This is a genomic window from Microvirga lenta, assembly GCF_020532555.1.
GTDB lineage: Bacteria > Pseudomonadota > Alphaproteobacteria > Rhizobiales > Beijerinckiaceae > Microvirga > Microvirga lenta.
Genome location: NZ_JAJBBR010000006.1, coordinates 1 through 53359 on the forward strand (window position 1 = coordinate 1; position 53359 = coordinate 53359).

General features: G+C 65.1%; 66 protein-coding genes and 1 tRNA gene (1 of these 67 cut by a window edge). 56 read left to right on the top strand and 11 right to left on the bottom strand.

Going from position 1 to position 53359, the window contains the following annotated elements; translation table 11 throughout:
- The 38 genes from LGR44_RS10645 to LGR44_RS10830 all read left to right on the top strand — a co-directional run.
- The coding region (locus LGR44_RS10645) for an EF-Tu C-terminal domain-related protein (RefSeq protein ID WP_449871015.1) at positions 1–127 on the top strand (127 nt) is incomplete at its 5' end.
- A 64-nt stretch (positions 128–191) separates the two neighbouring features.
- Positions 192–500 (top strand): 30S ribosomal protein S10, encoded by a 309-nt coding sequence (rpsJ, locus tag LGR44_RS10650; RefSeq protein WP_009764298.1) that lies wholly within the window; start codon positions 192–194, stop codon positions 498–500.
- Between the two features lie 46 nt (positions 501–546).
- A complete protein-coding gene (gene rplC, locus LGR44_RS10655; RefSeq protein WP_226740215.1) occupies positions 547–1278 on the top strand; it encodes a 50S ribosomal protein L3 in 732 nt (243 codons plus the stop codon).
- Positions 1278–1898 carry a 50S ribosomal protein L4 gene (gene rplD / locus LGR44_RS10660; RefSeq protein WP_226740217.1) on the top strand — a complete coding sequence of 207 codons (621 nt, stop codon included), beginning with the start codon at positions 1278–1280 and terminating at the stop codon, positions 1896–1898. The genes rplC and rplD overlap by 1 nt, the downstream gene beginning before the upstream one ends.
- Entirely contained in the window at positions 1895–2191 is a 297-nt protein-coding gene (locus LGR44_RS10665; protein ID WP_226740219.1) for a 50S ribosomal protein L23, read from the top strand. Before rplD ends, LGR44_RS10665 begins: the two co-directional genes overlap by 4 nt.
- A 20-nt stretch (positions 2192–2211) precedes the next feature.
- Positions 2212–3048, top strand: a complete 837-nt coding sequence (rplB, locus tag LGR44_RS10670; RefSeq protein WP_226740221.1) for a 50S ribosomal protein L2 — start codon at positions 2212–2214, stop codon at positions 3046–3048.
- A 15-nt stretch (positions 3049–3063) separates the two neighbouring features.
- A complete protein-coding gene (rpsS, locus tag LGR44_RS10675) occupies positions 3064–3342 on the top strand; it encodes a 30S ribosomal protein S19 (RefSeq protein WP_114187985.1) in 279 nt (92 codons plus the stop codon).
- 1 nt (position 3343) lies between these two features.
- Positions 3344–3724, top strand: a complete 381-nt coding sequence (gene rplV, locus LGR44_RS10680; protein ID WP_114187984.1) for a 50S ribosomal protein L22 — start codon at positions 3344–3346, stop codon at positions 3722–3724.
- An 11-nt stretch (positions 3725–3735) separates the two neighbouring features.
- A complete protein-coding gene (gene rpsC / locus LGR44_RS10685) occupies positions 3736–4440 on the top strand; it encodes a 30S ribosomal protein S3 (RefSeq protein ID WP_226740223.1) in 705 nt (234 codons plus the stop codon).
- A 24-nt stretch (positions 4441–4464) separates the two neighbouring features.
- The gene (gene rplP, locus LGR44_RS10690; protein WP_226740225.1) at positions 4465–4878 is read left to right on the top strand and encodes a 50S ribosomal protein L16; all 414 of its coding nucleotides are present in this window, start codon (positions 4465–4467) and stop codon (positions 4876–4878) included.
- Between the two features lie 10 nt (positions 4879–4888).
- Complete coding sequence (gene rpmC / locus LGR44_RS10695) at positions 4889–5101, top strand: 50S ribosomal protein L29 (RefSeq protein ID WP_226740227.1); 213 nt, start codon at positions 4889–4891, stop codon at positions 5099–5101.
- 12 nt (positions 5102–5113) lie between these two features.
- The gene (rpsQ, locus tag LGR44_RS10700; protein ID WP_226740229.1) at positions 5114–5353 is read left to right on the top strand and encodes a 30S ribosomal protein S17; all 240 of its coding nucleotides are present in this window, start codon (positions 5114–5116) and stop codon (positions 5351–5353) included.
- Positions 5354–5516: 163 nt separating this feature from the next.
- Positions 5517–5885, top strand: coding sequence for a 50S ribosomal protein L14 (gene rplN, locus LGR44_RS10705; RefSeq protein ID WP_009764309.1), 369 nt, complete (start codon positions 5517–5519; stop codon positions 5883–5885).
- Positions 5885–6202 carry a 50S ribosomal protein L24 gene (gene rplX / locus LGR44_RS10710; RefSeq protein ID WP_226740231.1) on the top strand — a complete coding sequence of 106 codons (318 nt, stop codon included), beginning with the start codon at positions 5885–5887 and terminating at the stop codon, positions 6200–6202. Before rplN ends, rplX begins: the two co-directional genes overlap by 1 nt.
- Positions 6195–6761 (top strand): 50S ribosomal protein L5, encoded by a 567-nt coding sequence (rplE, locus tag LGR44_RS10715; RefSeq protein ID WP_226740233.1) that lies wholly within the window; start codon positions 6195–6197, stop codon positions 6759–6761. Before rplX ends, rplE begins: the two co-directional genes overlap by 8 nt.
- A gap of 40 nt (positions 6762–6801) precedes the next feature.
- On the top strand, positions 6802–7107 hold the full coding sequence (gene rpsN, locus LGR44_RS10720) for a 30S ribosomal protein S14 (protein WP_226740235.1): 306 nt from the start codon (positions 6802–6804) through the stop codon (positions 7105–7107).
- Between the two features lie 13 nt (positions 7108–7120).
- Entirely contained in the window at positions 7121–7516 is a 396-nt protein-coding gene (gene rpsH / locus LGR44_RS10725) for a 30S ribosomal protein S8 (RefSeq protein WP_226740237.1), read from the top strand.
- A gap of 37 nt (positions 7517–7553) precedes the next feature.
- Complete coding sequence (gene rplF, locus LGR44_RS10730; RefSeq protein ID WP_226740239.1) at positions 7554–8087, top strand: 50S ribosomal protein L6; 534 nt, start codon at positions 7554–7556, stop codon at positions 8085–8087.
- Positions 8088–8099: 12 nt separating this feature from the next.
- Positions 8100–8462: a 50S ribosomal protein L18 gene (gene rplR, locus LGR44_RS10735; protein ID WP_226740242.1), complete on the top strand. Its 363-nt coding sequence runs from the start codon at positions 8100–8102 to the stop codon at positions 8460–8462.
- A gap of 62 nt (positions 8463–8524) precedes the next feature.
- Complete coding sequence (gene rpsE, locus LGR44_RS10740) at positions 8525–9094, top strand: 30S ribosomal protein S5 (RefSeq protein WP_226740244.1); 570 nt, start codon at positions 8525–8527, stop codon at positions 9092–9094.
- 14 nt (positions 9095–9108) lie between these two features.
- Entirely contained in the window at positions 9109–9318 is a 210-nt protein-coding gene (gene rpmD / locus LGR44_RS10745; protein WP_226740246.1) for a 50S ribosomal protein L30, read from the top strand.
- A gap of 10 nt (positions 9319–9328) precedes the next feature.
- Positions 9329–9802, top strand: coding sequence for a 50S ribosomal protein L15 (gene rplO, locus LGR44_RS10750; protein ID WP_226740248.1), 474 nt, complete (start codon positions 9329–9331; stop codon positions 9800–9802).
- A gap of 102 nt (positions 9803–9904) precedes the next feature.
- Complete coding sequence (gene secY / locus LGR44_RS10755; protein WP_226740250.1) at positions 9905–11242, top strand: preprotein translocase subunit SecY; 1338 nt, start codon at positions 9905–9907, stop codon at positions 11240–11242.
- Between the two features lie 54 nt (positions 11243–11296).
- Positions 11297–11878, top strand: coding sequence for an adenylate kinase (locus LGR44_RS10760; protein WP_226740252.1), 582 nt, complete (start codon positions 11297–11299; stop codon positions 11876–11878).
- 221 nt (positions 11879–12099) lie between these two features.
- Positions 12100–12468 (top strand): 30S ribosomal protein S13, encoded by a 369-nt coding sequence (gene rpsM, locus LGR44_RS10765; protein WP_226740253.1) that lies wholly within the window; start codon positions 12100–12102, stop codon positions 12466–12468.
- A gap of 84 nt (positions 12469–12552) precedes the next feature.
- Complete coding sequence (gene rpsK, locus LGR44_RS10770) at positions 12553–12942, top strand: 30S ribosomal protein S11 (RefSeq protein ID WP_047186967.1); 390 nt, start codon at positions 12553–12555, stop codon at positions 12940–12942.
- Between the two features lie 87 nt (positions 12943–13029).
- On the top strand, positions 13030–14052 hold the full coding sequence (locus LGR44_RS10775; RefSeq protein ID WP_377035154.1) for a DNA-directed RNA polymerase subunit alpha: 1023 nt from the start codon (positions 13030–13032) through the stop codon (positions 14050–14052).
- A gap of 115 nt (positions 14053–14167) precedes the next feature.
- Positions 14168–14587, top strand: coding sequence for a 50S ribosomal protein L17 (gene rplQ / locus LGR44_RS10780; RefSeq protein ID WP_226740258.1), 420 nt, complete (start codon positions 14168–14170; stop codon positions 14585–14587).
- Between the two features lie 190 nt (positions 14588–14777).
- The gene (locus LGR44_RS10785; RefSeq protein ID WP_226740482.1) at positions 14778–16142 is read left to right on the top strand and encodes a Do family serine endopeptidase; all 1365 of its coding nucleotides are present in this window, start codon (positions 14778–14780) and stop codon (positions 16140–16142) included.
- Positions 16143–16205: 63 nt separating this feature from the next.
- Positions 16206–17522, top strand: coding sequence for a replication-associated recombination protein A (locus tag LGR44_RS10790; RefSeq protein ID WP_226740260.1), 1317 nt, complete (start codon positions 16206–16208; stop codon positions 17520–17522).
- Between the two features lie 31 nt (positions 17523–17553).
- Entirely contained in the window at positions 17554–17940 is a 387-nt protein-coding gene (gene crcB, locus LGR44_RS10795) for a fluoride efflux transporter CrcB (protein ID WP_226740262.1), read from the top strand.
- A 43-nt stretch (positions 17941–17983) separates the two neighbouring features.
- The gene (locus tag LGR44_RS10800) at positions 17984–19222 is read left to right on the top strand and encodes an RluA family pseudouridine synthase (protein WP_226740264.1); all 1239 of its coding nucleotides are present in this window, start codon (positions 17984–17986) and stop codon (positions 19220–19222) included.
- Between the two features lie 283 nt (positions 19223–19505).
- Positions 19506–19799, top strand: coding sequence for a hypothetical protein (locus LGR44_RS10805; protein ID WP_226740266.1), 294 nt, complete (start codon positions 19506–19508; stop codon positions 19797–19799).
- A gap of 136 nt (positions 19800–19935) precedes the next feature.
- A complete protein-coding gene (locus tag LGR44_RS10810) occupies positions 19936–20541 on the top strand; it encodes a GNAT family N-acetyltransferase (protein ID WP_226740268.1) in 606 nt (201 codons plus the stop codon).
- A 124-nt stretch (positions 20542–20665) separates the two neighbouring features.
- On the top strand, positions 20666–20902 hold the full coding sequence (locus LGR44_RS10815; RefSeq protein WP_226740270.1) for a hypothetical protein: 237 nt from the start codon (positions 20666–20668) through the stop codon (positions 20900–20902).
- On the top strand, positions 20871–21185 hold the full coding sequence (locus tag LGR44_RS10820; protein WP_226740272.1) for a hypothetical protein: 315 nt from the start codon (positions 20871–20873) through the stop codon (positions 21183–21185). The genes LGR44_RS10815 and LGR44_RS10820 overlap by 32 nt, the downstream gene beginning before the upstream one ends.
- A gap of 4 nt (positions 21186–21189) precedes the next feature.
- The gene (locus LGR44_RS10825) at positions 21190–21693 is read left to right on the top strand and encodes a phage holin family protein (RefSeq protein ID WP_226740273.1); all 504 of its coding nucleotides are present in this window, start codon (positions 21190–21192) and stop codon (positions 21691–21693) included.
- A gap of 86 nt (positions 21694–21779) precedes the next feature.
- Complete coding sequence (locus LGR44_RS10830) at positions 21780–21950, top strand: hypothetical protein (RefSeq protein WP_226740275.1); 171 nt, start codon at positions 21780–21782, stop codon at positions 21948–21950.
- Between the two features lie 46 nt (positions 21951–21996).
- Here LGR44_RS10830 and LGR44_RS10835 read toward each other — a convergent pair whose 3' ends face one another.
- A complete protein-coding gene (locus LGR44_RS10835; RefSeq protein ID WP_226740278.1) occupies positions 21997–26907 on the bottom strand; it encodes an autotransporter domain-containing protein in 4911 nt (1636 codons plus the stop codon).
- A 571-nt stretch (positions 26908–27478) separates the two neighbouring features.
- Between LGR44_RS10835 and LGR44_RS10840 the strand changes: the two genes are divergently transcribed.
- Together LGR44_RS10840 and LGR44_RS10845 are read left to right on the top strand one after the other, a co-directional pair.
- Entirely contained in the window at positions 27479–28156 is a 678-nt protein-coding gene (locus tag LGR44_RS10840) for an HAD-IA family hydrolase (protein WP_226740280.1), read from the top strand.
- A gap of 65 nt (positions 28157–28221) precedes the next feature.
- Positions 28222–28956 (top strand): ATP12 family chaperone protein, encoded by a 735-nt coding sequence (locus LGR44_RS10845; protein ID WP_226740282.1) that lies wholly within the window; start codon positions 28222–28224, stop codon positions 28954–28956.
- Between the two features lie 45 nt (positions 28957–29001).
- Here LGR44_RS10845 and LGR44_RS10850 read toward each other — a convergent pair whose 3' ends face one another.
- On the bottom strand, positions 29002–29379 hold the full coding sequence (locus LGR44_RS10850; RefSeq protein WP_226740284.1) for a hypothetical protein: 378 nt from the start codon (positions 29377–29379) through the stop codon (positions 29002–29004).
- Positions 29380–29545: 166 nt separating this feature from the next.
- Between LGR44_RS10850 and LGR44_RS10855 the strand changes: the two genes are divergently transcribed.
- The 4 genes from LGR44_RS10855 (at position 29546) to LGR44_RS10870 (ending at position 34457) form a co-directional block, all read left to right on the top strand.
- A complete protein-coding gene (locus LGR44_RS10855; protein ID WP_226740286.1) occupies positions 29546–31078 on the top strand; it encodes an acyl-CoA carboxylase subunit beta in 1533 nt (510 codons plus the stop codon).
- Between the two features lie 183 nt (positions 31079–31261).
- Positions 31262–32473, top strand: a complete 1212-nt coding sequence (locus LGR44_RS10860; RefSeq protein ID WP_226740288.1) for an OpgC family protein — start codon at positions 31262–31264, stop codon at positions 32471–32473.
- On the top strand, positions 32383–33228 hold the full coding sequence (locus tag LGR44_RS10865) for an SGNH/GDSL hydrolase family protein (RefSeq protein ID WP_449871013.1): 846 nt from the start codon (positions 32383–32385) through the stop codon (positions 33226–33228). The genes LGR44_RS10860 and LGR44_RS10865 overlap by 91 nt, the downstream gene beginning before the upstream one ends.
- Positions 33229–33380: 152 nt before the next feature.
- Positions 33381–34457, top strand: a complete 1077-nt coding sequence (locus LGR44_RS10870) for a PLP-dependent cysteine synthase family protein (protein ID WP_226740291.1) — start codon at positions 33381–33383, stop codon at positions 34455–34457.
- Here LGR44_RS10870 and LGR44_RS10875 read toward each other — a convergent pair.
- Positions 34454–35518 carry an NAD(P)-dependent alcohol dehydrogenase gene (locus tag LGR44_RS10875; RefSeq protein ID WP_226740293.1) on the bottom strand — a complete coding sequence of 355 codons (1065 nt, stop codon included), beginning with the start codon at positions 35516–35518 and terminating at the stop codon, positions 34454–34456. The genes LGR44_RS10870 and LGR44_RS10875 overlap by 4 nt on opposite strands.
- A gap of 124 nt (positions 35519–35642) precedes the next feature.
- A complete protein-coding gene (locus tag LGR44_RS10880) occupies positions 35643–36254 on the bottom strand; it encodes an alpha/beta hydrolase (protein ID WP_226740295.1) in 612 nt (203 codons plus the stop codon).
- A 315-nt stretch (positions 36255–36569) separates the two neighbouring features.
- On the opposite strand from LGR44_RS10880, the gene LGR44_RS10885 reads away from it, so the two are divergent.
- From LGR44_RS10885 to LGR44_RS10900, 4 genes are all read left to right on the top strand, one after another.
- Positions 36570–36983 carry a hypothetical protein gene (locus LGR44_RS10885; RefSeq protein WP_226740296.1) on the top strand — a complete coding sequence of 138 codons (414 nt, stop codon included), beginning with the start codon at positions 36570–36572 and terminating at the stop codon, positions 36981–36983.
- Between the two features lie 113 nt (positions 36984–37096).
- Positions 37097–39097, top strand: coding sequence for an acetyl-CoA carboxylase biotin carboxylase subunit (locus LGR44_RS10890; RefSeq protein WP_226740298.1), 2001 nt, complete (start codon positions 37097–37099; stop codon positions 39095–39097).
- A gap of 20 nt (positions 39098–39117) precedes the next feature.
- Positions 39118–39636, top strand: coding sequence for a gamma-glutamylcyclotransferase family protein (locus LGR44_RS10895; RefSeq protein ID WP_404809919.1), 519 nt, complete (start codon positions 39118–39120; stop codon positions 39634–39636).
- A gap of 67 nt (positions 39637–39703) precedes the next feature.
- Entirely contained in the window at positions 39704–39997 is a 294-nt protein-coding gene (locus tag LGR44_RS10900; protein ID WP_226740300.1) for an acylphosphatase, read from the top strand.
- On the opposite strand, the gene LGR44_RS10905 is transcribed toward LGR44_RS10900, so the two are convergent.
- Complete coding sequence (locus tag LGR44_RS10905) at positions 39994–40404, bottom strand: rhodanese-like domain-containing protein (RefSeq protein WP_226740302.1); 411 nt, start codon at positions 40402–40404, stop codon at positions 39994–39996. The two genes, LGR44_RS10900 and LGR44_RS10905, sit on opposite strands and share 4 nt — an antisense overlap.
- A gap of 69 nt (positions 40405–40473) precedes the next feature.
- Between LGR44_RS10905 and LGR44_RS10910 the strand changes: the two genes are divergently transcribed.
- Both LGR44_RS10910 and LGR44_RS10915 read left to right on the top strand, forming a co-directional pair.
- On the top strand, positions 40474–41163 hold the full coding sequence (locus LGR44_RS10910; RefSeq protein WP_226740304.1) for a DUF599 domain-containing protein: 690 nt from the start codon (positions 40474–40476) through the stop codon (positions 41161–41163).
- Complete coding sequence (locus LGR44_RS10915) at positions 41156–41434, top strand: DUF3253 domain-containing protein (RefSeq protein ID WP_226740306.1); 279 nt, start codon at positions 41156–41158, stop codon at positions 41432–41434. Before LGR44_RS10910 ends, LGR44_RS10915 begins: the two co-directional genes overlap by 8 nt.
- Here LGR44_RS10915 and LGR44_RS10920 read toward each other — a convergent pair.
- Entirely contained in the window at positions 41398–42228 is an 831-nt protein-coding gene (locus LGR44_RS10920) for a YdcF family protein (RefSeq protein WP_226740308.1), read from the bottom strand. The genes LGR44_RS10915 and LGR44_RS10920 overlap by 37 nt on opposite strands.
- Before the next feature lie 22 nt (positions 42229–42250).
- Entirely contained in the window at positions 42251–42952 is a 702-nt protein-coding gene (locus LGR44_RS10925; protein ID WP_264196464.1) for a ribonuclease activity regulator RraA, read from the bottom strand.
- Positions 42953–43114: 162 nt separating this feature from the next.
- On the opposite strand from LGR44_RS10925, the gene LGR44_RS10930 reads away from it, so the two are divergent.
- The gene (locus LGR44_RS10930) at positions 43115–43678 is read left to right on the top strand and encodes a hypothetical protein (RefSeq protein WP_226740310.1); all 564 of its coding nucleotides are present in this window, start codon (positions 43115–43117) and stop codon (positions 43676–43678) included.
- Between the two features lie 7 nt (positions 43679–43685).
- Here the strand turns inward: LGR44_RS10930 and LGR44_RS10935 are convergent, their stop codons facing one another.
- The 4 genes from LGR44_RS10935 to LGR44_RS10950 all read right to left on the bottom strand — a co-directional run bounded on the left by LGR44_RS10935 (position 43686) and on the right by LGR44_RS10950 (position 47709).
- A complete protein-coding gene (locus LGR44_RS10935) occupies positions 43686–44858 on the bottom strand; it encodes an isovaleryl-CoA dehydrogenase (protein ID WP_226740312.1) in 1173 nt (390 codons plus the stop codon).
- 99 nt (positions 44859–44957) lie between these two features.
- Entirely contained in the window at positions 44958–45815 is an 858-nt protein-coding gene (locus LGR44_RS10940; RefSeq protein ID WP_226740314.1) for a glycoside hydrolase family 25 protein, read from the bottom strand.
- A gap of 155 nt (positions 45816–45970) precedes the next feature.
- Complete coding sequence (mgtE, locus tag LGR44_RS10945; protein ID WP_226740315.1) at positions 45971–47395, bottom strand: magnesium transporter; 1425 nt, start codon at positions 47393–47395, stop codon at positions 45971–45973.
- Between the two features lie 229 nt (positions 47396–47624).
- Positions 47625–47709: transfer RNA gene (locus LGR44_RS10950), tRNA-Leu, on the bottom strand.
- 212 nt (positions 47710–47921) lie between these two features.
- On the opposite strand from LGR44_RS10950, the gene lipB reads away from it, so the two are divergent.
- The 5 genes from lipB to ilvD form a co-directional block, all read left to right on the top strand.
- A complete protein-coding gene (gene lipB, locus LGR44_RS10955; RefSeq protein WP_226740317.1) occupies positions 47922–48629 on the top strand; it encodes a lipoyl(octanoyl) transferase LipB in 708 nt (235 codons plus the stop codon).
- A gap of 117 nt (positions 48630–48746) precedes the next feature.
- On the top strand, positions 48747–49070 hold the full coding sequence (locus tag LGR44_RS10960; protein ID WP_226740319.1) for a hypothetical protein: 324 nt from the start codon (positions 48747–48749) through the stop codon (positions 49068–49070).
- Between the two features lie 110 nt (positions 49071–49180).
- Entirely contained in the window at positions 49181–50788 is a 1608-nt protein-coding gene (locus LGR44_RS10965; RefSeq protein ID WP_226740321.1) for a carboxyl transferase domain-containing protein, read from the top strand.
- Positions 50789–50860: 72 nt separating this feature from the next.
- Positions 50861–51682 (top strand): protein-L-isoaspartate O-methyltransferase family protein, encoded by an 822-nt coding sequence (locus tag LGR44_RS10970; RefSeq protein ID WP_226740323.1) that lies wholly within the window; start codon positions 50861–50863, stop codon positions 51680–51682.
- Positions 51683–51987: 305 nt separating this feature from the next.
- Positions 51988–53359, top strand: partial view of a dihydroxy-acid dehydratase gene (gene ilvD, locus LGR44_RS10975; protein ID WP_226740325.1) — the 5' portion only. The gene runs 359 nt beyond the window's last position; the window shows 1372 of its 1731 coding nt (coding positions 1–1372); the start codon lies at positions 51988–51990; the stop codon falls past the right edge of the window.

The window sequence follows — 53359 nt, forward strand, 5'->3', positions numbered from 1 at the left end:
GGGCGACAACATCACCATGGATGTCGAGCTGATCGTGCCGATCGCCATGGAGGAGAAGCTGCGCTTCGCCATCCGTGAGGGCGGCCGCACCGTCGGTGCCGGCGTCGTCGCTCAGGTCATGGATTAAGTTTTAAGAGGATCAAAGGAGTAGGCCGGTTTCGGCCGGTCTTCTCCCTTGTTGAGGTCAACCCATGAACGGTCAGAACATTCGCATTCGCCTTAAGGCGTTCGACCATCGGATCCTCGACGCTTCGACACGGGAAATCGTGTCGACTGCGAAGCGGACCGGTGCCCAGGTACGCGGGCCCATCCCGCTGCCGACCCGTATCGAACGCTTTACGGTTCTTCGCTCGCCTCACATCGACAAGAAGTCGCGTGAGCAGTTCGAGATGCGCACTCACAAGCGCGTTCTCGATATCGTGGACCCCACCCCCCAGACCGTCGACGCGCTGATGAAGCTCGATCTTGCGGCGGGCGTGGACGTGGAGATCAAGCTCTAAGCCTCGCGCTTGGAGCTTACGGTAGACACGTCGAGAGGATACGCACATGCGCTCAGGCGTCATTGCACAGAAATTGGGAATGACCCGCATCTTCACGGATGCAGGTGAACATGTCCCGGTCACGGTTCTGAAGGTCGACCAGTGCCAAGTGGTCGCCCACCGGACCAAGGAAAAGAACGGCTACACCGCGCTGCAGGTCGGCGTCGGCAAGGCCAAGGTCAAGAACGTCTCGAAGGCTGAGCGCGGCCGTTTCGCCGTCGCCCAGGTCGAGCCCAAGCGCAAGCTTGCGGAGTTCCGCGTCTCCGAGGATGCCGTCATCCCGGTGGGCGCCGAGATCACCGCCGACCACTTCATTGCCGGCCAGTTCGTCGATGTCACAGGCATCACGACCGGTAAGGGCTTTGCCGGTGGTATGAAGCGCTGGAACTTCGGCGGCCTTCGCGCCACGCACGGCGTGTCGGTCTCCCACCGCTCCATCGGTTCGACCGGTGGTCGCCAGGATCCGGGCAAGACGTTCAAGAACAAGAAGATGCCGGGTCACCTCGGTGTCGAGCGCGTGACGACGCAGAACCTGCGCGTCGTGTCGACCGACGTCGAGCGCGGTCTGATCCTCGTCGAAGGCGCCGTTCCGGGCGTCGCCGGCGGCTGGATCTTCGTCCGTGACGCGGTGAAGCGCAAGCTGCCGAAGGATGTGCCGATGCCCGGCGCCTTCCGTTCGAACGGCGACAACGCTGTACCGGCCGCTCCGGCAGTTGAAGCCCAAGAGGAGAATGCGTGATGAAGCTCGATATCACCACGCTTGAGGGCGCCAAGGCCGGCTCGGTCGATCTGGACGAGGCCATTTTCGGTCTCGATCCTCGCGCCGATCTGCTTGCCCGTTGCGTCCGCTGGCAGCTCGCGAAGCGCCAGGCCGGCACGCACGCCGTGAAGAACCGTTCGGACATCGACCGGACGACCAAGAAGGTCTACAAGCAGAAGGGCACCGGCAGCGCCCGCCACGGCGCCGCGAGCGCTCCCCAGTTCCGGGGCGGCGGTCGTGCCTTCGGCCCGCAGGTCCGCAGCCATGCACACGACCTGCCCAAGAAGGTCCGCGCTCTTGCTCTGAAGCATGCGCTCTCGTCCAAGGCCAAGGACGCTTCGCTCATCGTCGTCGATGACGTGCAGCTCTCCGAGCCCAAGACGAAGGCTCTCGTGGAGCGGTTCGGCAAGCTCGGTCTGGCGAATGCCCTGATCATCGGCGGTGCCGAGATCGAGGCGAACTTCCAGCGGGCTGCTCGCAACATCCCGAACATCGACGTCCTGCCGGTGCAGGGCATCAACGTCTATGACATCCTGCGTCGCGAGAAGCTCGTTCTCACGAAGGCGGCTGTCGATGCGCTGGAGGCGCGCTTCAAATGAGCCTGGACCCGCGCCATTACGATGTGATCGTAAGCCCGGTCATCACCGAGAAGGCTACGACCCTGTCCGAGCAGAACAAGGTTGTCTTCAAGGTGCGGACCGATGCGACGAAGCCGCAGATCAAGGAAGCGGTTGAGAAGCTGTTCGATGTCAAGGTGAAGAGCGTCAACACGCTCGTCACCAAGGGCAAGGTGAAGATGTTCCGCGGCACCCGCGGCCAGCGGTCGGACGTGAAGAAGGCGGTTGTGACCCTCGAAGAGGGCCAGGCCATCGACATCACGACGGGCCTCTGATCGGACGAGAGAGTGATCCGATGGCTTTGAAGACTTTCAAACCAATCACCCCCGGCCTGCGCCAGCTGGTGATCGTCGACCGCAGCGAGCTCTACAAGGGCAAGCCGGTCAAGGCGCTGACGGAGGGCAAGAGCTCCTCCGGCGGCCGCAACAACCTCGGCCGTGTCACCGTCCGCTTCCGCGGCGGTGGTCACAAGCGCACCCTGCGCAACGTCGACTTCAAGCGCCGCGGGCGCATGGGCGACGTCGCGACGGTGGATCGGATCGAGTACGATCCGAACCGCAGCGCCTTCATCGCGCTGATCCGCTACGCCGACGGCGAGCTGTCCTACATCCTGGCCCCGCAGCGTCTGGCTGTCGGCGATCAGGTTTCGGCCGGCGAGCAGGTCGACATCAAGCCGGGCAATGCGATGCCGATCGGCAACATGCCGGTGGGAACGATCATCCACAACGTGGAGCTGAAGATCGGCCGTGGCGGCGCTATCGCCCGCTCCGCCGGTACCTACGCCCAGATCGTGGGTCGTGACCAGGGCTACGTGACGGTCCGCCTGAACTCCGGCGAACAGCGCCTGGTCCATGGCCAGTGCTTCGCCACCGTCGGCGCCGTGTCGAACCCCGACCACATGAACACGTCGGCCGGTAAGGCCGGTCGTAACCGGTGGCTCGGCAAGCGTCCGCACAACCGCGGCGTTGCCATGAACCCGATCGACCACCCGCACGGTGGTGGTGAGGGCCGTACCTCGGGCGGTCGCCATCCGGTGACCCCGTGGGGTATTCCGACCAAGGGCAAGAAAACCCGTTCGAACAAGCGGACCGACAAGTTCATCGTGTCGAGCCGCCACGCACGGAAGAAGTAAGGATAGAGGCACGTCATGGCACGTTCGCTTTGGAAGGGTCCGTTCGTCGACGGCTACCTCCTCAAGAAGGCCGAGGCTGCCCGTGGTGCGGGCCGCTCCGAGGTCATCAAGATCTGGAGCCGCCGCTCCACGATCCTCCCGCAGTTCGTGGGCCTCACTTTCGGGGTCTACAACGGTCAGAAGCACATCCCCGTCTACGTGAGCGAGGAGATGGTTGGGCACAAGTTCGGCGAGTTCTCGCCGACCCGCACCTTCCACGGTCACGCAGCGGACAAGAAGGCGAAGAGGAAGTAAGATGGGTAAGGCCGCGACTCCTCGCGCACTGAGCGATCAAGAGGCTCAAGCCGTCGCTCGCATGCTGCGCGTCAGCCCTCAGAAGCTCAATCTTGTTGCGGCCCTCATCCGCGGCAAGAAGGTTTCCACGGCGCTTGCCGATCTCGAGTTCTCCCGCAAGCGGATTGCTCGTGACGTCAAGAAGTGCCTCGAGAGCGCCATCGCCAACGCCGAGAACAACCACAACCTCGATGTGGACGATCTCGTCGTCAGCCAGGCTTTCGTCGGCAAGGCGCTCGTCATGAAGCGCTTCCATGCCCGGGCCCGTGGCCGGGGCGCTCGTATCATGAAGCCGTTCTCGAACCTCACGATCGTGGTTCGGGAAGTCGCCGAACAGGCGTAAAGGAGAACCAGATGGGTCAGAAAGTTAACCCGATTGGTCTTCGGCTCGGCATCAACCGGACCTGGGACTCGCGCTGGTTCGCCGGCAAGGGCGAGTACGCCAAGCTGATGCATGAGGACATGGCGATCCGCGAAGCTCTCATGAAGCAGCTCAAGCAGGCCGCCGTTTCGAAGATCGTGATCGAGCGTCCGCACAAGAAGTGCCGCGTCACCATTCACTCGGGCCGTCCGGGCGTGGTGATCGGCAAGAAGGGCGCCGACATCGAGAAGCTCCGCAAGACCGTCAGCAAGATGACGGATGCGGATGTGTCGATCAACATCGTCGAGGTCCGCAAGCCGGAAGTCGACGCTACCCTGGTGGCGGATTCGATCGCCCAGCAGCTGGAGCGCCGCGTTGCGTTCCGCCGCGCCATGAAGCGCGCCGTTCAGTCGGCGATGCGTCTGGGCGCCGAGGGCATCCGGATCAACTGCTCGGGCCGTCTCGGCGGCGCGGAAATCGCCCGTCTGGAATGGTATCGCGAGGGTCGCGTTCCGCTGCATACGCTCCGTGCGGATGTGGATTACGGCACGTCGACGGCCTTCACGACCTACGGCACCTGCGGCATCAAGGTCTGGATCTTCAAGGGTGAAATCCTTGAGCACGACCCGATGGCCCAGGACAAGCGGATGAACGACGAAGGTGGCCGTTCCGGTGGTCGCCGCGAGCAGGCGGCGTAACCGAGAGGGCAGGAGAGGTTTGCCATGTTGCAACCGAAGAAAACCAAGTTCCGTAAGCAGTTCAAGGGCCGCATTTCCGGCACTGCGAAGGGCGGTACGGACCTCAACTTCGGCCAGTTCGGCCTGAAGGCGATGGAACCCGAGCGTGTGAACGCTCGTCAGATCGAGGCGGCCCGCCGCGCGATCACCCGCGCCATGAAGCGCGCCGGTCGCGTGTGGATCCGGATCTTCCCGGACGTGCCCGTGTCGACGAAGCCGACCGAAGTGCGTATGGGTAAGGGCAAGGGCGCTCCGGAATACTGGGCCGCCAAGGTCAAGCCCGGCCGTATCATGTTCGAGATCGACGGCGTGCCGGAGGATGTCGCCCGCGAGGCGCTTCGTCTCGGCGCGGCCAAGCTCCCGATCAAGGTGCGCTTCATCCAGCGCATTGCTGAGTAAGGAGGGAATCATGAAGTCGAAGCAGAGAACCTCTGACCTCAACGCGATGACGACGGACCAGCTCTCGGACGAGCTCCTGAACCTGAAGAAGGAGCAGTTCAACCTGCGCTTCCAGCGGGCGACGGGGCAGCTCGAAAACACCGGACGCGTCCGCCAGGTCCGCAGGGACATCGCCCGCGTCAAGACGCTGCAGCGCCAGAAAACGGCCTCGGCGAAGGCTTAAGAGGGATTCAAGATGCCAAAGCGCGTTTTGCAAGGCGTCGTTGTCAGCGATAAGCAGGACAAGACGGTCGTCGTGAAGGTGGAACGCCGTTTCACGCATCCGGTCATGAAAAAGACCGTGCGTAAGACGAAGAACTACCACGCCCACGACGAGAACAACACTGCCAAGGTTGGCGATACGGTCTTCATCGAGGAGTCCCGTCCGCTGTCCAAACTCAAGACCTGGGTGCTCGTCAACGAAGCGAAGGCTTAATCAGCCTACGTTTTGGGGTTGTCTAACGGGGGCGGCTCGTGTATACGGCCGCCTTTCTCGACATGAAGGGCAGGGGACGTCAGATCCCCGTCAGGCGTAGTCCGGGAAGGCAATCGTGCCTTGGCCCGGAAACCTGTCTGAAACAAAGGAAAGGATCAAAGCCATGATCCAGATGCAGACGAATCTTGACGTCGCCGACAATTCCGGCGCCCGTCGCGTGATGTGCATCAAGGTTCTCGGCGGTTCGAAGCGTAAGTACGCTTCTGTCGGCGATATTATCGTCGTCTCCGTAAAAGAGGCTATTCCGCGCGGCCGCGTGAAGAAGGGCGACGTCATGAAGGCGGTCGTCGTGCGCACCGCCAAGGACATCCGTCGCGCCGACGGCTCCGTCATCCGGTTCGACCGGAACGCGGCCGTTCTGATCAACAATCAGAAAGAGCCGGTCGGTACCCGTATCTTCGGCCCCGTTCCCCGCGAACTGCGTGCCAAGAACCACATGAAGATCATTTCGCTTGCGCCGGAGGTGCTCTAATGGCCGCGAAGATCAAGAAGGGCGACAAGGTCGTCGTCCTGACCGGTCGCGACAAGGGCAAGACCGGTGAAGTCGTGCAGGTGATTCCGAAGGAAGAGCGCGCGGTCGTCCGCGGCGTCAACCTGGTGAAGCGCCACCAGCGCCAGACGGCAGCACAAGAGGGCGGCATCATCTCGAAAGAGGCGCCGATCCACCTGTCGAACCTGGCTTATGCAGACCCGAAGGACGGCAAGCCGACCCGGGTTGGTTTCAAGGTTCTGGAAGACGGCCGCAAGGTTCGTTTCGCCAAGCGTTCGGGAGACCTGATCGATGGCTAAGGCTCAGGTGGACGGCTACACGCCGCGGCTGAAGAAGCACTACGAGGAAGTGGTGCGTCCGAAGCTGATCGAAGAATTCGGCTACAAGAACCCCATGGAAGTGCCGACGATCACCAAGATCGTCCTCAACATGGGCGTCGGCGAGTCGACGGCCGACTCGAAGAAGGCCTCGGTCGCCGCTGGCGATCTCGCTCTCATCGCCGGCCAGAAGCCGGTGATCACGAAGGCCCGCAAGGCGATCTCGCAGTTCAAGGTCCGCGAGGGCATGCCGATCGGCGCCAAGGTCACGCTGCGCAAGGCTCGCATGTACGAGTTCATGGATCGCCTCGTGACGATCGCGCTTCCCCGCGTCCGCGACTTCCGGGGCCTGAACCCCAAGTCGTTCGACGGCCGCGGCAACTATGCGCTCGGTATCAAGGAGCACCTGGTGTTCCCTGAGATCAACTACGACAAGGCTGAGCAGGTTTGGGGTATGGACGTCATCATCGCCACCACGGCGAAGACCGACGACGAAGCCCGTGCGCTGCTCCGTCACTTCAACTTCCCGTTCCGGCAGTGAGGATAGCTGTCCTCAGACGCGGACACTGGAGATAGATCGAATGGCTAAGAAAAGCTCTATTGAGAAGAACAAGCTTCGTCGCAAGCTCGTGAAGCAGTACGCCGGACGCCGCGAGCGTCTGCTGGCGACCGCCAACGACGAGACGAAGTCCATGGAGGAGCGCTTCGAGGCGCGCCTCAAGCTGGCCGAGCTGCCCCGCAACTCGAGCCCCACCCGTATCCGGAATCGCTGCGAAGTGACCGGCCGTCCGCGTGCGTACTACCGCAAGCTCGGCATGTCCCGTATCGCTCTTCGCGAACTCGGTTCCAAGGGCCTGATTCCGGGCCTCGTGAAGTCCAGCTGGTAAGGGAGGGCATCTGATGGTGAACGATCCGTTGGGCGATATGCTCACCCGTATCCGCAACGCGCAGATGCGCCGTCGCGGTTCGGTTATGACCCCCGGCTCGAAGCTTCGCGCCCGCGTCCTCGAAGTTCTGAAGAACGAGGGCTACATCCGCGACTATTCGCAGACCGAGTTCGGCAATGGCCGGACGGAGTTTTCGATCGAGCTCAAGTACTATGACGGCCAGCCGGTGATCCGCTCCATCGAGCGCGTCTCCAAGCCGGGCCGCCGCGTGTACGCATCCGTCGATACCATGCCGCGCGTCGCCGACGGCCTCGGAATCACGATCCTCTCGACGCCCCAGGGCGTGATGGCCGATCATGAGGCCCGGGAGAAGAACGTGGGCGGCGAAGTGCTCTGCAAGGTCTTCTAAGACCTCAGGCACAGCACAGAACCACGGAGATTCCAGAATGTCCCGAGTAGGCAAGAAGCCCGTTTCGGTTCCGTCCGGTGTGACGGCGACCGTCGACGGTCAGATGGTGAAGGTGAAGGGCACGAAGGGCGAACTCTCGTTCCTCGTTCCCGAAGAAGTGTCGGTCGTTCTCGAGGACTGCGCCGTGTCGGTGAACCCGCGCGACGAGTCCAAGACGGCCCGTGCGAAGTGGGGCATGGCCCGCGCTCAGGTGGCGAACCTGGTCGAGGGCGTGTCCAAGGGCTTCGAGAAGCGTCTTGAGATCAACGGCGTCGGTTACCGCGCTGCCGTTGCCGGCAAGGTGCTGAAGCTCTCGCTGGGCTACAGCCACGACATCGACTACGAAATCCCGGCCGGCGTGACGATCACGACGCCGAAGCCGACGGAAGTCGTCGTCGCGGGCATCGACAAGCAGAAGGTCGGCCAGACTGCCGCAGAGATCCGCGAATACCGCGGTCCGGAGCCCTACAAGGGCAAGGGCGTCAAGTATGCCGACGAATTCATCTTCCGCAAGGAAGGCAAGAAGAAGTAAGGACGACGTATCATGGCTGAGAAGAAAGGCGCCGAAGATCGCCGCAAGGCTCGTGTGCGCCGTGCGATCAAGAAGGCAGCGAATGGTCGTCCGCGTTTGTCGGTCTTCCGTTCGTCCAAGCAGATCTATGCCCAAATCATCGACGACGAGCGCGGTCACACCGTCGCTTCGGCGTCGACCCTCGAGAAGGACCTGCGCGGCAAGCTCAAGACCGGCGCCACCGTCGATGCGGCGAAGGAAGTTGGGCGGCTCGTGGCTGAGCGCGCGGCTGCTGCCGGCGTGAAGCAGGTCATCTTCGACCGGTCCGGCTATCTCTTCCACGGTCGCGTGAAGGCTCTGGCCGACGCGGCTCGCGAGGGTGGTCTCGATTTCTAACGGCGGGTTTTGATCAAAACCCTTAGCGAGCGGGCCCGCCGCCCGCGCAAGTGAGAGGTCTCATGGCTAGAGAACCAAGAGAACGTGCTGATCGCGAAGAGCGCGACAGCGAATTCGTCGATCGGTTGGTGCACATCAACCGCGTCGCGAAGGTCGTGAAGGGCGGACGCCGCTTCGGCTTCGCCGCCCTGGTGGTCGTCGGCGACCAGAAGGGCCGCGTCGGCTTCGGCCACGGCAAGGCCCGTGAGGTGCCGGAGGCGATCCGCAAGGCAACCGACGCTGCGAAGCGTTCCATGATCCGCGTCGCGCTCCGCGAGGGCCGCACGCTGCATCACGACGTGAACGGCCGCCACGGCGCCGGCAAGGTCGTGCTCCGCGCTGCTCCTCAGGGTACCGGCATCATCGCCGGCGGTCCGATGCGCGCAGTGTTCGAGACGCTCGGCATGCAGGACGTGGTCGCCAAGTCGCTCGGCTCGTCGAACCCGTACAACCTCGTGCGCGCCACCTTCGATGCGCTCAAGAACGAGGACAGCCCGCGTTCGGTCGCCGCTCGTCGTGGTCTCAAGGTTTCGACGCTGCAGGCTCGCCGTCGCGATGCCGGCTCCGAAGAAGCCGTCGGCGCTGAAGCGTAAGGGAGGCTGGATCCATGGCGAAGCAGCCTGCCGCCGATGCGGCAAAGACCATCACCGTTGAGCAGATCGGTTCGCCGATCCGCCGTGAAGCCAAGCAGCGCCAGACGCTGGTCGGCCTCAAGCTCAACAAGCTTCACCGTACTTCGACCTTGGAAGACACGCCTGCGGTTCGCGGCATGATCGAAAAGGTCAAGCACCTCGTGCGCGTTGTCGACGGGCAGTGAGGAGAGCGTCATGAAACTCAACGAAATTCGTGACAACGAAGGCGCTACGAAGAACCGGATGCGTGTCGGCCGTGGTATCGGCTCCGGCAAGGGCAAGACCGGCGGACGCGGCGTCAAGGGTCAGAAGGCGCGTACCGGCGTCTCGATCAAGGGCTTCGAAGGCGGTCAGATGCCTCTGCATCGCCGTCTGCCGAAGCGCGGCTTCAACAAGCCGAACGCGATCGAGCTGAACGAGGTCAACCTCGGCCGTATCCAGCAGGCCGTCGAGGCCGGCAAGCTCGATGCGGGCACGCCGGTCACCAACGAGGCCCTGTTCGCCGCCGGCATCGTCTCCAAGCCGCGCGACGGCGTGAAGATCCTCGGCGTGGGCGAGCTGAAGACCAAGCTCTCGTTCCAGGTCGCGGGCGCGTCCAAGTCGGCCGTCGAGGCCATCGAGAAGGCGGGTGGTTCGGTGACCCTTCTGGGCGCCGTTGCACAGGCGTGAGCCAGCGCCCACATTGAATGACCAAGCGGCGGCCCGCGTCTGATCGCGAGGCCGCCGTTTGCGTGATCGACATCACGTATCCTAGTATTTCGGGGACGGAACATGGCTTCAGCAGCCGAACAACTTGCGGCAAACATCAATTTTGGTTCGATCGCCAAAGCCGAGGAGTTGAAGAAGCGCATTTGGTTTACCCTCGGTGCGCTCATCGTCTACCGTCTCGGCACCTACATCCCGCTGCCCGGCATCGATCCCGAAGCTCTTCGCCAGAGCTTCCAGAGCGCCAGCGGCGGTGTGCTGGGTCTCTTCAACATGTTCTCCGGCGGTGCCGTCGAGCGCATGGCGATCTTCGCCCTCAACATCATGCCGTACATCTCGGCCTCGATCATTATCCAGCTGCTCACGTCGGTTCTTCCGTCGTTGGAGGCGCTGAAGAAGGAAGGCGAGGCGGGGCGCAAGATCCTCAATCAGTACACCCGCTACCTCACCGTTCTGCTCGCGGTGTTCCAGTCCTGGGGCATCGCCGTGGGCCTGCAAAGCTCGGGCAGCATCGTGCAGGATCCCGGCCTCTTCTTCGTGGTCACGGCGGTCATCACCCTGACCGGCGGCACCCTGTTTCTGATGTGGCTCGGCGAGCAGATCACCTCGCGCGGCATCGGCAACGGCACCTCGCTGATCATCTTCGCCGGAATCGTGGCCAACCTGCCGTCGGCCATCGCCGGTACGCTCGAGCTCGGCCGGCAGGGCGCGATCTCCACGGGCCTCATCATCGGCGTGATCGTGATGGCGATCGCCATCATCTACTTCGTGGTCTTCATGGAGCGCGCGCAGCGGCGTCTGCTAATCAACTATCCGAAGCGCCAGGTCGGCAATCGGATGTACGAAGGCCAGACGTCGTTCCTGCCGCTCAAGCTCAACACCTCGGGCGTGATCCCGCCGATCTTCGCGTCGTCGCTCCTGCTCCTGCCGGCCACCATCGCCAGCTTCCAGAGCACCCAGGACGGGACCGGCATCGTCTCGATGCTGACCACCTACCTGGCACATGGGCGCCCGGCCTACATGTTCCTGTATGCCGCGCTGATCGTGTTCTTCGCCTTCTTCTACACGGCGATCGTGTTCAATCCGCAGGAGACGGCCGACAACCTCAAGAAGCAGGGCGGGTTCATTCCGGGCATTCGTCCCGGCGAGCGGACCGCGGAATTCATCGATCAGGTGTTGACTCGTATCACGGTTGTCGGTGCAGCTTATCTGGTCGTCATCTGCCTGATTCCAGAGTTCCTGGTGTCGTACGCGGCGCTTCCGTTCTACTTCGGCGGAACCTCGCTCCTGATCGTCGTGTCCGTCACCATGGACACGGTCGCGCAGGTCCACGGCCATCTGCTGGCTCACCAGTACGAAGGGCTCGTGAAGAAAGCCAAGCTCAAGGGCGGGCGGCGACGGTAAGATCTTGATCCCCGCCGAGGGGCGGGGAGACTCGACGGAGTCAGGGGGGCGTCGATGAGAATCATCCTGCTGGGGCCGCCAGGGGCCGGAAAAGGCACCCAGGCCGTACGTCTGGTGGAGCGTCTGGGAATCCCCCAGCTTTCCACCGGCGATATGCTCCGGGCAGCCGTAGCCGCCGGTACGCCGGTCGGCGTGAAGGCTAAGGCGGTCATGGATTCCGGGGCGCTCGTGTCGGACGACATCGTCATCGGCATCATCGCGGACCGGATCGAAGAGGCGGATGCCAGGAACGGCTTCATCCTCGACGGTTTCCCGCGGACGGTCGCTCAGGCGGAGGCGTTCGACGCCATGCTGGCCGAGAAGGGCCTCAAGCTCGACCATGTGATCGAGTTCAAGGTGAACGAGGCGGAACTGGTCGACCGCATCGTCAAGCGCGCCAAGGAGACCGAGGCGCGGGGCGAGCCGGTCCGCAAGGACGACAACCCGGACGTGTTCAAGACCCGTCTGGAGGCCTACCGTAATCAGACGGCTCCGCTCTCGGCCTATTATGCCGGGAAAGGCGCGCTGAAGACGGTCGACGGCATGCGGCCCATCGACGAGGTGACGGAAGAGATCCGCGCCATCCTCGGCCGCTGACAGGGCAGGGGCCTCGTGCCCTGGCCTGCGAAAAGCGCTTGACCTCCAGCCTCAGGTGCGCTAGGGGGCAAGCCTCTTGCAAAAGAACCTGCTTATCCGGAGGGTTTCGTGAGAAGCCGCTCCGGATTGTTGTGTTCTCTAAACCCGCGCAGGGGCCGGCCTCCACCGGACGCGCGATAACACCACCAGAAGCTTAAGGCTTCGCTACATGGAGACGGACGATGGCCCGTATTGCAGGCGTCAACATCCCGACCAACAAGCGCGTTGTGATCGCGCTTCAGTACATCCACGGCATCGGGGCCAAGAAGGCCCAGGAGATCGTCGAGAAGGTCAACATCCCGGCCGAGCGCCGCGTGAACCAGCTGACCGACGCCGAAGTGCTCCAGATCCGTGAGACGATCGACCGCGACTACATCGTGGAAGGCGACCTGCGCCGCGAAGTTTCCATGAACATCAAGCGTCTCATGGACCTCGGCGTCTATCGTGGCCTGCGCCACCGCCGCAGCCTGCCGGTCCGCGGCCAGCGTACGCACACGAACGCCCGCACCCGCAAGGGCAAGTCGAAGCCGATCGCCGGCAAGAAGAAGTAATCATCAACAGACGGCCGTCCTTCCAGGGCGGCCTTTGTCCCGAGCGCCTGGCATGACGGGCGCGTTTGAAGGATTGGAAGAAGAATGGCTAAAGAAGCGACCCGCGTCCGCCGCCGCGAACGCAAGAACATCGTCTCCGGCGTGGCGCACGTGAACGCCTCGTTCAACAACACCATGATCACCATCACCGACGCCCAGGGCAACACGATCTCCTGGTCCTCGGCTGGCGCCATGGGCTTCAAGGGCTCGCGCAAGTCGACCCCTTACGCCGCGCAGGTTGCGGCTGAAGACGCCGCCCGCAAGGCTTCCGAGCACGGCATGCGCACCCTCGAGGTCGAGGTTTCGGGCCCCGGCTCCGGTCGCGAATCCGCACTGCGCGCCCTGCAGTCGGCCGGCTTCACCGTCACCTCGATCCGTGACGTGACGCCGATCCCGCACAACGGCTGCCGCCCGCGCAAGCGTCGCCGCGTCTAAGATCATCCAGCGCCCGGGTTCGTCCTGGGCGCGTTCCGGTTTTGAGGGTGGGTGGCAAGCCTGCCCTCATTCCGTACCGCAAGAGGTGTGGTTGTGATCCAGAAGAACTGGCAAGAGCTGATTAAGCCCAATAAGCTCGAAGTCTCCCCCGGCGACGATCCGAAGCGCATCGCGACCGTTGTGGCCGAGCCGCTCGAGCGTGGCTTTGGCACGACGCTGGGCAACTCCCTGCGCCGCGTTCTGCTGTCGTCCCTCCAGGGCGCTGCGGTGACGTCGATCCATATCGACGGCGTGTTGCATGAGTTCTCGTCCATCCCGGGCGTCCGCGAGGATGTGACCGATATCGTCCTCAACGTGAAGACGATCGCCATCAAGATGCAGGGCGAGGGTCCGAAGCGCATGGCGCTCCGGAAGACCGGTCCCGGCGCCGTTACGGCAGGTGACATCAACACCGTCGGCGACGTGCAGATCCTGAATCCCGAGCTCGTTCTCTGCACCCTCGACGAGGGCGCCGAGATCCGCATGGAGTTCACGGTCGATACCGGCAAGGGCTATGTCCCGGCCGAGCGCAACCGCGCCGAGGATGCCCCGATCGGCCTCATCCCGGTCGACTCGCTCTACAGCCCGGTCAAGAAGGTGTCGTACCGTATCGAGAACACCCGCGAGGGCCAGATTCTCGACTACGACAAGCTCATCATGACGGTCGAGACCAACGGCGCCGTCACCCCGGAAGATGCCGTCGCCTATGCGGCTCGCATCCTCCAGGACCAGCTCCAGGTTTTCGTCAACTTCGAAGAGCCCCGCAAGGAAGAGACTGCCGCCGCCGCGCCGCAGCTGCCTTTCAACCCGGCCCTGCTCAAGAAGGTCGACGAGCTCGAGCTGTCGGTCCGTTCGGCGAACTGCCTGAAGAACGACAACATCGTCTATATCGGCGACCTCATCCAGAAGTCCGAGGCGGAAATGCTCCGCACCCCGAACTTCGGCCGCAAGTCGCTCAACGAGATCAAAGAAGTTCTCGCTTCCATGGGCCTCCACCTCGGCATGGACGTGCCCGGCTGGCCGCCTGAGAACATCGAAGATCTCGCCAAGCGCTTCGAAGAGCACTACTAAGCCTGTCGGGGATGCCGGCTGAACGGCGTCCCCGTTTTCGTCCCCGCCCGAGGGCGGGATCAAAAGAGAGACGGTCGTCCCTTGGCACGGCGGCCGGAAGATCAAGGAGAAAGCCATGCGTCACGGATTCCGTGGTCGTCGCTTCAACCGCACGACCGAGCACCGCAAAGCAATGTTCGCCAACATGGCGGCTGCGCTGATCAAGCACGAGCAGATCGTCACGACCCTGCCGAAGGCAAAGGACCTCCGTCCGGTCGTCGAGAAGCTCATTACCCTCGGCAAGCGCGGCGACCTGCACGCCCGCCGCCTGGCCATGTCGCAGCTCCGCGACGAGGACATGGTGAAGAAGCTCTTCGCCGTTCTCGGCCCGCGCTACCAGGAGCGCCAGGGTGGCTACACCCGCGTCCTGAAGGCCGGCTTCCGCTACGGCGACAATGCCCCGATGGCCGTGATCGAGTTCGTGGACCGCGACGTGGATGCGCGCGGCCAGGATTCGGGTCCGACCCAGAAGGAAGAGGTCGTCGAGGCTGCGTAAGCCTTGAGGCGATGAAGTTTCAAAGGGCGGTCTTCGGGCCGCCCTTTTTCTTTGCCCGGAATGGACCTCGGTGGCGCGGCTGGAATTTGGCTTTTTCGTCACCACGTCTTATCGAGTTCGCCCGGTGTCACTCACGGATTCGCTCCTCATGCGCCTTGCTTCATACCGCCTGCTGGTCCTTGTTGCCTCAATGATCCTCGGATGGACGGGAGTCCAGGCGCAGACCCGCGTCGCTCCCGAGAGCAGTGCCCAGATCCAGCTCTCCTTTGCTCCCATCGTCCGCAAGACGACCGGAGCGGTGGTGAACGTCTATGCCACCCGCTCCGAGCGCCGGCAGAATGCCGCCATGGAGGAGTTCTTCCGCCGGTTCTTCGGCGACGGCGGCGGGCCCGGCATGCCCCCCGGACGGTCCCAGAGCTCCCTCGGCTCGGGCGTGATCGTGGATCCGTCGGGGCTGGTGATCACGAACAACCACGTGATCGAGAACATGAACGAGGTGAAGGTCGCCCTGGCCGACCGCCGGGAATTCGAGGCCGATATCGTCCTCCGCGATCCCCGCACCGACCTCGCCGTGCTCCGGCTCAAGAACGCATCCAATCTCCAGTTCGTCGAATTCGGGGACTCGGAAGCCCTGCAGGTGGGCGACATCGTGCTCGCCATCGGCAACCCGTTCGGCGTCGGCCAGACCGTCACCCAGGGCATCGTCTCCGCACTGGCGAGGACGCAGGTCGGGATCTCGGACTACCAGTTCTTCATCCAGACCGACGCCGCCATCAACCCGGGCAATTCGGGCGGCGCGCTCATCGACATGAACGGCCGCCTCGTGGGCATCAACACGGCAATCTTCTCCCGCTCGGGCGGCAATATCGGCATCGGCTTCGCCATTCCCTCCAGCATGGTGCGCGTCGTCCTCAATTCGGCCAGGGGAGGGTCCCGCCATGTGGTCCGGCCCTGGCTCGGCGCCCGCCTGCAACCCGTGGACGGCGAGATCGCCGTTAGCCTCGGCCTGGAGCGCCCGACCGGCGTTCTCGTCACCTCGATCTACGACAAGGGGCCCGCCTTCGAGGCCGGCCTGAAGCGCGGGGATGCGATCCTGGCGGTAGATGGACAGGCGGTCGATAATCCGGATGCCTTCGGATATCGCTTCACCCTCAAAGGCACCCAGGGACAGACGCCGCTCACCATCCTGCGCGGCGGCAAGCAGATCGTCATCCAGGTGAGGCTCATGCCCCCTCCGGAAGTCCCGCCCCGGGATCCGGTGCGCATCCGCTCCCGGTCGCCTCTTGCCGGCGCCACGCTGGTGAACATGTCGCCGGCCGTGGCCGAGGAAATGCAGGTCGACATCACCGACGACGGCGTCCTCATCGCAGAGCTGGACGAGCGGAGCGTGGCCGCAAGCCTCGGCTTCCAGAAGGGCGACCAGATCGTCGCCATCAACGGCGAGCGCCTAGCCTCGACCCGGGATGCCCAGCGCATGGCCGACCGGGCCGGAGGCTATTGGGAGATCACCATCAGCCGGGGCGGACGGGTCTTCACCACCGTGCTCGGCCGCTGAGGCGCGGGACGGCGGCGCGTTGTTGGGCTATTGATTCCGCATAAGTGCGAGTGTGCAGGAATCATGAGCGATCTCTTTTCATCCGCCGGCCTCGACCAGAGTGCGCCCCGGCCCCTGGCCGACCGCATGCGGCCGACCAGGCTCTCCGAGGTCGTGGGGCAGGATCACCTTGTCGGGCCGGACGGCATCCTGTCCCGGCTCATCGCTTCCGGCTCCCTCGGGTCCCTTGTCTTCTGGGGGCCGCCCGGCACGGGCAAGACCACCGTGGCGCGGCTCCTGGCGCATGAGACCGAGCTTCACTTCGAGCAGATCTCCGCGATATTTTCCGGTGTCGCGGACCTCAAGAAGGTTTTCGAGGCGGCCCGGCACCGCCGGTCCATGGGGCGGGGCACCCTGCTCTTCGTCGACGAGATCCACCGTTTCAACCGCGCCCAGCTCGATGCCTTCCTCCCGGTGATGGAGGATGGCACGATCACCCTCGTCGGCGCGACGACCGAGAACCCGTCCTTCGAGCTGAACGCGGCCCTTCTTTCCCGGGCGCGCGTCCTCATCTTCAAGTCGCTCGATGAGGCGGCGATTCAGAAGATCCTGCTAAGGGCCGAGGAGATCACGGGGAAGTCCCTTCCGCTTGACGAGGGGGCGAGGGATTCCCTCGTGCGCATGGCCGACGGCGACGGACGGGCCGTGCTGACGCTGGCGGAAGAGGTCTGGCGCTCGGCCAAGCCGGGCGAGACCTTCGATGCCGAGCAGTTGCAGGAGATCATCCAGCGCCGGGCCCCCATTTACGACAAGGGGCAGGAGGGGCACTACAACCTCATTTCCGCCCTGCACAAGACCATCCGGGGCTCGGATCCGGATGCCGCCCTCTATTACCTCGCCCGGATGCTCGACGCCGGCGAGGACCGGCTGTTCATCGCCCGCCGTCTCGTCCGGGCCGCCATCGAGGATATCGGGCTGGCCGATCCGCAGGCGCTCGTCGTCGCCAATGCCGCCAAGGACGCCTTCGACTTCCTGGGCTCGCCCGAAGGCGAACTCGCCCTGGCGCAGGCTGCCGTCTATCTCGCCACGGCGCCGAAATCGAACGCCGTCTATACCGCCTACAAGGCCGCGATGCGGGTGGCGAAGGAGCACGGCTCCCTCATGCCGCCCAAGACCATCCTCAACGCGCCCACCAAGCTGATGAAGAATATCGGCTACGGCGCCACCTACCGCTACGATCACGACGAGCCGGACGCCTTCTCCGGGCAGGATTACTGGCCCGAGAAGCTCGATCGCCAGCATTTCTACGAGCCTGTCGACCGGGGCTTCGAGCGGGAGATCCGCAAGAGGATCGACTGGTGGGAGAGGCTGCGCCGGGAGCGGCGGGGCGAGGGGGAGTAGGCGGAATGTCCGGCCTGGACCGATCCCAAGCATGACCTCCTTTCTCCTCGTCTTCCTCGGCGCCGGAATCGGCGGTTCCCTTCGCCATGCGGTCAATCTCGCGAGCGCCCGCGCCTTCGGCGCTGCTTTTCCGTGGGGGACGCTGACGGTCAATATCGTCGGCTCGTTCGTCATGGGGGCTGTCGCCGCGTGGTTCGTCTTCAAGGCCGGGGAGGGGTGGAGCCAGCCGCTTCGCCTGTTCCTGACGACCGGCATCCTCGGCGGCTTCACGACTTTTTCCGCCTTCTCCCTCGATGCCGTGCTCCTGTGGGAGCGGGGAGCGCCGGGCACGGCCCTCGGCTATGTGGCGGCTTCCGTCCTGCTCTCCATCGGCGGATTGGTCGCCGGACTCGCCCTTGTGCGCGCAATGACGGCGTAGTGCTCGATTGCCGCCCGCGCGGCGCTCTGGTAACCCACATCTCATGAGAAAAAGCGGTTCAGGACAGAAAGACGGCGCTCGCGGCGGACGGGCAGGATCCCGGCAGGGCTTCCGCTCCCGCGAGGACAGGCCTGCGCGCAAGAGCGGACCGGCAAAGCCGCGCGCCGCCAAGCCTGCGGCAGCGAAGGCCCGCACGGCGCCGTCCCTGCGGGCAAAGCCCGCGGCAGTGGAAGCGGCCCCCAAGCCCACCAAGGCGCAGGCCAGGGCCGAGGCCCAGGAGACCCTCGCCACCGGGGTGCAGACCCTCGTGGTCGAGCCCGACGAGGCGGACATGCGCGTCGACCGTTTCCTGGTCGCCCGCTTCCCCCAGCTGGCCTTCACCCACATCCAGCGTATCGTCCGCAAGGGCGAGTTGCGCATCGACGGCAAGAGGGCGCAGCCCAACGAGCGGCTCCAGGCGGGTCAGAAGGTCCGCGTGCCGCCGCTCAAGCTCGACCAGCCGAGGCCGGTCGCCCGCAGCGCGGCCAAGGAGCAGGACGAGCGCGACTTCCTGAAGTCCATCACGCTCTACGAGGACAAGGATGTCCTCATCATCAACAAGCCCATGGGCCTCGCCGTCCAGGGCGGTTCGGGCACCACCCGACATGTGGACGGCTTGCTCGAATCCATGCGCGACGCGGAAGGGCAGAAGCCCCGCCTGGTGCACCGCCTCGACAAGGACACGGCGGGCTGCCTCGTGATCGCCAAGACGCGGTTCGCCGCATCGACCATGGCGAAGTCATTCCGGTCGCGCACCACGCGCAAGATCTATTGGGCGCTGGTCGCCGGCGTGCCCCGCGTCCGCCAGGGACGGATCTCGACCTATCTGGCGAAGGAAGGCGACGAGGGCGATGCCCGCATGCGCGTGGCCCAACACGGGGACGAGGGCGCCAGCCATGCGCTGACCTATTACGCGGTGATCGATACGGCGGCGCAGAAGCTCGCATGGATGTCGCTCAAGCCTGTGACGGGGCGCACGCACCAGCTGCGCGCGCACACCGCCCATATCGGGCATCCCATCGTGGGAGATCCGAAGTACTTCGATATCGAGAACTGGGAGCTGCCGGGCGGTATCCAGAACAAACTGCACCTTCTGGCGCGGCGCATCGTGATCGCGCATCCGAGGACGGGCAAGCCCATCGACGTGACCGCGCCGCTGCCGCCCCACATCCAACAGAGCTTCAACCTTCTAGGCTTCGACGTGAGCCGCTACGACCCCATCGTGGACGCGCCGGAGGAATAAAGCGGTCATCCCTTTGCGCATCTCCCTTTGTCGCACTTTTGCCTCTCAAGCGGGGTAGTGTCGTATGCCTCGGTCGGTCATCCGGCCGGCCGGGCCATTGGCAAGGAGGAGATCGATGGAACACAAGCATCTAGATCAGCTCCGTAGCGTAGCCGACGTTCAGCCCCGGTCTTTGACGAGGCAAGAACGAATTGAGCGTTGGATCGAACTTCTCGAGCGCAATCCGACGCGTCGCCTGAACTCCCTCGGCGAAATCGAATACAAGCCACCGGCAGAGCGTGCCTTGATCCGGCAGGACGATTCCCCGCTCTCCGTCGCCTATGAAGATCCCGTCCTGCGGGCGGATGGCCTGGCGAGCGACAAGCTCGGCGACGTCATGAACTATTTCGAGCTGTCGGACGGACAGGCGCACTATGCTCTGTGCTCCTGCCTGAGCGGCCGCACCATGGAAGCCGCCTCCTTTGCCCAGCGCCTGCGCAACACGACGGGCGGCGCCGGCTGGCGGTCTGCTGCCGGAGCATGGGCTCTGGCCGGCCTGGCGGTGACCCTGCCCGGCTTCGTCTATCTGTTTAATTGAGCAGAGAAGAGATCGGTCCGAAGAACGTGACCCATGATCAGGAGGCATGAAGCGCCTCCTGATCGAAGATGCCTTCGACTGTTGCGCCGCCCGCCGCGATAGGGGACAAAGCAGCAGATCGGAAGGCGCTACAAAAATGCTTCATATCGAGCCCGTGACGCTCTCGACGGACCGCCTCGTGTTGCGGCCCCTCAGCCTGGACGACGTTCCCGCTCTGGCCGCGGCCGCGAGCGACGGCGCGTTATGGGAGAAGAAGACCACGACGGTGCCGACGCCCGACGGCTTCGGGGATTATGTTCGCAAGGCGCTCGAACTCCAGGCCGCCGGGTCGGCCCTTCCTTTCGCCACGGTGGTCCGGGACGGCGACCGGGTCATCGGCTCCACCCGCTACATGAACATCGACGCCGCGAACCACCGGGTCGAGATCGGCACGACCTGGATCGCCCGCTCCTGGCAACGCACCTTCGTCAACACCCATGCGAAATTCCTCATGCTCAGGCACGCCTTCGAGACCCTGGGCTGCAATGCGGTCGAGTTGCGGACGCATCGGCTGAACGACCAGTCGCGCGCCGCCATCGAGCGTCTGGGCGCCAAGCTGGATGGCATCCTGCGCCGGCATATGATCATGCCGGACGGACATGTGCGCGATACGGTGGTCTACAGCATCATCCGTGAGGAATGGCCGGGCGTGAAGGCCGGGCTCGAAGCGCGAATGACGACGCAGGCCTCCGAGATCGCATAGGCTCCGAAGCGCTCACTGCGGAAGGCGGCAGGAATTTGATCTTCCGCAAAGCTTGGCTGTTCGAGTAATGCTTTCCTCGTCATCGCAAGGCGCATGACGCCGGTTGCCTGATGAGGAAAAGACCATGCCTGAATTTCCGCAAGTCGTCGAAGACCTGAAGCGCACCCGCGACGAGATCAGGCTCAAGATCCACCTGGGCTCGAAGGAGCTGCAGGAGGAATGGTCGGCCATCGAAAAGCGCTGGGATGCTTTCGAGAGCAGGGCGGAGCTGAATCGCAGCGCCAGGGACGTCGGGGATGCCCTGACGATTCTGGGGGCCGAGCTCAAGGATGCCTTCCAGCGGGTTCGCAAGGCTCTCTAACGTGGTGCGGCGGGACAGCATCCACGAAGAGCTCGGCGCTCTCCAGGCCGATTTGGCGCGCAGGTCCCCGTCCGCGCAGGACGGGGCTGCTCCTCGCTATGCCGAGACGAACATCGGGGCGGCTGCGCCCGACGGCCTGGAGGAGCAGCTGCGAGAGCTCGGCCAGGCTCTCTCCGGCCTTGCCGAGAACACGGAAGACGCCATAGCCGAGCACCCGATTGCGGCGGTTCTCGCCGCCTTTGTTCTGGGTGTCGCGGTCGGGCGGTTGTTGGGAAGAGGCTGACATCATGATGGACGACGTTGTCCGCAACCTTCGCGTCCTGTGGCGGGCCGAGACGATCATCGCCGACATTCGCTTCCGGCAGGTGGCGATCCGCTCCGGGCTGAAAGGCATCGCCGCTCTTCTAGTCGCCTTCGCCTTTCTTATGGGTAATCTGGCCGCGTTCTTTGCCCTCGAGCAGGTCTGGGGTCCGATATGGGCCGCCGCCATCATCGCGCTGGCGAGCCTGGCGGTCGCGGCGCTGCTCCTTCTGGTCGCTGCCCGGGCAAAGCCGGGACGGGAGATGGAGCTGGCCCTGGAGGTCAGGAATGCCGCCCTTCAGGCCCTGGAGGTCGACGCGCTGGCCCTGCAGAAGCAAGTGATCGAGGTCCGCGAGGAGATCAGGGGCGTGCGGCAGGCGATCACGGGTTTCGCCCGTCACCCCTTCGACAGCCTCCTGCCGAGCCTGCTCGTTCCGCTCGCCGGGGCCGTCGTGAAAGGGCTCAAGAAGACGGACGAGGGAAAGGCCTGAGCCAGCCAGCATCGGCTCGCGCTCCGGAACAAAGGCCACGCTCCGGCATTCGTTCGAAAGCAGCGAAACCGAAATCAGGTTGTCTCATGTCCGATACCCGCTTGAACGAAGCCGCCAGAATTCTTGCCGAGATCGGAGCGAACCTCTCGGACGAGCGCGCCTTGGAACAGAGGTGCCAGAAGCTCGCCGAAGCGCTCGAAGCCGCTGAGCGGCGCGGTCATGTCATGACCGCCGAACAGAAGCAGCAGAGCGGCTGAAGGTCACCGTTTTTCGCATCCGCGAGGGGTTGTCTCCTCGCGAGGTTCAGCGGGTTCCAAAGCGCCAGGTGAAGCTGCCCTTGACCGCATGGTCCTGGGCTCGCGACCCTATCTGCCCCTGGTAGGACACGCCCAGGCTGACCGCCTCCGAAGCCTGCCAGTCGAGCCCGGCTTCGGCCACCAGCGCATCCCGGTCCACCGGCACCCCGCCCACCGTGAACGGAGACGCGCCGCCCGCGAACGCCAGCAGCGTCGACGGCTCCACGTCGCCGTAGGCGTGACGCCAGCCCAGGAGGCCGCGCAGGGTCAGCGGCATCCCGGCACCGATCCGCGCCTCCGCCCGCACGCCGACCGTCGTGGTACCGAGATCGTGATCCTGGGCGTAGCCGGTCAGGGCGGCGGCCCCGCCGTTCTCCCGGAATGCGTCCGTGTGCAGGCGCAGCACCGAGGCTCCCACGAACGGCTCGACGGCAGCTCCACCCCACACAAGGCGGTAGCCGAGCTCACCGAAGGCCTGCAGCGTGGATCCGTTGTAGGAGGCACTGGTCCGGTCGGCGAAGCCGGGGAAGCTGATCGTGCGGGTCAGGTCGAGGTCGTGGTGGGCATAGGCGGCGCCCAGCCTGAGATTGAACGCCCCCCATTGGCCTGAGCCGTAGAGCGCGCCGAATACCGTCTCGTTCGCGCCCGAGGACAGGCGGGCATCGATATCGAACGAGGTGCGGGTGAACCCGCCGGCCACGCCGATGCGGAAGGTGTCGCCCGCCGATGCATCGGCGCCGAGGATGAAGCCGCCGGTGGAGGTGTCCATTCCGGCCGCGTTGCCGTTGCCGTCGATCTTGCCCCACGAGCCGAAGCCCTCGCCCCAGAAGGCAAATCGACGAGGATCGAAGGACGGCGTGACGACGGCCGGCTGCGGCACCGCTCCCGGTCCATCGGCGGCGTAGGCCGCGGAATAGGCGCCTTGGGCAAAGGCGGGCAGGGCGGGGCCCGGGTTCGAGCGCGCGCGCAGACGGCTCAGGACCGATTGCTGAACCAGCCGGGCATCGCCATAGGCCAGGGTCGCGGCCGAGGCATGTGCCTCGCCCGACAGGGCATCGAAGGCCTGACGAGCCCCCGCGACACTGGACACCAGCACGGTATCGAACAGCCGGTTGCCTTCGCCCAGCGCTTCGATTCCGTCGGCAGTGCGATACTGGTTCGGCGTCGCCGCTTCCGCGTGAAATGCCACCGGATGGGCCTCGCGGACCAGGGTCAGCGTCACGGTCCTGCTGTCATAGCCCAGGGTCGGCGTGACGAAGGCGAACTTGCCTCCCGAGGTGCCGTCGAACCTACCCGACACGCCGCCTTGGGCAGTGAGGATCGTGTAAGGCCGGTTGGCCACGTAGCCCGTGCCCCGGTCGGGCAGGATCTGAACCGTGCCGCCCGAGAGGGTTGCGGTGCCGGAAGCGGCGATGCGGTCGCTTTGCCCGGCGGCGTCGATCTCCACCTCGTAGGTCGAGCCCGATGCGAAGGCGACGTTGCCGGAGACGTTGAGCGTCCCGATCGAGTTTCCGGGTGCGATCGTGGCGCCGTTTCGGGCCACGAGGCCCCCGACCGTGCCGGTGCCCCCGAGACTGCCGCCCGTCACCGTCACGACCGATTCGCCCAGGGAACCGTTCACCGCCAGGCGCCCGGCCTGGACCTCGGTCCGCCCAGAGAACGGGCTGGTGCCGGTCAGGTTCAGACGCCCGGAGCCGGTTTTGACAAGGCGGCCCGTCCCCGCGATCGCGTTTGCGAAATCGGCGTCCGTAGCTTGGTCGACCACAAGGGTGGCGTTGTTGGCGATGGCGCCGGAGCCGAAGCTCGTGGCCGAACCGACGAGAGTGCCTTCGCCGATCGTGGTGCCGCCCGCATAGGTGTTGTTGTCCGACAGGGTCAGTGTCCCGGTGCCGAGCTTGGACAGGGAGCCGGAGCCCGAAACCGGACCGGACAGGGTGACCGCATGGGCGTCGGTGTCGAAAATGCCGCCGCCCGTTCCGAGGGTGATCGTGCGGGCCGAGGCGAAATCCGCCAGAGCCCACAGGCGCGCTCCGCCCTCGATGGCGAGCCCGCCCGAGGAGGCGCCCAGACTGGCGTCCGAGGCGATGCCGAGTGTTCCGGCGGCAAGGCGGGTGCCGCCCTGATACGTGTTGAGGCCGGACAGGATCAGGGTGCCTGCGCCTCCCTTGGCGAGCCCTCCCGCGCCGCCGATCGGGGCGGCGATGGTGGCGGTGCGGCCGCTTTCGACCCGCACGTCCCCCCGCGCCCCGGCAATGGTCAGCAACCCGCCGGTGCCCGGCACGATGCGGTAGCCGTCCGCCTCGAAGCGCAGCGCCGAGAAGCTTTGTGGACCCTCCACCGTCACGGTTCCGCCGGTGCCGCGAAACACGGCCGTATCTCCCTGCCAGCGGGTGAGCAGGCTGCCGTCCGGATTGCTCCAGCCGAAGCTGTTCCAGAGGCCGGACCCTTGAGTCCAGTATTGCTGGCCGGCCGCGTCGATGAGCGTGAGGCGGACTTCGCCCGAGCCGCTCTCGAGGGCGAAGTTGGAGAGCTTGTAGCCGATGGGTGCGGAGGTGAGCGCCAGGGGAGAACCGGTCAATGTGCCGCCGTAGCTCAACAGCTTGTAGCTCGTCCCTCCCGACAGGTCCGAGTTCTCCCCGATGGCAAGACGGCCGTCGAGGGCAAGATCGCCTGCGACGGCGAACAGGGGATCGGTGCCACCCGCATTCAGACCGACGTTCAGGGTGGCAGCCGAGGCCAGGGAGAGGCTGCCGAAATTCAGGGTCTGACCGCTGGCGCCGACGAGCGTGCCGCCGTCCCGCACCTCCGCAGCTCCCTGAACCGCCCCGCTGCCGCCAAGGGTTGCGCCGCTCTCAACCCTGACGGGGCCTGCGACCGAGCCATCGACGCGCAGGGTTCCTATCGCCACCGTCGTCGGGCCGGAATAGGTGTTCGAGCCGGACAGCGTCAGAGTCCCAGGCCCCTTCTGCACGACACCGCCGGCACCGCTGACGACACCGCTGAAAACGATGTCGTCGGAACGGTTGAATGCCAGTGTACCGTTGTTGACGACGTTGCCGGCAATGCTGCCGGACAGACCTCCGTCACCGACCTGGAGGGTGCCGGCGCTGATGGTGGTGCCGCCGGTGTAGGTGTTGTTGCCCGTCAGCACGAGGAGACCCGTCCCGGACTTTGTAAGGGTTCCGATGCCGGTGACAGGGGCGGCGAATGTGAGGGCCCCGGGATGATTGAAGGTGAGGTCGCCGTCATTGGCAACTGTGCCGGCTGTCAGGAAGCCGACTGACGCCCCATCACCGACCTGTACCTGGCCTTGCTCTCCGATGGTCAGCTTTGCCGCTGTCACGGATCCGCCGTCGCTGATCGACAGTCCTCCAGGAGTCGGAATGGGGGTAGACGAAGGGTCGCTGGGGTCGTCGAGCGAGTCGCCGACGATCAACTCGCCGCCGACGTTCCAGCTCGAGCCGGTGCCTCTGACTTGAGCGCTGGCGAAGCCGAAGGCAATCGATGCCAAGCTCGCATCTTGGTTCGTCACGAAGCGGGCGCCCGAGGATATATCCAACACAGCGTCCGTGACGGCAGCTTGGAGCCCGACAAGGTCCGCCGTCACTACCGTGTTCTTGCCTGAGATAGTTATATCGCCGTCCAACGAGCCGAACTGAGCGGAAGTAAGGCTTCCGCCCTGTGCAACGGTGAGACTTCCACCCTCGACGAGGACTGCACCTCCGGCAATGAAGCTTCCGAGAATTGTCAGGCCGCCACACTGGCAGACCGATAGGTCGCCGGTGATGTTGCTATTCCCTGTCAGGGTCAGAGTACCTGCGCCCATTATCGTGAGGCCGCCGTCACCATTGAGGTCGGCTGAGATACCGATGTCGTAATTGTCCGTGTCGATATATGCGCCGCCGGCGTCGATGGCGACACCGCCTCCATCGAAGCCGCGCAAGTAATTCGCCTCGTCAGCCGTCGCACGCAGAATGCCGCCGTTGAGATTGAGCGTGGCGGACCCGCGTCCCTTCTCCACATAGGCCGTTTCGAGAACGCCGCGCCCGCCCGCTTCGGTGCCGTTGAGGGTGAGCGTGCCTGTTGAGCCCGCATTGATGCCGATGGAAACCTGTGACGCCGAGACCCGGCCGCCATCCGAAATGACAAGTGTACCGGATCCCGATGTGCCGATTGAGATGGAGTTGCTATTGCTCCACTCCGAGCCGGCTCCTGTGACGGCTACCGTCCCGCTGCTGGTGCTGTCCCACCCGATAACACCAACCGTATTGGTCACCGCGCCGCCCGCTGAGATGGTCAGGGTGCCATCTCCCGCCTCTCCGACGACCATGCCCTGTTGATGTATCCAGCGCGATCCTGCGCCTGTCACCGTTGCCGTGCCGGTGCCTCCGGCGCTGCCGAGGTGAGAGACCCAGTTAGTGACGCCTCCGCCATCCGAAATCAGCAAGGCACCAGTCCCTTGGAGCCCTAAAGTGTAAAACGTCCCCGCATTCCAGAGCGAATCCTTGCCTGTGACAGTCACGGTGCCGTCGCCGCTGCTGCCGTAGCCCACAAAGACGCTGCCGCTCGTGAGTGCGCCGCCGTTCGAGATCTCTACAGCGCCAGTACCGGTTTGGCCGACATATGTCGTACTTGCCTGTGCGCCTGGATTGTCTACCAGCGCCGTCCCGCCATTGATGAAAACTTCGTCGCCGCTCGTCGGAACGGAGTTGTCCTGCCAGCTCCCGGGCAGGAACCAGCTTGCGGTGCCGCCGATCCAATTATCGGCAGCGGCAGGCGACGCGATGGGCAGCAGCAAGGCAAGGGACGAGACAGAAGCCAGAAGCGCCGTGAGCGAAGGCGATAGGCAAAACCCGGCGCCGCTTCGCCCATGTCCCTTATGAACTCTTGAGGTGCTTCCATTCTGCCTGTGCTTCATCGGCTTGTCTCCCAGCCTCCGCCAGCCGGCGGTCTTTTCCGCTGGGCGCACAATAAGAGAAGAATCCTCGTCGGGTAGTTGAAATCCCCTTCAAACGAAGGGGTTCTCGCGTGTCGTTACTTAAGGGCAACACCAGATTAGAATGAATCGAATCCTTGAGAGGGGCGATGGCCGTTTGCTATTCGCTCCGGCGGGCTCTTTCTGCTGCGGGACGAGCGACAGGCACATCCGCGCCATCGCCGAGGGGCTGCGCATCGATGCCTGTGCCGGAGCCGGCTAGTCACGCCCGACAAGCCCTTCGTCGAACGCGGCACCTATGCCGAGCTGATGAAATCGGACGGCATGTTCCGCCGCCTCGCGGAGCGCCAGGTCATCTAGGCTTGGGCGGCGCCACGGCCGATCGCCCGGTCGGCAGGGTGCGATCGGTCCTGGCAATGTTTCCTCGCCCGCGGAGAAACGGCTTTATCCTCCGGCAGTCCGGCTTTATGGCTGTCGCCCATGATGCTGCCGGACCGCCGCGTGCCTGCCCGCACGGGAAACGCCTGTCCGGTCCTTTAATGGGTGGAAGTTCTTGAAGCTCGTCATTTTCGATGTCGACGGAACCCTGGTCGACAGTCAGAACATCATCGTCGCCGCGCAGCACGCGGCCTTCGCGGCCTATGGGCTGGAGCCGCCGAGCCGGGAGATGTCGCTGTCCATCGTCGGCCTGTCTCTCGTCGAGGCCTTCACGGTTCTCGTCGGGCCGAAGGGGCCCGTGGAAGGGCTGGCCGAGGCCTATAAGAACGCCTTCGGGTCCCTGCGTCTCGACCCGGCTCTTGCGGAGCCGCTCTTCCCCGGTGCGGAAGCGTGCCTCGACTGGCTGCGGAGCCGGGAGGACGTGCTTCTGGGGATTGCCACCGGCAAGTCCCGGCGCGGGGTCGGACACCTCCTGGATCGCCACGGCTGGGAGCGCGTCTTCGCCACCATCCAAACGGCGGACGATGCCCCCTCGAAGCCCCATCCGGCGATGATCCGGCAGGCGATGGAGGAGGTGGGAGCTTCGCCGGAGGATACGGTGATGATCGGCGATTCCAGCTTCGACATGGAAATGGCCAAGGCCGCGGGCGTGCTGCCCATCGGGGTCTCCTGGGGGTTCCAGCCCGTGGCGGCGCTGAAGGAGGCGGGCGCCGGCAGGATCGTCGGCAGCTATGCCGAACTCGAAGGGGCCTTGCGCCGGTTTCTGGACCCTCTCTCGCATCCGGCGGCCTGAATGCCTATCTCACACCCATGACAGATTCCCGAGACTGGTTCCCCTCGGCGGAAGAGCCGAATCCGATGCGTGCCGCCCAAGGGGGCATGAAGCCGACCCTGCCGAAGCGCTTCTACAAGGAAGCCGGCGTCGAAGAGCGGGAAGGGCGGTTCTTCCTCGTGCTCGACGGGCGCACGGCCAAGACGCCGAACCGGCAGGAGCTCGCCGTCCCGACGCGCGGCCTTGCCGAAGCCCTGGCCGGCGAATGGGCTGCGCAGGAAACCGAAATCGACCCCTCGACCATGCCGGTGACCCGCATCGTCAACTCGGCCATCGACGGCGTTGCGCCCCGTCAGCGCGAGGTGGTGGACGACCTGGTCCGCTATGCCGGGTCGGACCTGACCTATTACCGGGCCGGCGAGCCGGAGCGTCTGGCCGATGCGCAGAACGACGCCTGGAACCCGGTGCTGGACTGGGCCAGGGATGTGCATGGGGCGCGATTTTCCCTTGCGGAAGGGGTGATGCACGTCGCCCAGCCGCAGGAGTCGGTGGCGGCCATCCGTGGCGCCATCGAGAGGATCGATTCGCCGTTCGCCCTTGCGGCCCTTCACGTAATGACGACCCTCACGGGGTCGGTGCTGATCGCGCTCGCCCATGCGTCCAAGATCATCGATGCGGACCAGGCCTGGGCAGCCGCCCATGTGGACGAGCACTACCAGGAAAGCCTCTGGGGCGAGGACTACGAGGCCATGGAGCGCCGCCGGAAGCGCGAGGCCGACTTCCGGGCCGCCTCGGAGGTGTTCCGCCTGGCCCGCCCATGAAAAAAGCCGCCGGAAGCCGGCGGCTTTCGCAGGAACGTGGCGGAATCAGGCGCGGTGGAAGCTGATGCCGCACTTCTTCTGGATCGAGGCTTCCTCGATGGCCTGCATGTGACCCTTCAAACGGGCGAGCTCCGCCGTCTGGGCGTTGTTGCCGCCGACGAAGAAGGCCGCGGGCCAGAAGATCACGATGGCGGCCGTGGTGGCCACGGTGTCCTTGGTGCGCTGCGAGTCCTGCACGCCGGCGGCGGCGGCGGCGGCGCTCGAGACCCGCTGGGCCTCCATGCTCAGCTCACGGCAATTGTAGCTGCTGTAGGTTGCAGACGACACGTAGGACGCGGCGACTTCGTCCGAGCGGCTGGCGCAGCCTGCGGCCAGCAGGGAAACGGCTGCGGCAGAAGCCGCGATCTTCTGGAAATTCTTCATTGTTGCCCCCAAAAACAGGAATAGGAACGTTATTCCTGTTCACTGTCTAGCTTCGGAATCGGTCCGTGTGAAGTGACCTGGAGCACACCATAGTGGGATGTTTGATCCCGAAAGGCTGTGCTAAGCGGGAGGCAAAGCCATTCTCTCCCGGCCTCAGGGATCACCCATGAAAGACATTCTCGAACGACTTGAAGACAGGCGCGCTCAGGCCCGGCTCGGCGGCGGGGCCAAGCGCATCGAGGCCCAGCACGCCCGGGGCAAGCTCACGGCCCGGGAGCGCATCGAGCTCCTGCTCGACAAGGGCTCCTTCGAGGAGTTCGACATGTTCGTGGAGCACCGCTCCACCGATTTCGGCATGGAGAAGGTGAAGATCCCGGGTGACGGCGTGGTCACCGGCTGGGGCACCGTCAACGGCCGCACGGTCTTCGTCTTCGCCAAGGATTTCACGGTGTTTGGCGGCTCGCTCTCCGAGGCCCATGCCCAGAAGATCATCAAGATCCAGGACATGGCGCTCAAGATGCGCGCCCCCATCGTGGGCCTGTTCGATGCGGGCGGCGCCCGCATCCAGGAGGGCGTGGCGGCTCTGGGCGGCTACGGAGAGGTGTTCAAACGCAACGTGATCGCCTCCGGGGTCATCCCGCAGATCTCGGTCATCATGGGCCCCTGCGCGGGCGGCGACGTCTATTCGCCCGCCATGACCGACTTCATCTTCATGGTGCGCGACCGCTCCTACATGTTCGTCACGGGGCCGGACGTAGTGAAGACCGTCACCAACGAGACCGTGACCTCCGAGGAGCTGGGCGGGGCCAAGATCCACACCACCAAGTCCTCGGTGGCGGACGGCGCCTACGACAACGACGTGGAGGCGCTGCTCCAGGTGCGCCGCCTCATCGATTTCCTGCCCGCCAACAACATGGACGGGGTGCCCGAGATTCCGAGCTTCGACGATCCGAACCGGGTCGACGAGAGCCTGGACACCCTGGTTCCGGACAATCCCAACAAGCCCTACGACATGAAGGAGCTGATCCTGAAGGTCGTGGACGAGGGCGACTTCTTCGAGATCCAGGAGGCCTTCGCCCGGAACATGATCACCGGCTTCGGCCGCATCGAGGGGCGCACGGTCGGCTTCGTGGCGAACCAGCCGATGGTGCTGGCAGGCGTGCTCGACTCGGACGCCTCCCGCAAGGCCGCCCGGTTCGTGCGCTTCTGCGACGCCTTCAATATCCCCATCGTCACCTTCGAGGACGTGCCCGGCTTCCTGCCCGGCACGGCGCAGGAATATGGCGGCCTCATCAAGCACGGCGCCAAGCTGCTCTTTGCCTATTCCGAGGCCACGGTGCCGCTCGTCACCGTGATCACCCGCAAGGCCTTCGGCGGCGCCTACGACGTGATGGCGTCCAAGCATATCGGCGGCGACGTGAACTATGCCTGGCCCACGGCTCAGATCGCCGTGATGGGCGCCAAGGGCGCGGTGGAGATCATCTTCCGCCAGGACCTCGGGGACGAGGAGAAGATCGCCGCCCGCACCAAGGAATACGAGGACCGCTTCATGTCGCCCTTCGTGGCGGCCGAGCGCGGCTACATCGACGAGGTGATCATGCCGCACTCCACGCGGCGCCGGATCGCCCGGGCGCTCGCGATGCTCAGGCACAAGGAAACCGAGCGGCCCTGGAAGAAGCACGACAACATTCCGCTGTGACGGCGCAAGGGAACGCACGGCCCCAAACCTGCGGGTCTCAGAAGCTGCAGTGCCTGCCACACCCGGCGAGAAGCCGGGTGTGAATGATCTGTCACACTTGTCTGTGCGGTGCGGATTTGGGATAGCCCCATAGGGGTCGAATCCGTCTCGGACAGTTGATGACGGTCGTTGGATCCTACTGCCATGCTCTGGCGTTCTCTCATCATCAAAAAACTGCGAGGTTCGGGAATGCACGCCCCAGTTGGCCGCAACCCTGCGATCGATTTCTGGCGTGGTCTCATCCTCGTCGTGATCTTCATCAATCACGTTCCAGGCAATCTCCTCGAGCACCTGACGCCGCGCAACTACGGCTTCTCCGATGCGGCCGAGGCTTTCGTCTTCATCTCAGGATTGTCCGTAGCCCTCGTGTACTATCCCAAGCTGCCCCAGGGCGACGTTTTCGGGGTGGTCCGGCGGTGTTTCCGGCGCTCGCTTCAACTGTATCGAATGCACTTGGTTCTGACCGGTGTCGCCGTGGCGCTGTTCTCCGTAGGCTACGTGGCCAGCGAGGATATCAGGCTGATCGAGGCTCATGGCCGTGGCACCGTGTTCGATGATACGGCCCGAGGCATCACCGGCGTTCTCCTGCTCGGGCACCAACTCGGATACTTCAATATCCTGCCTCTCTACATCATGCTGATGCTGTGGGCTCCGGTGGCCATGGTCCTGATGCGGATCCATGTCGCGCTGGCTGCAGCCGTGTCGATCGGCATCTACGTACTGGCTCGCATCGATGTCCTATCGCTTCCGAGTTGGCCCGAGCCTGGGAGGTGGTTCTTCAATCCGTTCGCATGGCAGCTTCTGTTCACGATAGGTATTGCCGCGGGCGCGTTCTTTGTTCGAACGGGGATGCCCTACCGACGGATCGCGTTCGCGGGAGCCGTCGTTTTTCTCGCTGCATCGTTCGTTGTCATGACCGATGCGCTTGGCTTTGCACCGAACCTGCTCTGGAGCACCTTCGTTAATTTTGATCTCGTCAAGAGCGATCTCGGCCTCAGCCGTCTCCTTCACTTCCTGGCGCTCGCCTATGTGGTGACGCAGCTTCGGTTGGGGCAGGCGTTGCAGGGAACCGCCCTTGGGGGCGAGATGAGGCGACTTGGGCGCAATGCCTTGCCGGTCTTCGCCGTCGGTTCCGCCCTCAGTGCCCTGGGGGAGGTGATCATGACGCTGGCGGCGGTGAAGTCATCCGCTAGTCCGCATATCGTTGGTATGGTATTCACTATCCTCGGTATTCTCGGACTCCTCCTACTGGCGCGATACCTGGAATGGAAAAAGCAAGGCTCGACCGCTCCCCGACAGGAGCGCGCCAGAGAACCTGGACTCGTCTCGGTATCGTCTGGGCGGTTCCCGCACTAGCTTCGGTACTTCTGGCCGCCTTGAGCGGCCCTGCGCTTGCAGAGGATGCCGCATGCCGCGCGTACCAGCCCATCTTCTCGGCTTCGGGGAGGCTGGAGCGCGTCACATCCAGGCTTATCCGGCGTGAGCCCGTGCGTGTTCTGGCCATCGGGTCCTCCTCCACGGAGGGAATAGGCGCATCCTCGCCGGCGTTTTCCTATCCGGTCCAGCTCCAGGCCGACCTTGCTCGCATGTGGAAAGGAGCGGTCACCGTCGAGAATGCCGGAAAAGGGGGAGAGACGATTTTCGAGACCGTCGGGCGCCTCGAGACCATCCTCAGGGCGGACCGGCCTGATCTTGTCATCTGGCAGGTGGGCACGAACGATGCGGTGAAGGGGGGCGACGAGGCCCGTTTTTCGGCCCTTCTGAGACAGGGGATCGACACCGCACAGGCTCTCGGCGTCGAGATGCTTCTCGTCGATCAGCAATATTACCCGACCATAAGAGATATCGGCCGTTATGAGCGGTTTGTGGACCTCGTCAACGCAATGGCTACCGTCGAACAGGTGCCGGTGTTTTCGCGCTACAGGCTCATGAAAGCATGGGGTGAGCGTTCGCCGGATACCCTGACCTCCATGTTGTCGAGCGACGGTTTCCACATGAGCGATCGCGGCTACGACTGCATGGCGCGGCTCATCGCCGACGGCGTTCAGCTCATGGCGGCAAAGAAAGACGCCGATCCGAACCCGACCGTCACCACGGCCGCGCGTCGCTGAGATCCGCCCGGTCATGATCCGGCACGCCCCGAATGACGGAAACCTCGTTGCGAAGCTGGGGCCGTCTCGGATAAGGCCGTCCTACGAAAATTTTCCAACGTGGGAATTCCCGCCCGGCCATCCCGGTTGAGGCCCCTGTCGAGTCACTCGCCATGAACATCTCCTCCAGCCGCTCCTGGGTCGCCCGCGCGATCCAGATCATCGAGGCCGATTTCAACCGGTCGTCGGACACGCATCTCCTGCAGGTTCCGCTTCCGGGCGCTCCGGGCGTCGCTCTCTACCTGAAGGACGAATCGACCCATCCCTCCGGCAGCCTCAAGCACAGGCTGGCGCGTTCGCTGTTCCTCTACGGACTGTGCAACGGCTGGATCGGCCCGGAGACGACCATCGTGGAGGCGTCGAGCGGGTCCACGGCGGTGTCGGAGGCTTATTTCGCCCAGATGCTGGGCCTGCGCTTCATCGCCGTCATGCCGCGCTCGACGTCCGCGGAGAAGATCGCCCAGATCGCCTTCTACGGGGGCGAGAGCCATTTCGTCGATTCCCCGGCCGAGATGTACACGGAGAGCGCCCGCCTCGCGGAGGAACTCGGCGGCCATTACATGGACCAGTTCACCTACGCGGAGCGGGCAACGGACTGGCGCGGCAACAACAACATCGCCGAATCCATCTTCAGTCAGATGGCGCAGGAGGAGCATCCGATTCCGGCGTGGATCGTCATCGGCGCCGGAACCGGCGGCACCTCGGCGACGCTCGGGCGGTATATCCGCTACCGCCGCCTGCCGACCCGGCTGTGCCTGGCCGACCCGGAGGCCTCGGTCTTCCACCGGCATCTCGCCGACCGGAGCATCTGTACCGTGGCCTGCACGCCCCCCGTCATCGAAGGCATCGGGCGTCCGCGCTGCGAGCCGTCCTTCGTGCCGGAGCTGATCGACTGCGCCCACGCGGTGCCGGACGCGGCGAGCCTCGCGGCGGCCCGCGTGCTGTCGCGCCGCATCGGCCGATCCTGCGGCGGGTCGACCGGAACGAACCTGTGGGCCGTGGCGCATATCGTCACCGAGATGGTCCGTAACGGCGAGGAAGGCTCGGTCGTGACGCTTCTGTGCGATTCCGGCGAGCGCTATCGCAGCACGCATTGGGACGATGCCTGGCTCGCGCAGCGCGGGATCGACACCGGTCCCGCCGAAGCCGCGATGGAGCGCTTCTTCGAGACCGGCGCGCTCGACGCCTAGAGTGTCTTCGTCTCCTCCTTCAGGGAGGCCATGTCGATCACGAAGCGGTATTTCACGTCGCTCCGGACCATCCGGTCCCAGGCCTCGTTGATCCGGTGGATCGGGATCATCTCGATATCGGAGACGATGCCGTGCTCGGCGCAGAAATCGAGCATTTCCTGCGTTTCCGCGATGCCGCCGATGAGGGAGCCTGCAAGACGGCGGCGTCTCATGATCAGGCTGAACACGTTGGGCGAGGGGTGAGGCTCGGCGGGCGCCCCCACGAGGGTCATGGTGCCGTCGCGGCGCAGCAGGGTCAGGAAGGCGTCCAGGTTGTGCGGGGCCGCCACCGTGTTCAGGATGAAATGGAAGCTCGAATCGTGCTTGGCCATGGCATCCGGATCGCGGGAGACGACCACCTCGTCCGCACCGAGGCGCAGGGCGTCCTCCGTCTTGCCGGGGGAGGTGGTGAACAGGACGACATGGGCCCCCATGGCATGGGCGAGCTTCACCCCCATATGGCCGAGGCCGCCAAGGCCGACGATGCCCACCTTCTGGCCCTTTCCGACGCCCCACTGCCGCAGGGGCGAATAGGTGGTGATGCCGGCGCACAGGAGCGGCGCAGCCGCGGCCGGGTCCAGGTTCTCCGGCATGCGCAGGACGAAATGCTCGTCGACCACGATGGTGGTCGAGTAGCCGCCATAGGTCACGCCGCCGGAGCGCTTGTCCGGGCTGTTATAGGTGCCCGTGAATTCGTGGACGCAATACTGCTCCAGTCCGTCGTCGCAGTTGATGCAGTGGCGGCAGGAATCGACCATGCAGCCGACGCCGGCAAGATCACCTTCCTTGAAGCGGGTGACGTCGGAGCCGACGCGGATCACCCGGCCGACGATTTCGTGGCCCGGGACCACCGGATACGCCGCTTCTCCCCACTCGTCGCGGGCGGTGTGAACGTCCGAATGGCACACGCCGCAATAGAGAATGTCGATCTGCACGTCACGCGGACCGGGCTCGCGCCGCTCGAACTGGAAGAGGTTGAGCGGGCTGGAGGCGGCTTTGGCGGCGTATCCGAAGGTTTTCATGCGGGGAGGATCCTTGGCGCGGATTGAATCGGGGATAGACGGTCTCGTCCGCCCGCGGTTCCAAGCGCCAAGGTCGGAAAACCCGGAAGCCTCGTTCGCCGCCGGCCCTCCCAGGACAGCACGCCTAAAGGTTCAGGAACCAGTTCTGCGTCAGCGACAGGTCCTGCTGGGAGAGGCCGTGCCCGGCCGGCAGGATGGTGTGCTTCACCTCGGCGCCCGCACCTTGCAGCTGCGCGGCCAGGCGCGATGAATTGTCTGCGGGGATGAGCGGATCCATCGCGCCGGAGAGCATCAGGACCTGCTTTCCCGTCAGATCCGTCCGGGGCGGATCGCTCAAGGGCACCATGGCGCGGAGCAGCACGGCGCCGGCCAGGGTTTCCGGGCGCAGCACCAGCATGGCGGCGGCGATGTTGGCGCCGTTCGAGAAGCCCAGGGCAATGGGGGCGGCAAGGCCATAGGCCTCCCGGGCCTCGGCGACGAAATCCGCGAGCTCGTTCGCCCGTGCCTTCACGTCCTCCTCGTCGAACACGCCCTCGGCAAGGCGGCGGAAGAAGCGGGGCATGCCGTTTTCCAGCACCTTTCCGCGGGGGGAGAGGAGGGCGGCGCCGGAGGCGACCATCCTTCCGACGGGGATGAGGTCGTTCTCGTCGCCGCCGGTGCCGTGCAAAAGCAGGAGCGGGGGCTGGTCCGGCGTTAACGCGGGCTCGTAGCGATGGGTGAACGAGAGCGGCCTCATGCCCGAAAATCCTTGTTTTTTAAGAGAATGAACACCTTACCGCTTCCTGAAGACGGGGTTTGGCACCTTGGATCGGTCCTGATGTGCCACATGGGGCGATGGCCGGAAACCGAAGTGACGCAAGGCTTTCCATGCGTCGGCGCAAAGCCCGGGGTGACGCGGCAAGATTCTCGCAACCAAAGAGTCTCAACAACGCTTAACCTCAACGCCGATTCAGAATTGCGAATTAACGGTTTGAGCCGTTCCCCCGTGCAAAAGTCATACCCGGACAAGAGATCAACCGGCACCCAACAAAAGCCGGGGGGAGTCAAACAGATGATCAAGAATAACCTTCGCGATTTCATCGAAACCGTCATCGACAACAAGTACATCTCCGCCGAGGACGTGAAGAAGCTTCAGCGGGACATTCTCGAGGACGGCATCATGACCCGGCTCGAGGCCGAGGCGCTGCTGGCCCTGGACCGCACCCTCGACACGCATGAAAGCTGGGGACCGGCGCTCACCGTCCTGGTCGTCGATTTCGTGGTCTGGTCCCTGCGGCCGACCGGGGTCGTCACCAACGACGACGCCATGTGGCTGACGACCGCGCTCGATGTGGGCGGACCCACGGAGACAGCCATGAACATCGTCTATGCCATCCTGGACGAGACGCAGAACGTGGACGTGGCCCTGCTCGACTTCATCATGCGCGGACGCCAGCACGCCCGGATGCACCGCCTGGCGGCCTGATCCGGAAAGATCCACCTTACGCTAAAAGCTGATCTGGCCCCGCTTCCCGAATGCGCCGATGTGCAGTAACGGGAGTGGGGCTAAATGTTTAGGCTTGCAGCGTTCGAGGGCTCATGTTCGACAAGATCCTGATTGCCAACCGGGGCGAGATCGCCTGCCGCGTCATCAAGACCGCCCGGCGCATGGGCATCAAGACGGTGGCCGTCTATTCCGATGCCGACCGCGACGCCCTCCATGTGGAGATGGCCGACGAGGCGGTGCATATCGGCCCTGCCGCCGCGGCCCAATCCTATCTTGTGATCGAGAAGATCATCGAGGCCTGCAGGCAGACCGGCGCCCAGGCCGTCCATCCCGGCTACGGCTTCCTGTCCGAGCGCGAGGCGTTCCCCAAGGCCCTGGCGGAGGCCGGCATCGTCTTCATCGGCCCCAATCCCGGCGCCATCGCCGCCATGGGCGACAAGATCGAGTCCAAGAAGGCGGCGGCTGCCGCGAAGGTTTCGACCGTTCCCGGCTTCCTCGGCGTCATCGAGGGCCCCGAGCAGGCGGTGAAGATCGCCGACGAGATCGGCTACCCGGTCATGATCAAGGCCTCCGCCGGCGGCGGCGGCAAGGGCATGCGCATCGCCTATTCCGCCGACGAGGTGGCGGAAGGCTTCGCCCGGGCCAAGTCCGAGGCCGCGTCCTCCTTCGGCGACGACCGGGTCTTCGTCGAGAAGTTCATCACCGATCCCCGCCACATCGAAATCCAGGTGCTCGGCGACAAGCACGGCAACGTCATCTATCTGGGTGAGCGCGAATGCTCGATCCAGCGCCGCAACCAGAAGGTCATCGAGGAAGCGCCGTCTCCGCTGCTGGACGAGGCCACCCGCCGCCTCATGGGCGAGCAGGCGGTGGCGCTCGCCAAGGCCGTCGGCTACGACTCGGCCGGCACCGTCGAGTTCGTGGCGGGACAGGACAAGTCCTTCTACTTCCTGGAAATGAACACCCGGCTGCAGGTGGAGCATCCGGTCACCGAGATGATCACCGGCATCGACCTCGTGGAGGAGATGATCCGGGTCGCAGCGGGCGAGAAGCTGCGGCTCTCCCAGGGCGACGTCAAGCTGAACGGCTGGTCGGTGGAAAGCCGCATCTACGCGGAAGACCCGGTCCGCAACTTCCTGCCCTCGACGGGCCGTCTCGTGACCTACCGCCCGCCGGAAGAGGGCGTGGAGAACGGCGTCACGGTCCGCAACGACACCGGCGTCTACGAGGGCGGCGAAATCTCGATCTATTACGATCCGATGATCGCCAAGCTCGTCACCCATGCCCCCACCCGGGAACAGGCCATCGAGGCGCAGGCCAAGGCGCTCGACGCCTTCGCCATCGACGGCATCCGTCACAACATCCCGTTCCTGTCCTCCCTGATGCAGCATCCGCGCTGGCAGTCGGGCAAGCTCTCCACCGGCTTCATCGCCGAGGAGTATCCTCAGGGGTTCAAGGTGCCCGCGCCCGAAGGGGAGGTGGCTCGCGCCATCGTCGCCGTCGGTGCGGCCATCGACCATCTGCTCAACGTGCGCAAACGCGAGATTTCCGGCCAGATGCGGCCGGTTTCCGCCGTCCGGTTCGACCGTGAGCGCGTGGTCATGCTCGGACGCGAGCCGCACGAGGTTCTGGTCGAGGATGTCGATGGCGGCATCGCCATCGTCATGAAGGGCGAGGCCTGGCCGGTCGTGTCGTCCTGGCGGCCCGGCGAAGCGGTCTGGACCGGAACCGTCGGCGGCCGGAGCATCGCCGTGCAGGTCCGGCCTATTCTCAACGGCATGATGCTGTCCCATGCGGGAACCTCGGCCGAGGTGCGCGTCTACACGAAGCGGGAGGCCGAGCTCGCGGCGCTCATGCCCGAGAAGCAGGAGGCGGACACGGGCAAGAAGCTGCTCTGCCCCATGCCGGGTCTGGTCAAGGCGATCAGCGTCAACCAGGGGCAAGAGGTGAAGGCCGGCGAGCCCCTGTGCATCGTCGAGGCGATGAAGATGGAAAACGTCCTGCGCGCCGAGCGCGACGGAACGATCTCCAAGATCCATGCGAAGGAAGGCGACAGCCTCGCGGTGGATGCGGTGATCATGGAATTCGCCTGAGAACCGTCGCTCGCGCCGCCATGCCCCTTTACTTCGCCTATGGGTCCAACATGGACCAAGCCGCCATGGCGCTGCGCTGCCCGGCCTCGAAGCCGGTCGGTTCGGCGCGCCTGATGCGCCACCGGTTCATCGTCTTCGAGGGTGGCTACGCCTCCGTGATCCGCGACCCGCAGCGCGCCGTCTGGGGGCTTCTTTGGGATCTCGCCCTGGCGGATGTGCCGGCGCTCGACCGATACGAGAGCCTGTCCACAGGGCTCTATTCCAAGACCATTCAGCCCGTGGTGACGGCTCAGGGGCCTCGGCGTGCCGTCGTCTATGTCGGGCGCAGCGGGAAGCCCGGAACGCCGAAACCCGGCTATATGGAGGGCGTGGTAGAGGCGGCGGTCCAGGCCGGCCTGCCCGCCGACTACATCCAGCACAACCTGCGCCTCTGGCTGCCCCGGATGCAGGATGCGGCGCCCCAGCCGGTTCAGAAGCCCGCTGTCCGTCCACGCTGGGCCGCCCCCTCCGGCACGCTGCGCAGGTCGCGCGAGGGCTGAAGGGCGAACCTTTGCCTTACGGGTGCGTTGAGTCGCCGGACCGTCGACCAGGATCATTCGAGGGGCAATGACTGCGAACCGCACTCTTCATGTCACCATACACGGACGCGTCCAGGGCGTCGGCTACCGCGCCTGGACCCATCACCAGGCCCAGCTTCACGGCCTGAAGGGCTGGGTCCGCAATCGGCGGGACGGATCGGTCGAGGCGGTCTTCTCGGGACCGGGCGATCTCGTCGATGTCGTGCTCAAGGCCTGCCGGCAGGGGCCGGGCGGCGCCGTCGTCGAGCGGGTCGATCAGGAGGAGATCGCGGAGGGACGGGAGGAGCTGTCCCCGTCGTTCGAGGTGCGCGCGACCCACTAGCCTTTCGGCGGCGTCTCCCTCTCCACCGGCCCGCCGGCTTCCCTCCAGGCGGTGAAGCCGCCCTCGATATGGGCGACCGGCTTCAGGCCCATCTCCTGGGCCGTCGCGGTCGAAAGGGCCGAGCGCCAGCCGGCGGCGCAGAAGAACACGAAGGTCTTGTCCTGGGCGAAAACCGGCTTGTGGTAGGGGCTCTCGGGGTCGATCCAGAACTCCAGCATCCCGCGCGGGCAATGGACGGCGCCGGGAATGCGGCCCTCCCGATCCAGCTCGCGCCGGTCGCGCAGATCGACGAAGACCGTGTCCTCCCGGCCGAGGAGGGGGATGGCTTCGGCGGCCGGGATTGTTTCGATCTTCGCGTTCGCCTCGGCGAGCATCGTCTTGAAGCCGCGGGTGATGGTTTGACTCATGAAGGCTGCTCCGCTTTGAGGCTTCCATCAAACTGGGCATGATGCCCGCGGAGTCAACCGGAGGCGAAAGTGCTGGGTTTCACGATCGGCGACTATGTGGCGCTGGCTTTCTTCATCCTCGCCTGGTTCGGCTATCACGCGGCCGTGGAGCTTTCCCCTGCGGGTCAGCGCAGCCTGAACAAGGTGATGAACCAATACCGCTACCGCTGGATGGAGCAGATGGTGGTGCGGGAGAACCGCATCGTCGACACCACCATCATGGCCTCCCTCATGAACGGTACGGCCTTCTTCGCCTCGACCTCGCTCATCGCCATCGGCGGCGTTCTGGCGCTCCTGCGCTCCGCCGATGCGGTGCTTCCCGTCTTCGCCGACCTGCCGTTCGGGCAGACCTCGCCGCTGATCTGGGAGCTCAAGGTGATCGGCCTCGCGGTGATCTTCGTCTACGCCTTCTTCAAGTTCGCCTGGTCGTACCGGCTGTTCAACTACATGGCGATTATCCTCGGCGCGGTGCCTGTCCTGCGGGCGGACAACCACGAGGAGGCGCTCGTGGCGGCGCGGCAGGCGGCGGAGATGAACGCCGTGGCCGGAAAACACTTCAACCGGGGGCAGCGGGCATTCTTCTTCTCGCTGGCCTATCTCGGGTGGTTCGTCGGCGCCTACCTTTTCATGGCGGCCACGGCGGGCGTGCTCTATGTGATGTGGAGACGCCAATTCATGTCCGACGCCCTGACGGCGGCCGTGGGAAGGAACGATGCCTAGGAACGCGACGCCGGACGATATCGAAGCAGCCATGCTCTCGCTCCTGAACGAGCGCGGCACGGGGAGGAATCTCGACCCGACCGAGGTCGCCCGCGCCGTGGGCGGCGACAAGCCGGACGAGTGGGGGCCTTTGATGCAGCCGGTCCGTCAGGTCGCCGTGCGCCTCATGAAGGAGGGCCGCATCGTCATCCTGCGCAAGGGACGCCCCGTCGATCCGGACGATTTCCGCGGGATCTACCGGCTGACGCTGCCCGTGGATTCAGGGGCCTGAGGCCCGGGGAAGAGCGCATCCATGCGTCCGGAGAGATAATAGGCGAGGAGGCCCGCCCATTCCTTCGCGCCGACATCGAACCGCCGCAGGCCGTCCGAGACGGTGGCGAAGCCGCGCACGTTCCTGAAGCTGCCGCCGACGCGATAATCGACCGGGTAGGGCACCACCGGAAAGCCTGCCTTCTCGAAGACGCCGACCGCGCGCGGCATGTGCCAGGCGGAGGTCACGAGCAGCCAGCGCTCGCCTTCCTTGGGCTGGGCGATCGGGACCGACAGCACCGCGTTCTCGTAGGTCGTCCGCGAACGGTCCTCGATGAGGATGCGGGCGGGATCGATGCCGATGGTCTTCATGAAGGCGGCCGTGACAGGGGCTTCCGCGGTCCCGTCGCCAAAGACCGTTCCGCCGCCGCCGACGATGAGAATGCGGGCGTCAGGATAGCGATGGGACAGCTGGATCGCGTCGAGGACCCGCTCCGCCGCCTCGTTGACGACAAGCGCGTTCCTGTTGACCGAATCCTGCGCATCCACCGATCCGCCGAGCAGGATGATCCCGTCGATGGGACGGTTGTCGTCGCGGAACACCGGAAACCGGCCCTCCAAGGGGACGAAGAGATAGTTGGCGAGCGGCAGGAGGCTGAAGGCGATCGTCGCGAGGGTGAATGTCAGCGCGATGAAGATGCCGGTCTGCCGCAGGCGCCTGGTCAGGGCGAGGAGGAGCCCGATCACGACCAGGCTCAGAAGCAGGTTCGACGGCGTGGCGAAAAACCAGGCGATTTTCGAAACGTAGTAGAACACCTGCTGTCGCTCCTCCTATGCCTTACGCGTTGCCGGTTTCGGCCTCGTAGCGGGCCTTGTTCTCGGCATTCGGCGGATAGAGGCCGGGCAGGGGAACGCCCTTCTCGACCTCGCGCATGATCCACATTTCGAGCCGCTCCTGCTCAACGGCCGCCTTTGCGACGTCCTCGACCATGGCGGCCGGGATGACCACGACGCCGTCCTGGTCGGCGACGATCACGTCATCCGGGAACACGGCGACGCCGCCGCAGCCGATGGGCTCCTGCCAGCCGACGAAGGTCAGGCCCGCCACCGAAGGCGGCGCGGCCGCGCCCGAGCACCAGACCGGCAGGCCGGTTCCCTGGACGCCCACGGCATCGCGCACCACGCCGTCGGTCACGAGAGCGGTGACGCCGCGCTTGTGCATGCGCGCGGTGAGGATGTCGCCGAAGATGCCCGCATCCTTCACACCCATGGAATCCACCACGGCGATGCAGCCTTCCGGCATGTCCTCGATGGCTGCGCGGGTGGAGCGGGGAGACGACCACGATTCCGGCGTCGCCAGATCCTCGCGGGCGGGCACGAAACGCAGGGTGAAGGCGCGGCCCACGAGCCGCTCGCCCGCATTGAAGGCCGGCATCGGCCCCTGCATCCAGCAGCGCCGGATCCCCTTCTTCAGGAGAACGGTGGTGATCGTGGCGGTGGAGGCGGCGCGCAGGGCGTCGGCGATGGCTTTGTCGAGCATGATGTTATAAGGTCCGGGTCCGGGAAAGAATCGCAAGTGTTTTATAGACCTTTTCCAGAGCCGCGCAGCCCTGCCATCATGTCACCAGGGAATGAGGGGCAGACGAGGTTTCATGGCACGTCTCGCCGCCGGTTGCGTGGAACGTGGCCTTTCATTGTTCTCATGTCCCTGTGTCTGGCCGCCTGCGGCATCGCGGAGGCGGAGAGGCGGCCTGCTCCCGAGGCGGCGCGCGATGCCGCGCAGGGAGCCGTCGCGGACATTCTGAACGCCCTGGCCGGTTCGGACTTCCGAAGCCTGGCATCCCATCTCGGGGAGGAGGGGCTTGTGGTGAGCCCCTACGTCATGCTGGATGCCGGCGATGTCCGGTTGTCCCGTGCCGAGGTCGAGCGCTGCGGCGAGGATCCGCGCGTCCGGCTCTGGGGGTACAGGGACGGCAGCGGCGATCCCATCGAGATGACATGCCGCCGCTATTTTTCGGAATTCGTCTGGGATGCGGATTACCGGCGGGCCGACGAGGTTCTCTACGACGAGCCGCGCCAGCGGGGGCTGGAGCCCAACAACAATCACGAGTTCGCACCGCAGGGGACCGTCGTCGAGCTGCATATCCGCGAAACCCCGGAAGGGGTGCAGCCCTACAAATCCTGGCGTAGCCTGCGCCTCGTGTTCCGCCGTGGCGACCAGGGGCTTTCCCTGATCGCCATCACGCGGGATATCCGTACGATCTGATCGTGCTCTACGCCGTCTTCTCGAACAGCTCGCGCCCGATCAGCATGCGGCGGATCTCGCTCGTGCCGGCGCCGATCTCGTAGAGCTTCGCGTCGCGCAGGAGGCGGCCCGTCGGATAGTCGTTGATGTAGCCGTTGCCGCCCAGGAGCTGGATGGCGTCGAGGGCGCATTGCGTGGCTCTTTCCGCTGCGTAGAGAATCGCACCCGCCGCGTCCTCGCGGGTGGTCTCGCCCCGGTCGCAGGCCTTGGCGACGGCGTAGACATAGGCCTTGGCGGCGTTCATGGTCACGTACATGTCCGCGACCTTGCCCTGCACCATCTGGAAGGTGCCGATGGGCTGGCCGAACTGCTTGCGTTCGTGGATATAGGGCAGGACCACGTCCATGCAGGCCTGCATGATGCCGAGCGGCCCGGCCGCCAGGACGGCGCGCTCGTAGTCGAGCCCCGACATGAGCACGTTCACGCCCCTGCCGACCTGCCCCAGCACGTTCTCCTCGGGCACCTCGCATTCCTCGAACACGAGTTCGCAGGTGTCGGAGCCGCGCATGCCGATCTTGTCGAGCTTCTGGTGGGTCGAGAAGCCCTTGAAGCCCTTTTCGATGATGAAGGCGGTCATGCCGCGCGGGCCCGCATCCGGATCGGTCTTGGCATAGACCACCAGCGTGTCCGCCGTGGGGCCGTTCGTGATCCACATCTTGTTGCCGGTGATGAAGTAGCGGTCGCCCCGCTTCTCCGCCCGGGTGCGCATCGAGACCACGTCGGAGCCGGATCCCGGCTCGGACATGGCGAGCGCGCCCAGATGCTCGCCCGCGATCAGCTTGGGAAGGTAGCGGCGCTTCTGCTCTTCGTTGCCGTTGCGGCGGATCTGGTTGATGCAGAGGTTGGAATGGGCGCCGTAGGACAGGCCGACCGAGGCCGAGGCGCGGGAGATTTCCTCCATGGCGATCACGTGCTCGAGGTAGCCGAGGCCGATGCCGCCGTATTCCTCCTCCACGGTGATGCCATGCAGGCCGAGTTCGCCCATTTGGGGCCAGAGATCGCGCGGAAACTCGTTGGTGCGGTCGATCTCTTCCGCGCGAGGCGCGATCTTGTCCTGCGCGAAGTCGCGCACCGTCTCGCGGATGGCGTCCGCCGTCTCGCCGAGATCGAAGTTGAAGTCCTTGGAAGCGTTGGGAATCACTGCGTTTCACTCCTGGTCCCGCTTCCCGGCGGCGCCGGCAGGCGCCGCCCAGGCGGGGTGGTTGCGGAGAGATATAGCAGTCTTTGCCGGGAAGTCAGGCTATTCGTCGATGCTCGCAGTCTGCACCACGCTGTCCACATCCCGGCACACGCCGAGAGGCTTCAGCTTGTGGTGATCGCGCGGGTCGCACTTGCTCTGCACGAACATGCGCCACTGGTTCTCCGTGCCGTAGAAGGCGTTGCGGTCGATGTCGCCGCTCACGCCCGGCACGCGGCCCGTGGTCGTGAACTGCCAGAAGGTCCAGCGGCGGTTGTTGTAGCGGTGATGCGGCTCGGCGGCGGTGCTGCGGATCCAGTAGGGATGCTCGTTGAACTCGCCTTCCAGGATTTCCTGATGGAAGGTGATGTCGGTGTAGATGATCGGCCGCTTGCCGGTATGAGCCTCCATCTCGCGCAGCAAGTGGTCGATCATGGCGAGGGCCTGCTGGCGCGGCACCTTCTTCGGGCAGTTCACCGATTCCCCGTTCCACTCCACGTCGAGAACCGGGGGGAGGGCGTCCGGATCCTGGGGGACGTTCTTCTTGAACCAGGCGGCCTGCTCATGGGCCGGGCGGCACCAGTAGACGAAATGATATGCGCCGCGCGGGATGCCGGCGTTCTTGGCGGCCCACCAGTTCTCAAGGAAGCGGCTGTCGACATGGTCCCCGCCCTCGGTCGCCTTGATGAAGGCGAATTGCGTGCCGGCCTTGCGCAGGGCCGCCCAATCGACCTTGCCCTGCCACTTGGAGATGTCCACGCCGTGGATCGGCAGCCTGTGCGCCTTCGCGACCCCTTCGTGGGGCTTGGCGTCGCTCTTCATCGGGTAACGGCTCGACGAAGAGGGCGCGATGGCGCAGGAGGCCAGGCCGAGCGCCATGGCCGCGACGGCGCCGAACCTGGCGACCCGGACGAACGTCATCAGACCGGATGTCTTCGACGCAGTTTTCTTGGAGCGGCTGGAAGGACGGCGACGTGTCTTCATCGGCTCAACTGTCTTACGCATGACCTAATCAGGTCACGAAATGGCCCGAAGCCCGTTAACAGGTCATTACGAAAACGGAGCCGAAACAAGTTTTACAGGGCAAACCAAGCCGTCGCTATGCCTAAAAAGGCGAAGAAGCCGACGATGTCCGTAATGCTGGTGACGAAGGGACCCGAGGAGACGGCCGGGTCGACGCCGAGACGGTTCAGCGTCAACGGAACGAAGATGCCTCCGAGGGCCGCGAAGAGCAGCACCGTGACGAGGGCCAGGCCGATCACGAGGCCCAGATCGAAGGACTGAAACCAGAAGCCCGCCAGAACTCCGAGAATGATTGCGAACAGCAGGCCGTTGAGCAGCCCCACCGTCGCCTCGCGGCGGATGATGCGCCAGGCGTTGGTGCGTCCGAGCTCGCGGGTCGCCAGGGCCCGCACCGCCACCGTCATCGTCTGCGTTCCGGCGTTTCCGCCCATGGAAGCCACGATCGGCATGAGGATCGCGAGCGCCACCATGCGCTCCAGGGATTCCTCGAAGAAGCCGATGACGTTCGCGGCCACGAGCGCCGTGCACATGTTGACGAAAAGCCAGGGAAAGCGGCTGCGCTGGATGTAGAAGACCGTGTCCGAGAGCTCCTCGTCCGGCTTGACGCCGCCGAGCTGCTTGATGTCGGCGTCGGCCTCCTCCTCCAGAACGTCGACGATATCGTCGACCATCATCACGCCCACGAGGCGGCCGGCCTCGTCCACGACGGCGGCGGAGACCAGGTTGTAGCGCTCGAACAGGCGTGCGACCTCCTCCTGGTGCTGGGTCGCCTCCACCCGGTCGGGCTCGTCGTCCATGATGTCCTGGATCGTGACCGGGCGCTTGGAGCGCAGCAGCCGGTCGAGCGCCACCGCGCCGAGCAGGTGGCCCGCCGGATCGATCACGAAGATCTCGTAGAAGGTCTCGGGCAGGTCGGCCGTATCGCGCATGAAGTCGATCGTCTGGCCCACGGTCCAGAAGGGCGGGACGGCGATGAGCTCCGTCTGCATCCGCCGGCCGGCGCTTTCCTCGGGATAGTCGAGGGAGCGCTGAAGCGCGATGCGCTCCATGGGCGGGAGCTGGTCGAGAACCTCCGCCTTGTCCTCCTCGGCCAGGCTCTCGAGAATCGTGACGGCATCGTCGGAATCGAGGTCGCGCACGCCTTCGGCGAGGGTGGCCGTGTTGAGCTCTTCGAGAATCTCCTCGCGGATCGCCTCGTCGACTTCGGTGAGGGCGGCGAAGTCGAACGCCGAGCCGAGAAGCTCGATCAGGCGCGGCCGCAGGTCGGGCTCGAGCGCTTCGATCAGGTCGCCGAGGTCGGATTCGTGGAAGTCTTCCACCAGCGCCTGGAGACGCTCGGTATCCGACGCGGAAATGGCCTCCGCCACCAGGTCGACGAAGTCGCGGTTGATGTAGCCTTCCTCGTCGCGGAACGGCACAGGTTCGGCCACCACGCCATCGGGCGTGTGGAGCGCCGCTTTGTCCTCAGCGTCCAGCATGGGGCCTATCCTTCTTGGTGATTCACGAGCCTTTTAGGCGCGGGGGCGAGCCCAGACAATGCGCTAAAAGGCCTGATCGAAGAATCGCTTGGTGGTGACTTCTCAGGGCCCGATTCAGGCGCTTGAGAAAGAGGTTCAATTTAGGTGGAGCGTCCTGCCCGGGCAGGCAAGAAAAAAGGCCCCGCAAGCGGGACCTTTTTTAGTGTGCCCAGAGGGCTTCCTGAAGGTTTGGTGCGGTCGAGAGGACTCGAACCTCCACGGGTCTCCCCGCTACCACCTCAAGGTAGTGCGTCTACCAATTCCGCCACGACCGCGAAACCTCCAAGGCCAGGGTTGTTTCCCCTGGCGAGGCGGTGGCTATACAAGATCGATTGGGGCACTGCAAGCCCGTTCGTGAAGACTTTTTCCGCAATCGCAAAAGTCGCGCCCGATCCCTACATTGTAACGGGTTTCCGCAAGGGCCGGACGGTTGACCGGAAAGCCTGGCGGGACCAATAGGTTTCCTCGATTTTCGAGAGGTGGAGCGGTGCCGGGTCTGCGTGATCACTTGGCCGATGCGTTTTTTGCCGAAGACGGCTCGGAGCCCGTGGAATGGCTCGTCGCGGACGGCCTCACGGATTACGAGCAGGCCGTGGCCTTCATGGAGGAGCGTGCCGCCGCCATTGCGGACGGGCGTGCGCCGGAGCTCGTCTGGCTGGTGGAGCATCCGCCCCTCTACACGGCCGGAACCTCGGCCCAGGAAACGGACCTCGTGGAGCCGAACCGCTTCCCGGTCCACCGGACGGGGCGGGGAGGGCAGTACACCTATCACGGCCCCGGCCAGCGGGTGGCCTATGTGATGCTGGACCTGAAGCGCCGGGAGCCCGACCTGCGCCGCTACGTGGCGGCTCTGGAGGCATGGCTCATCGCCACCCTGGGCGAATTCAACATCCGCGGCGAGCGGCGGGAGGACCGGGTCGGGGTATGGGTGAGGCGTCCCGACAAGGGAGAGGCCACCGAGGACAAGATCGCCGCCATCGGCATCCGCGTCAGACGCTGGGTCAGCTTCCACGGCATCAGCCTGAACGTGGAACCGGACCTGACCCATTTTTCGGGCATCGTGCCCTGCGGGGTCACCCAGCACGGGGTGACGAGCCTGGTGGACCTCGGGATACCCGTGACCATGCCGGAGGTCGATGCGGCGATGCGGCGGTCCTTCGAGGACATCTTCGGGCCGACGAAGCGGGAGGCATAGGCGTTGCTTCCGGGCAACTGACGCAGGTTTTCCTCATCCTTCGTCGGAAGACTTCTCCTCAACGGCGCTTCATGCTCTAAGCTTGTCCGGAAAAGCTGACCATCGGCGGACCAAAATATGCAACGCGCACTTCTTGCCTCTCTCGTCGGCCTTGCTGCTTCGGCATGCGCCTATATCCCCCAGCCCCGGGAGCAGATCCGCATCGTCGATTCTCCTGCGGACGTTCGGGTTTGTACCCGCCTCGGCGAGGTGAGCCCCGTGGTGCCGACCGTTCCAGGCTTCGAATCCGCGACGGATGCCATGCTCGATGCGACCATCGCCCTGGGGGGCACCCACCTCTATCTGCAGAAGGTCTCGACCGACTGGCTGCTGGTCAAGGGCATCGCCTACCGCTGCGGACCGGGCGTGCGCCGCGAGGTGGTCATCCGCGCCAAGGGCTGATCCCCGCGCGGAGGGCCCGAGGGGCCTCTTGAACTCGAGCCGCCGACCTGTGACCTTCCGATCCGGCCTCCCTCGCGGGGGCCTCAGCCCATTGCAGGGAGCCTGAAGCCGTGCCCGTCATTGCCTCAACCGCCGATCTCGCGTCGGACGCCGCGCGCGCGAACCGCTCGGCCTGGGCCGACCTGGCCCACGATCTCCGGGCGAAGCGCGCTGCGGTGGCCGAGGGCGGCCCGGCCAAGGCGCGCGAGCGCCATCTCGCCCGCGGCAAGCTCCTGCCCCGCGAACGCGTGACGCGCCTGCTCGATCCGGGCTCTCCCTTCCTGGAACTCGGCTCGCTGGCCGCTTACGGCATGTACGAGGATGCGATCCACGGGGCCGGGATCATCACCGGCATCGGCCGGGTCGAAGGCCGGGAGGTCATGATCGTCTGCAACGATTCGACGATCAAGGGCGGCACCTACTACCCGATGACGGTGAAGAAGCACCTGCGCGCCCAGGAAGTGGCCCGCGAGAACCGCCTGCCCTGCATCTACCTCGTCGATTCCGGCGGCGCGAACCTGCCCCATCAGACCGAGGTCTTTCCGGACCGGGAGCATTTCGGGCGGATTTTCTACAACCAGGCGACCCTCTCCTCGATGGGCATTCCGCAGATCGCCTGCGTCATGGGCTCCTGCACGGCGGGCGGCGCCTATGTCCCGGCCATGTCGGACGAGACCGTCATCGTGCGGCGCCAGGGCACCATCTTCCTCGGCGGACCGCCTCTGGTGAAGGCCGCCACCGGCGAGGTCGTCTCCGCCGAGGATCTGGGCGGGGCGGACGTCCATGCCCGCCAGTCCGGCGTGGCGGATCACTACGCCACGGACGACGTCCACGCGCTCGCCATCGTCCGCCGCATCGTCGGCACGCTCAACACGCGCAAGAACGTGAACATCGATCTTTCCGACCCGGTGGAGCCGAAATACGCCATCGAGGACCTGGACGCGATCGTGCCCACGGACCTCAAGAAGCAGTACGACATCCGCGAGGTGATTGCCCGGCTCGTGGACGGGTCGGAGTTCGACGAGTTCAAGCGCCTCTACGGCACGACCCTCGTGACCGGTTTCGCGCGGCTCTGGGGCATGCCGGTGGGCATCATCGCCAATAACGGCATCCTGTTTTCCGAGAGCGCGCTCAAGGGAGCGCACTTCATCGAGCTGTGCTGCCAAAGGCGCATCCCGCTCCTGTTCCTGCAGAACATTTCCGGCTTCATGGTGGGCCGCCAATACGAGGCCGGCGGTATCGCCAAGGACGGAGCCAAGCTCGTGACGGCGGTGGCCTGCGCCCAGGTGCCGAAGATCACGCTGCTCGTCGGCGGCTCCTTCGGCGCCGGCAATTACGGCATGTGCGGACGCGCCTATTCCCCGCGCTTCCTCTTCACCTGGCCGAATTCCCGCATTTCCGTCATGGGCGGCGAGCAGGCCGCCAGCGTGCTGGCGACCGTGCGGCGGGACAACATCGAAGCCGAAGGCCGGTCCTGGAGCGTCGAGGAGGAGGAGACCTTCAAGGCTCCGATCCGCGACCGTTACGAGGAAGAGGGCAATCCGTATTATGCCACTGCCCGGCTCTGGGACGACGGGGTGATCCTGCCCTCCGAGACACGGCGGGTGCTGGCGCTGGCCTTCTCGGCGGCCCTCAACGCACCCGTGCCGGAGACGAAGTTCGGCGTGTTCAGGATGTGATCCGGGCCCGGGCCCTTGCCGTCGGCTCTCCCGGAGCCAGCTACCTTCCGAGAGGCCTTTTCGGGTACGGCGATGGTTTCAGCGGAGAATTGCCGCCTGCGGTATGCGGAGCAGATCGTCGGAATCGTCGGAGTGGACGATCCGCGAATCAGGCGCGCTTTCGCCTCCGTTCCCCGTGAGGATTTCCTGCCTCCGCCTCCCTGGACCGTCATCAGCCAGGGAGTGGCGACCCAGACCGGCAATATCGCCGACATCTACGACAACGTTCTCGTGGCCATCGACCGGGCGCGGGGCATCAATAACGGCGAGCCGGCGCTGCACGCGGCCTGGATCGGAGCCGTCAGCCCCCAGCCGGGCGAAACCCTGATCCATGTAGGCGCGGGCACCGGGTATTACACGGCGCTTCTGGCCCACCTCGTCGAGCTGGGCGGGCGCGTGGAGGCTTATGAGTACGAGTCGGACCTGGCGGCCTGGGCCTGCGACAATCTGAGGGACTACCCCCAGGTAACCGTCCATGCCGCCTCCGCCTTCGGGCGCCCTCTTCCGGGTGCCGACGTCATCTATGTGAATGCCGGCGTGACCGCCCCCGATGCAGGCTGGCTGCAGGCGCTCCTGCGGGGCGGACGGCTGATCTTTCCCTGGCAGCCGCACCAGGGCTGGGGGACGACCATGCTCGTCACCCGGACGGGCAGGGGATACAGGGCCAAGCAATTGATGAATGTAGGGTTCATTTCCTGCAGCGGCGAGACCACGAGGGGCCCCGGCGGGCCCCGGCCCTCGGAGGCCGATATCGCCGCCACGAGGTCCGTTTGGCCTGTATCGGAGCGCGAACCGGACTGGACCGCGACCGCCGTGTACGATGCCGTCTGGTTCTCGGCCGATTCCGTCGAATAAGGGGTAGATAGTCCCCTCAAAAGATTGTTGCCCTAACGCAACACCTTCAAACCTTCCTGATGCTGCCGTTCTTGGCCCAAGCTCCGCCGCGATGCCGCCATAAACCGCGCGCACCTGAAGATCATCGATAAAGTGCTTCTGAACCAACGCTTTATGACGAACGCACCAGGAATGGGATCTCCGGCATCGCCGAGGGGTCCTCCTTTCGGGGTCGTTGCATCGGCGGCGTAGCACATGGCAGATCACGAAGGTTCCGTAACCAGTCGGAATTAGGCTGAGAAGCCAAATGGGGAAGAGTGACGTCCATGGATGCGCGCCAGATCGACAAATCGAAATTGCCGAGCCGTCACGTGACGGTCGGGCCGGCGCGCGCGCCCCATCGCTCGTATCTCTACGCCATGGGCCTCACCAGCGAGCAGATCGCGCAGCCCCTGGTCGGCGTCGCCACCTGCTGGAACGAGGCCGCTCCCTGCAACATCTCCCTCATGCGTCAGGCCCAGGCGGTGAAGAAGGGCGTCGCCGCCGCCCGGGGCACGCCGCGCGAGTTCTGCACCATCACCGTCACCGACGGCATCGCCATGGGCCACCAGGGCATGAAGTCCTCGCTCCCGTCCCGCGAGGTGATCGCGGATTCGGTCGAGCTGACCATGCGCGGCCACTCCTACGACGCGCTCGTCGGCATGGCGGGCTGCGACAAGTCCCTGCCCGGCATGATGATGGCCATGGTGCGCCTCAACGTGCCTTCCATCTTCATCTATGGCGGTTCGATCCTGCCCGGTAATTTCCGGGGACGGGCCGTCACGGTCCAGGACATCTTCGAGGCCGTCGGCAAGCATTCCGTCGGCGAGATGTCGGACGAGGACCTGACCGAGCTCGAACAGGTGGCCTGCCCGTCGGCTGGCGCCTGCGGCGCCCAGTTCACCGCCAACACCATGGCGACGGTCTCCGAGGCCATCGGGCTCGCGCTTCCGTATTCGGCCGGCGCCCCGGCGCCCTATGAGATCCGCGACCGGTTCTGCGCCGCTGCCGGCGAGATGATCATGGAGCTGATCGCCAGGAACATCCGTCCGCGCGATATCGTGACCCGCAAGGCGCTCGAGAACGCCGCGACGGTGGTGGCCGCCTCCGGCGGCTCGACCAACGCGGCCCTCCATCTGCCGGCCATCGCCCACGAGGCTGGGATCAAGTTCGACCTTTTCGACGTGGCCGACATCTTCAAGCGCACGCCCTACATCGCGGACCTCAAGCCCGGCGGCCGGTACGTGGCGAAGGACATGTTCGAGGTCGGCGGCATCCCGCTCCTCATGAAGACCCTTCTCGACCACGGCTACATGCACGGCGACTGCATGACCGTGACCGGCCGCACCATGGCGGAGAATCTCGCCTCGGTGCAGTGGAACGACCATCAGGACGTCGTGTATCCGGCCGACAGGCCGATCACCCCGACGGGCGGCGTCGTGGGCCTCAAGGGCAACCTCGCTCCCGAGGGCGCCATCGTGAAGGTGGCGGGCATGCCGACCGAGAAGCAGACCTTCCGCGGCCCGGCCCGGGTCTTCGACGGCGAGGAGGCCTGCTTCGACGCCGTGACCCATCGCCGGTACAACGAGGGCGAGGTGCTCGTGATCCGCTACGAGGGGCCGCGCGGTGGCCCCGGCATGCGCGAGATGCTCTCCACCA

What these genes read in the sequence shown, in the direction of transcription:
- LGR44_RS10870 (WP_226740291.1), top strand. Translation starts at nt 33,381, where the DNA reads ATGAACATCTCCTCCAGCCGCTCCTGGGTCGCCCGCGCGATCCAGATC.
- secY (WP_226740250.1), top strand. Translation starts at nt 9,905, where the DNA reads ATGGCTTCAGCAGCCGAACAACTTGCGGCAAACATCAATTTTGGTTCG.
- LGR44_RS10915 (WP_226740306.1), top strand. Translation starts at nt 41,156, where the DNA reads ATGCCTAGGAACGCGACGCCGGACGATATCGAAGCAGCCATGCTCTCG.
- LGR44_RS10850 (WP_226740284.1), bottom strand. Translation starts at nt 29,379, where the DNA reads ATGAAGAATTTCCAGAAGATCGCGGCTTCTGCCGCAGCCGTTTCCCTG.
- rplC (WP_226740215.1), top strand. Translation starts at nt 547, where the DNA reads ATGCGCTCAGGCGTCATTGCACAGAAATTGGGAATGACCCGCATCTTC.
- LGR44_RS10820 (WP_226740272.1), top strand. Translation starts at nt 20,871, where the DNA reads ATGCCTTCCAGCGGGTTCGCAAGGCTCTCTAACGTGGTGCGGCGGGAC.
- rplX (WP_226740231.1), top strand. Translation starts at nt 5,885, where the DNA reads ATGGCCGCGAAGATCAAGAAGGGCGACAAGGTCGTCGTCCTGACCGGT.
- rplD (WP_226740217.1), top strand. Translation starts at nt 1,278, where the DNA reads ATGAAGCTCGATATCACCACGCTTGAGGGCGCCAAGGCCGGCTCGGTC.
- rplQ (WP_226740258.1), top strand. Translation starts at nt 14,168, where the DNA reads ATGCGTCACGGATTCCGTGGTCGTCGCTTCAACCGCACGACCGAGCAC.
- rplR (WP_226740242.1), top strand. Translation starts at nt 8,100, where the DNA reads ATGGCTGAGAAGAAAGGCGCCGAAGATCGCCGCAAGGCTCGTGTGCGC.
- LGR44_RS10895 (WP_404809919.1), top strand. Translation starts at nt 39,118, where the DNA reads ATGCCCCTTTACTTCGCCTATGGGTCCAACATGGACCAAGCCGCCATG.
- rpsE (WP_226740244.1), top strand. Translation starts at nt 8,525, where the DNA reads ATGGCTAGAGAACCAAGAGAACGTGCTGATCGCGAAGAGCGCGACAGC.
- LGR44_RS10790 (WP_226740260.1), top strand. Translation starts at nt 16,206, where the DNA reads ATGAGCGATCTCTTTTCATCCGCCGGCCTCGACCAGAGTGCGCCCCGG.
- rpmC (WP_226740227.1), top strand. Translation starts at nt 4,889, where the DNA reads ATGAAGTCGAAGCAGAGAACCTCTGACCTCAACGCGATGACGACGGAC.
- rplN (WP_009764309.1), top strand. Translation starts at nt 5,517, where the DNA reads ATGATCCAGATGCAGACGAATCTTGACGTCGCCGACAATTCCGGCGCC.
- LGR44_RS10760 (WP_226740252.1), top strand. Translation starts at nt 11,297, where the DNA reads ATGAGAATCATCCTGCTGGGGCCGCCAGGGGCCGGAAAAGGCACCCAG.
- LGR44_RS10865 (WP_449871013.1), top strand. Translation starts at nt 32,383, where the DNA reads ATGGAAAAAGCAAGGCTCGACCGCTCCCCGACAGGAGCGCGCCAGAGA.
- LGR44_RS10800 (WP_226740264.1), top strand. Translation starts at nt 17,984, where the DNA reads ATGAGAAAAAGCGGTTCAGGACAGAAAGACGGCGCTCGCGGCGGACGG.
- LGR44_RS10925 (WP_264196464.1), bottom strand. Translation starts at nt 42,952, where the DNA reads ATGCTCGACAAAGCCATCGCCGACGCCCTGCGCGCCGCCTCCACCGCC.
- LGR44_RS10970 (WP_226740323.1), top strand. Translation starts at nt 50,861, where the DNA reads ATGGTTTCAGCGGAGAATTGCCGCCTGCGGTATGCGGAGCAGATCGTC.
- LGR44_RS10785 (WP_226740482.1), top strand. Translation starts at nt 14,778, where the DNA reads ATGATCCTCGGATGGACGGGAGTCCAGGCGCAGACCCGCGTCGCTCCC.
- LGR44_RS10875 (WP_226740293.1), bottom strand. Translation starts at nt 35,518, where the DNA reads ATGAAAACCTTCGGATACGCCGCCAAAGCCGCCTCCAGCCCGCTCAAC.
- LGR44_RS10665 (WP_226740219.1), top strand. Translation starts at nt 1,895, where the DNA reads ATGAGCCTGGACCCGCGCCATTACGATGTGATCGTAAGCCCGGTCATC.
- rpsJ (WP_009764298.1), top strand. Translation starts at nt 192, where the DNA reads ATGAACGGTCAGAACATTCGCATTCGCCTTAAGGCGTTCGACCATCGG.
- rpsH (WP_226740237.1), top strand. Translation starts at nt 7,121, where the DNA reads ATGGTGAACGATCCGTTGGGCGATATGCTCACCCGTATCCGCAACGCG.
- LGR44_RS10940 (WP_226740314.1), bottom strand. Translation starts at nt 45,815, where the DNA reads ATGACGTTCGTCCGGGTCGCCAGGTTCGGCGCCGTCGCGGCCATGGCG.
- LGR44_RS10810 (WP_226740268.1), top strand. Translation starts at nt 19,936, where the DNA reads ATGCTTCATATCGAGCCCGTGACGCTCTCGACGGACCGCCTCGTGTTG.
- LGR44_RS10845 (WP_226740282.1), top strand. Translation starts at nt 28,222, where the DNA reads ATGCGTGCCGCCCAAGGGGGCATGAAGCCGACCCTGCCGAAGCGCTTC.
- LGR44_RS10930 (WP_226740310.1), top strand. Translation starts at nt 43,115, where the DNA reads ATGTCCCTGTGTCTGGCCGCCTGCGGCATCGCGGAGGCGGAGAGGCGG.
- rpmD (WP_226740246.1), top strand. Translation starts at nt 9,109, where the DNA reads ATGGCGAAGCAGCCTGCCGCCGATGCGGCAAAGACCATCACCGTTGAG.
- LGR44_RS10830 (WP_226740275.1), top strand. Translation starts at nt 21,780, where the DNA reads ATGTCCGATACCCGCTTGAACGAAGCCGCCAGAATTCTTGCCGAGATC.
- mgtE (WP_226740315.1), bottom strand. Translation starts at nt 47,395, where the DNA reads ATGCTGGACGCTGAGGACAAAGCGGCGCTCCACACGCCCGATGGCGTG.
- rpsM (WP_226740253.1), top strand. Translation starts at nt 12,100, where the DNA reads ATGGCCCGTATTGCAGGCGTCAACATCCCGACCAACAAGCGCGTTGTG.
- LGR44_RS10860 (WP_226740288.1), top strand. Translation starts at nt 31,262, where the DNA reads ATGCTCTGGCGTTCTCTCATCATCAAAAAACTGCGAGGTTCGGGAATG.
- rplV (WP_114187984.1), top strand. Translation starts at nt 3,344, where the DNA reads ATGGGTAAGGCCGCGACTCCTCGCGCACTGAGCGATCAAGAGGCTCAA.
- rplB (WP_226740221.1), top strand. Translation starts at nt 2,212, where the DNA reads ATGGCTTTGAAGACTTTCAAACCAATCACCCCCGGCCTGCGCCAGCTG.
- crcB (WP_226740262.1), top strand. Translation starts at nt 17,554, where the DNA reads ATGACCTCCTTTCTCCTCGTCTTCCTCGGCGCCGGAATCGGCGGTTCC.
- LGR44_RS10880 (WP_226740295.1), bottom strand. Translation starts at nt 36,254, where the DNA reads ATGAGGCCGCTCTCGTTCACCCATCGCTACGAGCCCGCGTTAACGCCG.
- LGR44_RS10835 (WP_226740278.1), bottom strand. Translation starts at nt 26,907, where the DNA reads ATGAAGCACAGGCAGAATGGAAGCACCTCAAGAGTTCATAAGGGACAT.
- LGR44_RS10890 (WP_226740298.1), top strand. Translation starts at nt 37,097, where the DNA reads ATGTTCGACAAGATCCTGATTGCCAACCGGGGCGAGATCGCCTGCCGC.
- rpsQ (WP_226740229.1), top strand. Translation starts at nt 5,114, where the DNA reads ATGCCAAAGCGCGTTTTGCAAGGCGTCGTTGTCAGCGATAAGCAGGAC.
- LGR44_RS10825 (WP_226740273.1), top strand. Translation starts at nt 21,190, where the DNA reads ATGATGGACGACGTTGTCCGCAACCTTCGCGTCCTGTGGCGGGCCGAG.
- LGR44_RS10885 (WP_226740296.1), top strand. Translation starts at nt 36,570, where the DNA reads ATGATCAAGAATAACCTTCGCGATTTCATCGAAACCGTCATCGACAAC.
- rpsC (WP_226740223.1), top strand. Translation starts at nt 3,736, where the DNA reads ATGGGTCAGAAAGTTAACCCGATTGGTCTTCGGCTCGGCATCAACCGG.
- rplO (WP_226740248.1), top strand. Translation starts at nt 9,329, where the DNA reads ATGAAACTCAACGAAATTCGTGACAACGAAGGCGCTACGAAGAACCGG.
- LGR44_RS10815 (WP_226740270.1), top strand. Translation starts at nt 20,666, where the DNA reads ATGCCTGAATTTCCGCAAGTCGTCGAAGACCTGAAGCGCACCCGCGAC.
- LGR44_RS10900 (WP_226740300.1), top strand. Translation starts at nt 39,704, where the DNA reads ATGACTGCGAACCGCACTCTTCATGTCACCATACACGGACGCGTCCAG.
- rplF (WP_226740239.1), top strand. Translation starts at nt 7,554, where the DNA reads ATGTCCCGAGTAGGCAAGAAGCCCGTTTCGGTTCCGTCCGGTGTGACG.
- rpsN (WP_226740235.1), top strand. Translation starts at nt 6,802, where the DNA reads ATGGCTAAGAAAAGCTCTATTGAGAAGAACAAGCTTCGTCGCAAGCTC.
- rplE (WP_226740233.1), top strand. Translation starts at nt 6,195, where the DNA reads ATGGCTAAGGCTCAGGTGGACGGCTACACGCCGCGGCTGAAGAAGCAC.
- LGR44_RS10905 (WP_226740302.1), bottom strand. Translation starts at nt 40,404, where the DNA reads ATGAGTCAAACCATCACCCGCGGCTTCAAGACGATGCTCGCCGAGGCG.
- LGR44_RS10960 (WP_226740319.1), top strand. Translation starts at nt 48,747, where the DNA reads ATGCAACGCGCACTTCTTGCCTCTCTCGTCGGCCTTGCTGCTTCGGCA.
- LGR44_RS10855 (WP_226740286.1), top strand. Translation starts at nt 29,546, where the DNA reads ATGAAAGACATTCTCGAACGACTTGAAGACAGGCGCGCTCAGGCCCGG.
- rplP (WP_226740225.1), top strand. Translation starts at nt 4,465, where the DNA reads ATGTTGCAACCGAAGAAAACCAAGTTCCGTAAGCAGTTCAAGGGCCGC.
- rpsK (WP_047186967.1), top strand. Translation starts at nt 12,553, where the DNA reads ATGGCTAAAGAAGCGACCCGCGTCCGCCGCCGCGAACGCAAGAACATC.
- rpsS (WP_114187985.1), top strand. Translation starts at nt 3,064, where the DNA reads ATGGCACGTTCGCTTTGGAAGGGTCCGTTCGTCGACGGCTACCTCCTC.